A 55574-nucleotide genomic window follows, 5' to 3' on the forward strand; every position below is an offset into this window, starting at 1 on the left:
GATCCCGGCCCGAGGCCGCGATCGACACCGTCCTGATGGCCGCGAACGTGGTGACCAGGCTGCAGGGCATCGTCTCGCGCGAGGTGCCGCCCGCCGATACCGCGGTGGTGACGGTCGGCCGCCTGCAAGCGGGCACCAAGGACAACATCATCCCGGACACCGCCGAACTCGGCATCACCACCCGCACCTACGACGAGAAGATCCGGGACGTGGTCCGCCCGGCTATAGAACGCATCGTGCGCGCCGAGGCCACCGCATCGGGAGCCGAGCGCGAACCGGACTTCGACTGGAACCTCAGCGCCCCCGTCCTGGTGAACGACCCGGCGTCGACCGAAACCACGATCGCCGCCTTCGCCGAGCACTTCGGCGAACAGCGCATCCTGCCGATACCCCAGGTGAACGCGAGCGAGGACGCGGGCGTATTCGGTACGTCCGCAGGCGTTCCGAGCGTCTATTGGTTCTGGGGCGGAATAGATTTCGCGGGTCTGGACCTGAGCGAGGTAGTCGAGGGCCGGGGTGTGGACCAGGTACCCGCCAACCACTCACCCGAATTCGCCCCGGAGATCGAGCCCACCCTCAGCACGGGCGTGGAGGCGATGGTTGTCGCGGCCCGGACGTGGCTGGGTGGGACTGCCTGATCGGACTGAATGGCCGAAACCAGTTGGTGTGCTGGCGGATACGATCGGCATGCGGACAAAACAATGGCTCGGTACCGACGAGGTCGGTACCGAGCCATTGTGGTCGTGGTCAAGCCCGATCGAACTGGCCGCTCTGGATTCCCGTGGTGAACGCGTCCCACTCGTGCGGGGTGAAGACGAGCGCTGGGCCGGTCGGGTTCTTGGAGTCGCGCAGGCCGACCAAGCCGCTGTCGAGGAAGGCTGCCTCGACACACTCTCGGCCACCTTGGCTGCGGCTGCTCTTGAACCACTTCGCTTCGGACAGATCAACGCTCATGTCACGCTCCTTTGCTACGCCCGATCGAACTGACCGCTCTGGATTTCTGTGGTGAACGTGTCCCACTCGTGTGGAGTGAAGACCAGGGCTGGGCCGGTCGGGTTTTTGGAGTCGCGCACGCCGACCAGGCCGCCGTCGAGGAAGGCTGCTTCAACGCACTCTTTACCGGCTTGGCTGCGGCTGCTCTTGAACCACTTCGCTTCGGACAGATCAACGCTCACGCTCATGCTCCCTTTGCTACCCGCCGAAGCAGGCTTCTACTCGCTGTCTCGTCCAAGGCTGCCGCCTCGATACTCTCGTGTCGCCCATAGTAGTGCTGGACATCGTCGAGCTTTTCGAGGTACATGTCGCCGACCACGCCTTCGAGGAAGACCACCGGTGGCTCGACTTCAGCACCGCCTTGATCGTGTCCGAAGCTCAGGATCACGTACGGAGGCATAGATGCCCCGTCTGGGAATCCGGCGGCAAAAGGCAGCACGCGGATGCTCACGTTGTCTCTCGTACTCATGTCGGCGAGATGGCGTCGCTGATCGGCCATGATCGCCCGGCTTCCCGCGACCCGGTAAAGAGCTGCTTCGCCGATGACGACATCCAACTTCACCGGTTGAGTCTTTCTGATCACGATGGTTTGCCGTCGTGCCTTGATCTGTACTCGCTGTTCCCACTGTTCGGGGGTCTCATCGGGCCAGGCTGACTGGATCAAGGATCGGCTGTACTCAGCGGTCTGAAGCAGTCCCGGGATGAGATCCGGTTGGTACGTGATTATTTGAGTTGCGGCCGTTTCCAGACCGACGTACACATCGAAGTTCTTCGGGATGAGATCGCCGTACTGATGCCACCAGGATTTGACGTTGGCCTGTTGCGCCAGTCCTTTGAAGGCTTCGGCGAGATCCGTTGGGACGCTGTACAAGTCGCAGATGGCCTGAATGACCATATTCTTGATGCGGCCGGTTTCGCCCTTCTCCAGGCGGTTCAGGCTGGTCGCGCCCATCTCCAGGAGTTGAGCGGCTTTGACTTGTGTGTAACCGGCGCGGGTTCGCCAGTCCACGAGGTAACGCCCGAGCTGCCGCCTGGGGAGTGTCGATCCAATGGTCGGTGTCTCTGACATGGGTGCTCCGTTTCGGGGATGCGCGAATCTCCGGTTCGGGGAAATGTTTTCAGCTGGTACGGAGATTCCGCTGGTGCTTCGGCGAGATTCGATCGGAGACTCCGTTCGGGGGTGACTCGAAGGTCGCGCAGGTGTGTCATGGATACGGCGCCCGAGGGGATCGCGTTGGTTCTCGAGCCGCAATCCTGCTCTGGTCCGGGTGCCGATCCCGCTGCGTCGAATCGCGGGATGTCCAATCGATATCATGAAATATGAAGGGGCGGAAGCATGTTGAGTGTGTCGCAGCGGGGCGCTTTGCCTCGGCGATCACCTGGTGCCTACCGGGTGCGGCTGGTGACTTGTTCAGGTATACCCGAGTTCGCAGAGGTGGACGAACCCACGCCGGAGTTGATTTGTCGTTTCCGAAATGCTCTGCGCGCGTGGGTGTCTACTGACTCGACGGCCGGGTGATGGGCGGTGGCCGAGATGCTTCCGCCCACGGATCATGCGCCGCTGGCGGTGATGTCCACCGAGCTCGCGCATTGGATCATGCAGTGGCACATCGATTGTCCGGTGACCATCTGTGCGGTCAAGCGGCAGGCGAAGGCGCGGCTCGTGCAGGCTCAGCGGCTGGTGCCTGCGGATCAACCCCACTTCGGCATATGAGGACGGTCCGATGGTTCGTGTGGATGATTTGTGGTGCGATTGGTGTGGGCGTCCCAATTCGACGATCCAACGTTATGACGGACGCGTGTTCTGCAGCGTCGAGTGCATGATGCGGTATCAGTCGCAAAGGGGCGAGCCGGACGTCATACACCCGCCTGGACGTGGATGAGGGCTCCGGTGACCTCCCCGACCGGACTAGTGGATCGGGATCTCGATACCGTGCTGCGCGGCGGGGCGCGGACCTTCGATCCGTCGCTCGGCCTCGGTGATCGCGAGATCGTTGATGCTCGCCTCCCGCCGCGACATCAGTCCTTGGTCCGTGAACTCCCACAGCTCGTTGCCGTAGCTGCGCCACCACTGGCCGTGCTGGTCGTGCCACTCGTACTGGAAGCGCACGGCGATCCGGTTCTCGTGGAAGCTCCACAGACTCTTGCGCAGCGCGTAGTCCAGCTCGCGCTCCCACTTGGTGGTCAGGAAGTCCACGATCTCGGCGCGACCCCGGACGAAGACGTCCCGGTTCCGCCAGACCGAGTCGGGTGTGTACGCGAGCGCGACCCGCTGCGGATCGCGAGTGTTCCAGGCGTCCTCCGCGGCCTGGACCTTCTGTGCTGCGGTCTCTGCCGTGAAAGGCGGGTAGGGCGGGCGAGATTCGGACACTGCGACTCCTCTCGACATGGGAGAACGAGCGTTCTCAACGGTGTAGGCTATCGTAGGGAACGACCGTTCTCGATGTCAAAGGGAGTTACCGACGTGCCTGCCGCGCTCACTGCCGAGCAGAAGGCCGATGACCGCGGACTGCTGCTGGACGCGACCGAGTCGCTGATCTATGCGAACGGTGTACAGGCGGTCGGGATGGACAAGATCCGCGAGGTGTCCGGCCTGTCGCTCAAGCGCATCTACTCGATGTTCCGGACGAAGGAGGACATCGTCGTTGCCGTGCTCCGGCGGCGAGATGTGCGATGGCGGGCCGATCTGGCCACCTTCGTCGAGGGCTTCGACGACCCGACTCGGCGGATCCTCGCGATCTTCGACTGGCTGCGCAACTGGTTCGGGGATACCGGATTCCGAGGCTGCGCCTGGGTCAACATCCACGGCGAACTCGGTGCGTCCTCCACGGCGATACTCGACGAGGTTCGTATGCACAAGCAAGCATTCCGCGAGCAGATCACAGCGTTGACGGACGCAGAACAGCCGGAGATCGCCGACACGATCTATCTGCTCGCCGAGGGCGCGATCGTCACGGCGGGTATTGCCGGGACGCCCGAGATCGCCGACGTGGCGCGTCGCGCGGCCGAACGCCTGCTTTCCGGCTGTCGAGTGTCGACAACTCCTGACCGCAACAGCTAGGTGATCGCGGTGGCGTTGGGTGGTGAGCCGACGCCGCCGGTCGCCGTGATCGGTTCGACGGGGTATCGAAATGTTCTGTGTGGTAGGAGTTCTCAGCCGGTGATCAGGGGTGTTGTCGGCCGGAAGGCGGGCGGGCGTCGTTCGCCGGGGCGATGGACAGGGATGTGGTTTCCAGGAAACCGTCCAGGCCCTCGGGGCCGAATTCGCGGCCGATGCCGCTGGCTTTGATGCCGCCGAAGGGGGCGGCGGGGTCCATGCTGTAGGCGGCGTTGATTCCCAGTGTGCCGCTGCGGATTCGGTGGGCGACAGCGGTTGCGCGGGTGATGTCGGGGGACCAGATGGAGCCGGAGAGGCCGTATTCGGTGGCGTTGGCCAGGCGGATCGCGTCCTCGTCGCCGTCGTGCGGGATCAAGGTCAGGACCGGGCCGAAGATTTCCTCCTGGGCGATGCGCATCGCGTTGTCGGCGTCGGCGAACAGGGTGGGCCGGATGTACCAGCCGCTGTCGATGCCGTCCGGTAGGCCGGGGCCCCCGAGGAGCAGTCGCGCGCCTTCGAGGACGCCTTGATCGATGTATCCCCGGACGCGCTGTTGCTGGCGCTGGGAGACCATCGGGCCGATCCGGGTAGAAGGATCGAACGGGTCGCCGACCGGGAGGCTCTCGACCGTACTCGCGAGTGCGTCGGCGAACTCCCGATATCGGTTGCGCGGCAGTAGGACTCGGGTCTGGGCGACGCATGCCTGGCCGCTGTTCATCAAGCCCGCGACGGTCATGCCCTCGGCGACGCCCTGCGGATCGGCATCGTCCAGGACGACCGCGGCAGACTTGCCGCCGAGTTCCAGGCTCACGCGGCGCAGCGCGGAACCGCATGCCGCCGCGACCTGCCTGCCCGCGGCGGTCGAACCGGTGAAGGAGACCTTGTCCACGCCGGGATGCGACACCAGATACCGGCCGATCTCGCGATCACCGGGCAGGATGCTGACCAGACCGGGCGGCAGGCCGAGTCCGGTCAGCAGTTCCGCGGTGAAGTAGGCGTCCAGCGCGGTCTCCGGGGAGGGTTTGAGCACGACCGCACAGCCGGCCAGAAGTGCCGGAACGAGTTTCGCGACCGTCAGGAACATCGGCATATTCCACGGGATGATCGCCGCGACCACGCCGACGGGCGCGCGGTGCACCATCACCTCGCCGCCGAACGCGCCCGCGCGGACCTCGTGCCACGGATGGCGGGCGGCCACATCGGCGAAGGCGCCGATCATCGCGCCGGGCAGGCGGGCGTGCGCCGAGCGGGAGAACGTGATCGGCGCGCCCATCTCGGTGGTGACCAGCTGGGCGAGCTCCTCCTGTCGCGGGCGGTAGCGCTCGGCCAGTTCGCGTATCACCGCGACCCGCTCCTGCGGATCGAGCCTCGGCCATGGACCCTCGTCGAAAGCTGTGCGCGCCAACGAGATCGCACGATCGACGTCCTCATGCGTCGGCGCGGGCAGCTCGGCGACCGGTTGCCCGGTATGCGGGGAGATCACCTCGAACGTATCGTCGCCGCAGGGCGCGACCCACTCGCCGCCGATGAACAGATGCTGATGAGACAGCACGGCTACCTCCTCGGAGTTCGGGTGGCCCGCACGCGGGTCACGCTGTGCGAGTGTGGATCTGTTACTGGTGTTTCACGATGCGGCCGTCCTTCATGACGAAGCGCACGTCCTGCAGCGCGGTGATATCCGCGGTCGGATCGCCTGGTACGGCGATGATGTCGGCGAGCAGCCCGGCGGCCAGCCGACCACGGTCGTCGACGTCGATGAGTTCGGCACTGGTGATCGTCGCGGCGCGCAGAGCCTGGGCGGGGGTCATGCCTCGATCCACCAGTGCCCACAGCTCTTTCGCGTTGTCGCCGTGCGGGACGGCGGGTGCGTCTGTGCCACAGGCGATCTTGACTCCCGCCTGGATCGCCTTGCGCAACGTCTCGCGGGCGCGCGGGAACACCTCGGCGGCCTTCTTCTGCAGTGCGGGAGCGGCTTTGGAGACATCCAGCCCTTCGGACAGATAACTCGTCGGCACCAGGAAGGTGCCGTGCTCGACCATCATCGCGATGGTGTCCTCACTGGCCAGCGAACCGTGCTCGATGCAGTCCACACCGGCGCGGATGCACGCGCGAATTCCCGCGTCGCCGTGCGCGTGCGCGGCGACCCGGATTCCGGCCCGGTGCGCCTCGTCCACGATCGCCGCGAGTTCCTCGTCCGAATACTGTTGCGCGCCTGCGACGGTCCCGTGCGACATCACCCCGCCCGAGGCCGAGATCTTGATCACCCCGGCGCCGTATTTGATCTGGTAGCGCACGCATTCGCGCACCTGCGGCACACCGTTGGCGCGGCCCTCCTCGACGCTCACCGGCATGATGTGCGGGGCGAGGCGCTGGAACATCGTGGGATCGAGGTGCCCGCCGGTCGGCGTGACCGCGTGCCCGGCCCCGACGATGCGCGGCCCTTCGACCCAGCCCTGGTCGATCGCGCGACCCAGGTCGACGTCCAGCAGATAACCGCCGGTCTTGACCATCAGCCCCAGATTGCGGACCGTGGTGAATCCGGCGTGCAGGGTGGTGCGGGCGTTCACCGTGCCGCGAAGCGTGCGGTAGACCGGGTCGTCCTGCACGCCGTGCATGGGATTGGGCAGTCCGGTGGGGGTGTCGGGACCGCCGATCAGCAGGTTGATCTCCATATCCATCAGACCGGGCAGCAGCGTGAGGTCGCCCAGATCGACCACCTTCGCGCCCGCGGGTTCCTGCGGCGGATCGACCGCGGTGATCGAGTTGCCGTCCACCACGATGGTCGCGGGGGAGTGCGCCTGTCCGGTTTCCACGTCGACCCAGCGCGCGGCGCGCAGGACCGTGCTCGACTCGCTCATGGGATCGGCTCCAGGACGCAGTCCAAACTCGTTGTGCCACTGTCGGGTACCCACGGCTGGCTCCACACCTCCACCGGGAAGGACACATTCACCATCGAATACAGCAGATACAGCAGGTTCTGCACCGGCTCGGGCAGATCGTCGAGCGGGAAACCGTCGCAGTAGGCGATCACCGCCTCCGCGAGCGGGGTGATCGCGTCGTAGAACTCCTGCATCTGCTGAACGGTGCTGGCCAGGCGTCGGGCATAGCGCTCGGGTTCGGTTGCCAGGCACCATGTTTCGGCGAACGGTTCGAGGTCCGCGAATTCCTGGGGCAATCGGGACTCGCTCATCGGGCCACCTCCGTCTTCTCGCGCTGATAGTCCTGGACCCAGTCACCGGCCACCTTGTGCAGATGCCGCAGCAGAATTTCCTGGTCGTTCAACGGAAACGCGGTCACCGCACGCGATTCCAGCATCAGCTGCGTCGCCTCAAGCGTGCTGCAGTCCTGCAGTCCGTATTCCTTGAACGTCACTGCGGCCATCTCGTGCGCGACCCGCTCCCGGGTGGTACGCGCCGGCGGGAAATACAGATTGCCTTCGAAGATGTGCGTGTTGTGCGAGGTCGGCCAGTAGTGATACGTCAGATACCAACCGCTGGACCAGATCAGGATCACGAAGTTGGGCCACAGCTGGAACGAGTCCAGGCCCCACGGCTCGCATCCGGCGGGATTCACTCCGGCGGGCATCGGACCGAGATCCGGTGTGTCCCAAGGGCCGAACAGTCCGCTGCGGGTGATGTCCTCCATCGGTTTGCGCATGGAGGGGTCGAGCTCCCAGGTGACCACGCCGGAGGTGCTGACCATCCGGTGCGGCCCCTCGAGCCGGTAGTGCGGCGCCTCGAATCCGGCCGCCTGCGCGGCATTCGAATAGTTGTCCGGCGTCTGTTTCCCGTGCAGGACCGGTGCGTGATAGAACTCCTGGAACGCGTCCATGTAGAGCTTCCAGTTGGCCCCGACCTCGGAGCGGTAGCCGAAGCGCTCGGTGAGCGCGTCGAACGGATAGCCCTCGAGGTCGGTGATCATCGGGCCGAGGAACTCTCGCAGCGACTGGCGCGGCTCGGGCGCGAGATTGATGAAGACGAATCCGGACCACACCTCGCAGTGCACCCGCACCAGCCCGTACTCGCTCTGGTCCAGATCGAAGAATTCCTCTTGCTGCTGAACGAAATTCAGCGCGCCGTCCAGCCCGTAGCGCCAGCCGTGGTACTTGCAGGTGAACTGGCGGCAGGTGCCCGAGGTCTCCTCGCGGGGCAGGGTGTCCCACACCAGTTTGTTGCCGCGGTGCCGGCAGACGTTGTGGAAGGCGTTGATCCGCCCGTCCCGGTCGCGCACGACGACGACCGAGGCGTGCGCGGCGTGAATCTCCTTGGTGAAGTAGCTGCCGGTGCGTGGAAGTTGTTCGATCCGGCCGACATTGAGCCAGGCGCGCTTGAAGATCGCCTCGCGCTCGAGTTCGAAGAACTCCGGTGAGATCGAGTCCTCGTAGGACATCGGCGCGGTGCCGAGTTCCGGGTAGTGCTCGGTCCAGCTGCCCTCGGCGGGCTTGGGCCAACGGGGCATGGTGTTACTCCTGAGATATGGTGTGGCGCTGCGTCATCGGATCGGCTCGTCACCGAGTACGGTGGTGCGCAGCATTTCTCGCGGTGAGCCGGATTCGTACGGGGCCGCGCGGTGGATGACCCCGCGGTTGTCCCAGATCACGGTGTCGCCGACCGACCATTCGTGCCGGTAGACGCGTTCGGGCGCGGTGCAGCGACCCAGCAGATCGTCCAGCAGCGCACGGCTTTCGCCGGGGTCCATGCCCACCACGTGATCGGTCGAGGCGCCCAGCACCATCGAGCGACGTCCGGATCTGTGCGTCCAGATCAGCGGATGCTCGCGAGCCGGACGACGTCGCCAGGCGGCCAGCTGCTCGGGCGTGGGATCCGGGGTGACCGGGCGCTGCGAGGCCTCCAGCGAGTGCACCACCCGCAGCGGCGCGAGCCGGATCCGCTCGGACTCGGTGAGATTGTCGAAAGCCTTGTAGGTGGAAGCGAATTCGGTCTCACCGCCGGTGGTCGCCACGGCTTTGGCGGACAGCGCGGTGGCCATCTGCGGGTAGGCGTCGTCCTGCGGAGTGCAGCCGTCGATATGCCAGTCGAACGTCGCGCGCAGATAGTTCGCCGACGAGTTCTTGGTGGTGTCGAGGCTGACGCGATAGATGCCCTCGACCGGGTGGTGCCCGGGTTCGGTGTCGATCTGCCCGAGCGTGCGGCAGAACGCCACCTGGGTCTCCGGATCCAGATGCAGGTCGCGGAAGACCAGTACGCCGTACTCTTCGAGAGCGCGCAGCACGGTCTCGGCCAGGGCGTCGTCGAGCAGATGAGCCCGCTCGACGCCGGTCACCCGTGCGCCGACCTCGTGACCGAGTGGCTCGATGGTGATCGTCATGGTGATGTCCTCGGGGTTACGGCGACGGCTCGGCGACGCGATGCAGCTCGGCGTCCGCGCTGTCGGTGGGCATGGGCTGGGAGAAGATCTCCACGGCCATGGCGACCAGCACCAGCGAATACACCAGGTACAGCAGGTTCAGCGCGTCCTCGGGCAGATCGTCGAGGGGATATTTGTCGCAGTACTCGATCGCCTCTTCCAGGCGCGGCAGGAATGCGTCGTGGAACGTCACCAGATCCCGCATGGGCGTGGACATTCGGCGAGCCCAGCGCTCGGATTCGGTGGGCAGGCACCAGATCGGCGCGTACGCCTCGAATTCGGCGAATTCCGGTGGCAGCAGATTCTCGGCCACGGTGCTCACACTCCCGCCGGTTCGCGCCGGTATTGCTCGACCCAGTCGGCGACCGCGTGATGGAAGTGCCGGACCAGGATCTCCTGATCGTTGACCGGGAATCGGGTGATCCCGGCGCTGCGATACGCCTGCTCCAGGGCGGTCTGGGTGCCGGTGAGCATGCCCGCGTCCTGGAGCGCGAATTCCTTGAACACCACCGAGGCGACCTCGTGTTCCACGCGTTCGCGCACGGTCTGCGCGGGCTGATAGCACAGCATGCCCTCGAACCGGTGCGTGTTGTAGGAGGTCGGCCAGTAGCGGTAGAGCAGATACCAGCCGCGGTAGATGAGGATCTCGATATTGGGGAAGATCTGGAAGTTGTCGATACCCCACGGCTCGACACGTCCGGGATTCAAACCCGTTGGCATGTCACCGAGTTCGGGCGATTCCCACGGTCCGACCAGGCCGCTGCGGGTGATCCGCTCGATCGGATACATGAACTCCGGCGGTAGCGTCCAGCGTCGCGCGCCGCCGGTGCTGACCATCCGGTGCGGGCCGTCGAGCTGAAAGTGCGCGCACTCGAAGCCTTTTCCGGTGCGGACCGCATTCGGGATCTGCTGCGGATGCAGGCCGGGGACGTGGTAGTACTCCTGGAACGCATCGGCGAACAGTTTCCAGTTGCTGCGGTTGTCCGCGGTGAACTCGTACCACTCGGTCATCCGGTCGAACGGGTAGCCGTCCAGGGCGGTGACCATGGGCCCGAGGAATTCTCGCAACGTCTGGCGGGGTTCGTCGGCGAGGTTGACGAAGACGAATCCGTTCCAGACATCGCAGTGCACGCGAACGAGTCCGGAGTTCTTCTGGTCGAGATCGAAGAATTCGTCCGGCTGCTGCACGAACTCCAATTCGCCGCCGAGCCCGTAGCGCCAGCCGTGGTACTTACAGGTGAATTGGCGGCAGACGCCGGAGGATTCGGCGCGCGGGTCATCGGTCCAGACGAGTTTGTTGCCGCGGTGGCGGCAGACGTTGTGGAACGCGTTGATCCCTCCGTCGCGGTCCCGCACCACGATGATCGAGGTCCGGGCGGCGTCGATCTCCTTGGTGAAATAGCTGCCGGTTCGCCGAAGTTGTTCGATGCGGCCGACATTGAGCCAGGCGCGCTGGAAGATCGCCTCCCGCTCGAGTTCGAAGAATTCCGGGGACACCGAATCCTCGAACGAGATCGGCGCGGTGCCGAGGTCCGGATAGTGCTCGGTCCAGCTGCCCTCGGCGGGTTTGGGCCATTGCCTCACGGTTGCTCCTTGATCTCCGGGGGTGCGAACGGCGCGTGGTCCATCTCTGGGTCGGGTTGCAGGCCGACGCTGTTGAACACCAGCGCCAGACACAGATACGACCCGGCCACGAACAGGACCTCGATGAGCTGACGGGCGTCGAAATGGGTTGCCAGGCCCGCCCATGTCTCGTCCTCGATGCGGTACCCGTCCAGCAGCTGATCGCTCGCGGACAACAACAACCGCTCCACCGGTGACCAGACCGGGTCCTCGGGGCCGCGGGTGACCGCCTCGACCTGGTCCGCGGTGACGCCACAGTCCAGGGCCAGTCGCGCATGCTGAGTCCACTCGTACCTCGCGCGACTGCGCCACGCGACCCGCAGGATCACCAGTTCGCGATAGCGCGGATCGATGGCGGGGCGATCGAGCAACGCACCGTTGTAGGCCAGCCACGCCGCGCCCAATTCGATGTGATGGCCCAGAATTCCGAGCACGTTCGGCATCGGGGGTGCATCGGGCGCGCCGGACAGATAGCGATCCGCCAATCCGACTCGCCCGCGCAACATTTCGCGGGCGTGCGCGTCCCACCGGTCGGGTGGCAGTGGGGCCAGGCGCGGGGGAGTGGTCATATGACCGACCCGCCGTTCACGCCGAGGACCTGGCCGGTGATGTACCCGGCCTGTTCCGAGCACAGGAACAGACATGCCGCGGCGATGTCGTCACCCGCGCCGAGGTGCCCGACCGGGATCGCCTTGGCCATGGTGGCGTTGTCGGGGAGGTTTCCGGCCTCCTGCGATCGGCGGGACATCGGCGTATCGATGCCCGAGGGCGGGATGGTGTTGACGGTGATGCCGGACGGCGCGTATTCGCGGGCCAGCGCCTTGGTCATCGCGACGACCGCGCCCTTGGAGGCGGTGTAGTGGACCATGCCGGGCGAGCCGCGCTGGGCGCTCGAGGAGGAGATCGTCACGATCCGGCCCCATCCGGCGGCGAGCATGTCCGGGATGACGGCCTGCGCGCAGTGGAACGTTCCGGTCAGATTCACCTCGACGATCCGATGCCAGTCCTGCGGCGTGATCTCGGTGAACGGGGCGAATCCGACCAGTCCCGCGCTGGTGACCAGGATGTCGATCGGTCCGAATTCGGCGCGGACCTGCCGCATCGCCTCGAACACCGCCTCGCGATCGGTGACGTCGACCGCGCGGGCCAGCGCCGTCCCGCCATCGGCCCGCAGCTTCTCGGCGACCTCGTCCGCGGCGGTGCCGTCGATGTCCAGGACCGCGGTGCGATAACCGTGTGCGGCGAAGGATTCGCAGATGGACCGGCCCATGCCGGATGCGCCGCCGGTCACCACGGCCACCCGGCAGGCGGCCGTCTCGCGTGAATCGGGCGATCGGCCCTGGTCGGCGCGGTTCGTATCGCTCATCGCAGCTCCGTTCGTAGACCGCGCTCACCGGCGGATCGGGCGGGGTGAACGTCGGGGTCGATGCCCCGCGCAGCACCACGTTCGCGGATCGGCCGCGACGGGACGGGCCCGTCGCGAAGCTCTCGGATCACCTCGGAGACCAGGCTCCGAGTGAGTTAATCGACTGCCTAATTTAGGCGAGTGATTAAGATATACGGCAGGGCTGTCGGAGCTGTCAATAGTCTTCGCGTGGAGGCGTTTCCGGTGGTGACGCGTCGCGGGCGCGGGACTCCCGCGGCCGTACACTGGGCGAACAGCTCGGCCGTTGCTGAGCGATCGCCGTCGCACCGCCGTGGACGGCGCATCCCGCGCCCGCAGGAGGTCATCGGATGAAACCGGGCACGGGTCCCGAGGATTCGCCCACGCGCACCGCGTTGCTGGACGCGGCCGAGCAGATCATGCTCGAGGAGGGCTATGCCGCGGTGAGCACCCGTCGGCTCGCGGCGCGGGCCGGAGCCAATCCGGCGCTGGTGTACTACTACTTCGGCACGATGGACAACCTGTTCATCGAGTTGTTCCGGCGCGGCGCCGAACGCAGCTACCGGCGGCAGAGCGAGGCGCTGGTCTCCCCGCAGCCGCTGTGGGCGCTGTGGGAGGCGATCCACGATCAGTCGCACACCGCGCTGACCATGGAATTCGTCGCCCTGGCCAATCACCGCAAAACCATTCGCGCCGAGATCGCCAACTCCTCCAAGCGATTTCGCGCTCTGCAACTCGACGAGGTCACCAGGGTCCTGGACGGCTACGACTACCACTCCGAGACCTACACCCCCGCCGCGGTGGTCTTGTTGATGTCGAGTGTCTCGCGGTTCCTGCGGATGGAGGAGGCGTTCGGTGTGGATGCCGGCCATCGTGACGTGACCGCATTGCTCGAGACGCTGCTGCGCGAACTCGAGGGTGACCCGCGGCCCATCGATCGGGCGGCGGTCGCCGAGCATCCTGGTTGTCGTTCCTAGCCGACAGGATCGTCGAGTCGATCCCAGTGGCGAATCTGGGTGGTCACGGCCCTGTGAGAGCCGTCTGGCGAGCTCGTTGCCGTTCGGTCACGGATGTCTCGGCGGGGTGTACCGCCGCCGGTCCGGGGTTAACGGCAGGTCGATGAAAGGTCACGAAACGGTCGCAATCGACGTTCCGGGCGAAATTTATTGCCGCTTTCATTGCTGAACAATTGCTACCAGGCATAGCGTCGAGGTCCGAGAGTCGCACAACCGACACCGTGGGGCAGCAGCTACAACGAGGTCGATCACGACGCGGAGCAGCAGAGGGGTCGGGGGATCCCGTAAGCGAGGACTGTGCCATGAACCAATATCCGCACCCGATGTCCACAGTGCCCAATACACCCGCCCCGCTGGGCGACGAAACTCCGGCCCCGCTGGGCGACGGAAAACTCGTGGTGGCCAGAGTACTTGTCGCCGAAGGCAATCCAGCCACCGCCGAAATGGTCGTCCTGGTTCTCGAACACGCCGGTTACCAGTCCATGCGTACGGTCACCGGACGTCAGGTACTCGCCGCTGCCCCGCAGTGGCATCCGGACCTGGTGCTCCTGGATCTGGATCTGCCGGACCTGCCCGGTCCGGACGTGTGCCGACGATTGCATCAGATGGTCTCGGCCCCGATCCTGGCGGTGTCGACCGAATCCGATCCGGAGGCCGCCGAGCTGGCGATGGCCTGCGGGGCGTCCGATTACGTCCGCAAGCCGTTCCGGACGGTGGACCTGCTCTCCCGCATCGAATCGCGGCTGGCGGGCAGCGTGCTGGGCGGCTGATCCGCGAGCGTTCCCGGCGCCCGCGCGCAGGATCAGGCCCGGACGCTGTGGACGACCCAGAAATCGTGCCGCCCCACGGTGATTCGCTCGACGCGTGAATCCGCGAATCCCGCCGCCCGGCACAGGTCGGCGAACGATCGCGCCTGATCGTCGGTCCAGCCGTGTGCGGCCACACCTGTGGCGCCCACCGGTGAATATCGCTCGACGGCCACGAATCGCCCGCCCGGGATCAGCGCCCGCAGTACCTCGGCCAGAGCGGTCGTGACATCGGGCCAGTGATGCACCGTCGCCACGGCCAACGCCACCGTGACCGCGCCGTCCTCGAGCGGTAGCCGTTCCGCGACACCCTCGGCCCAGCGGATCGACGGACCCCGCACCAGCAGACGGGCCAGCCGCAACATCACCGGCGACGGATCGACCCCGGTGACCCGAGCGCCACGCCGGGCGGCCGCCCGCACCGCGGCACCGGAACCGCAGCCGATGTCCAGGACCCGATCCGATTCGGTCACCGCGGCGGACTCGACGACCATGCGGGCGCGCCGCCGCCCGGCGGCCAACATCAGCGCGCCGGCTGCCAGCCCGGCGGGACCGGAGAATCCGGGATGGTCGGCGTGATGGTTGACGGGCAGGGTCTGCGGCGAGTTCATCGAAGGTCCTCCTCGGGAGCGGCTGGTCTCACCACCTTGCAAGTTCAAGCCGACTGGAGGTCAAATGTCGCCATGGACCTGATCCCGATCGGGGAGGCCGCGGCGAAACTGGGCATGGCGACCTCCGCGCTGCGTTACTACGACGAGCGCGGCCTGGTGCGTCCGGCCGCGCGACGCGGCGGCAAGCGGATGTACGACCGGGAACAGCTACGGCGCCTGGCCTTCATCAAGGTGGCGCACAGCCTGGGGCTGCCGCTGGAGACCGCGGCGGCGGTGCTGGACGCGCCGAGTCCGCAGTGGCGCGAGGTGCTCGAGCGGCAGATCGCCGAACTCGAGGAGGCCATCACGCGGGCCCGCACCGCGCAGACCTTCCTGACGCACGCCGCGCGGTGTCCCTCCGACCATCCCGCCCGCGAATGTCCGACGATGCTCGGCGGCCTGGACGCACTGCTGGCCGGAACGCCGTTCACCGACCTGATGGACGAGAACCATTGAACCTGAACTGATTTGAGCAGATCAACGCGGCAGTGAGCGTTCCGGGTCGCCGTAGACGACGAGCCAGATGGCGCGGCCCAGGGCGCGGGCCAACTGCTCGTCGTCGATCGATTGCTCCTCGCCCAGCGCGGTGGAGATGGATCGCTCGACCATCGAGGTGAGCACGATCGCGGTCGCGGTGACGTCGCAGGACCGGTCGACCCGCCCGCGTCGCTGTTCGGTGATAAGCCGTTCGCAGATGACGTCCTGGAAGCCCTGCACCCGCTCGCGCCAGTAGCGGCCGACGTCGCGGTCGTAGGCGGCGACCTCGGTCAGGGCGATGAGAACCAGTCGGTGCCTGCGGAATTCGGCGATCATCCGGCGCATACCGGCGATCGTGTGCCGCACGTCGGTGTGCTCGGCGTGCCACCAGTTCTCCGCGGCCCCGAACAGATCCTGACTGGCCAGGTCGGCCATCCGGATCAGGAGCTGGCTCTTGTCCGGGAAGTGCCGGTAGAAGGTCGAGCGCGCGACGTGGGATGCCGCGGCGATGCGCTGCACGGCCAGTTCGGTGTAGGGCGTCCCGTCGGACATCAGGCGTTCGAGAGCGAGCAGGACCTGTGCCTCGAATTCCCTACGCCGCTGGTCGGATTGCGATCGGCGGTTCGTGGTGACCCGCGTCAACGAGGGCATGGGCACCTGTGCGTCACGGTCATGCATTCCATTGTGCACACGGTGTTCCCGGCCTCTCGATTTCGCGGACACGACCGGATGTGACGGCTTACCATCCCAACATCGGACATAGTGTCCGAGACATAGTGACCGGAGAGGTTCGATGGACTCCGCACTCCGTCGCCGCCCTCCTCGATTGCTTCGCACCCCCGCGGCTTCGCGCCGTACCGAATACCCGGAGCTTGGCATGAAAGACGATCGCGACCGTTCCGATTCGACAGCTGTGGGCCGCCGCACGATCCTGCGCGGCGCGGCCCTTGCAGGGGCCGCGGTGGTCGGCACCACGGCGACCTCGTATTCAGCACGCGCCTCGGCGCGCCCGATCGCGGCTCGGGCCAGTTCACCGGGGCGGGAGGTGGCGATCTTCGGCGGCGGGATGTCGGGATTGTCGGCCGCACACGAACTCGCCGAACGTGGCTACCGGGTGACCGTGTACGAGCCGTCGTATCTGGGCGGCAAGGCGCGCAGTATGGGCGTGCCCGGCACCGGTCGGGGCGGGCGCGCGGATCTGCCCGGCGAACACGGGTTCCGGTTCTTCCCCGGCTGTTATCAGCACGTGCCCGATACGATGGCCCGGATCCCGTTCCCGGGTAATGCGAACGGCGTGCGGGACAACCTGATTCGCGTGGAATCCGCGGTCGTCGGATTCCGGGACCGGCCGCCGATCTTCGCGCCGGTCGGCTTCCGCGGCCTGACTCAGCTCACCCCGCAACTGGTGGAATCCTCTGTGGTGTCGGCCTTCTCGTTCATCCCCGCCCTGCCGCCCGCCGAACTGGCCTTCTTCGGCAAACAGGTCGCGATGTGGTTCACCAGCTCCACCGAGCGGCGGTTCGGGCAGTTCGAGTACATCTCGTGGGAGGACATGCTGCAGGCGCAGGGCAAATCCGAGGCGTACCGGCAATATCTCGTCGCGGCGCTGACCCGGATCACCGTCGCCGCCAAACCGCATCTGAGCTCGGCGCGCACGATCGGCACCATCGGCCAGGCGCTCGTCCTCGCCGGGACCGGGCTCTACCCGCAGTATCAGGGCGGGGCGGACCGCATCCTGAGCGGTCCCACCAACGAGGCGTGGATCGATCCGTGGGTGGCCTATCTGCGCTCGCTCGGTGTCCGGTTCGTGATGGGCGCTCGCGCAACGCGATTGAACGTTCAGGATCGCCGGATCACGGGCGTCCAGGTGGTCGGCGGCGGGGCGGGCGGAACCGTCACGGCGGACTGGTACGTGTGCGCGATGCCGGTCGACAAGGCGACGTCGTTGATGAACGGGCCTGTCCTGGAAGCAGATCCGTCGCTGGCGGGGATGCGGCAGCTGATGACCGACTGGATGGTCGGCATCCAGTTCTATCTGACCCGGCCCACCGACCTGCCCGAGGGGCATATCGCCGCGCTCGGCACGCCGTGGGCGCTGACCGCGCTGCGGCAGGCGCCGATGTGGCGGGGAAATTTCGCGGCGAAATACGGTGACGGCCGGATCGCGGAATGTCTGAGCGCGGATATCTCCGACTGGGATTCGCCCGGCATCCTGTTCGGCAAACCGGCCAAGCAGTGCACCGCCGACGAGGTGGCCAAGGAGTGCTGGGCGCAGCTGAAGACGTGGCTGAACACCTCGACCGACTGGCTGCGCGACGAGGACATCGCGTCCTGGCATCTGGACCCGGGCGTCAGCTGGTCGGGTGGTACCACCCACAACGAAACACCGTTGCTGGTCAACACGATCGGCTCGTACAACCACCGCCCCGAGGCGCACTGCGCGATCGGGAATCTGTTCTTCGGCGGCGACCATGTGCGCAGCCACATCGATCTGGCGACCATGGAGGGGGCGAACGAATCCGGCCGCGCGGCCGCGAACGCGATCATGGACGCCGCGGGCGATCCCGGCGCACGCGCCGGAATCTTCCCGCTGGTCGAACCGCCCGAACTGGAGCCGTTCAAACAGCTCGACGCGGCCCGCTACCACGCCGGTCTGCCGCACATCCTGGCGTGAGAAGTCCGTTCAGGCCCCGCGCTCTCGCGCGACGCCCGCATAGGCGCGGGGCATGTACCGCAACCGGTCCGGCAGCAGCGGCCAGCTCCAGCGGATCGCCGTGCAGACCGCGCCGAACGCGACCTGGTCCGCGCCGCGCCACCGCATGCCCAGAATCTGCCGGGCGCGTTCGGGCATCAGGCCGTTGGCCAGCCACAGGTTGAACGCCATCACCGGCCGCCAGATCACCGACCACAGCGGTTCGGGAATGCCCGGCAGCGCCGGAATCCGGGTGCGGGTCAGGTCCAGCGCGAAATCGGTGGTGGGGTTGCGTTCGAGCACCTCGTCGATGGTGCGGTTCCAATATTCCTGGAACTCCGCGTAATTCGAGACCAGCACCCGATCGGACAGCCCGTACATGCGCCACCAGGTGACGCCCTCGGCGATGAGCTGATCCTTCTGCGCATCGGTCAACGGTGTGCCGAAGTACTCGTTGATCGCGATGTTCAGCTCGATGAAGGTGGCGTGCGTCCACCAGTACACGTCCGGGTTCAGGGCGTGATACCGCTCGCCACGCGAATCGATTCCCTTGAGCGGCTTGTGATAATCGCGCACCCGCTCGGCCTGCGCCACGTTGTCCGCGTCGTAGATCATGCCCTGGATCTGCGGCACCGACCGCACCAGCCGATCCCACGGATTGTCGAAGAAGTTCGAATGCTGTTGCAGCGCAGCGCCTACCGCCGGATGCATGTTCTGCAGGATGCCCGTGCGGCCGAGAAACAGCATGTTCCGCCAGTCACCCGCATACTTCCAGGTGAGCGAACCGGGGCCGATCGGCGCACCGGGAAGGACCGGCGCATCGGCGGTCGCGACGGCAGCCTGGTTGTCCGGATCCACGATTTCACAGCCTCCTTGCCGAGAAAAAGATATCGTGAGAAGGAATATAACCCACCTTCTCATCGAGTGCACGACTCGCCCGCGGCGTGCTGATCTCGTGCGACCGTTGTGGCCGGTCACGACCGAGGGTGCGCGTGCCCTGGAGTGCGCCGGGCTCGAGGTAGATTCGGGCCGCCGTCGCAGCCGTGCGCGCTGCGGCGAATCATCGTGCGAACCGAAGGGATGCGGCTGATGCCCGAGCGCAGAAATATCCTGATCACCGGGGCGAGTTCGGGTCTGGGTGCGCAGATGGCGCGCGAATTCGCCGCTCGCGGAAGGAATCTGGCGCTGTGTGCGCGTCGGCTGGACCGGCTCGAGCAGTTGCGTGACGAACTACTGGCGGCGCATCCCGGAATCACCGTGACGCTCGCGCAGCTCGACGTCAACGACCACGATCGGGTGTTCACGGTATTCCGCGAATTCGCCGACGAGCTGGGCGGATTGGATCGAGTCGTGGTCAACGCGGGCCTCGGCAAGGGGCAGCCCATCGGCTCGGGACGGTTCGACGCGAACGCCCGCACCGCCGCCACCAACTTCCTGGCCGTGCTGGCCCAGTGCGAGGCGGCGATGGAGATCTTCCGCGCGCACGATGCCGGTCACCTGGTGGTCGTGTCCTCGATCAGCGCCCTGCGCGGAATGCCGGGCAACCGGACCGCGTACGCCGCCTCCAAGGCCGCAGCCGCCACCCTGGCCGAGGGGATCCGCGCCGATACGCTGCGCACCCCGATCGCGGTGACCACCCTGTTCCCCGGATTCATCGCGAGCGAGATGACCGCCGCGGCCGGTCGCGCGCCGCTACAGGTGTCCACCGAGAAGGGTGTGCGGTCCATGGTTCGGGCCATCGAGCGCGAGTCGGCGTCGGCGAAAGTGCCTGCCTGGCCGTGGATTCCGATCGGCGCGGCACTGCGCTGGCTGCCACTGCGGATGGTCGCGGCGATCAGCGGGTGAGCTCGTCGCCGCGCCGATCACTCGGGACGGGGAGTCAGGGGATGGCTGTGGCGGTCGGTGGTGCGATGCGATGTGCGCAGGACCGAGCGGCCCTTGTGATTGGCCTTGGCCAGGTACAGGACGGTGTCGGCGGAATCGAGCAGCGACTCCGCGTCCGAGCCCGCCAGCGGGGTGACGATGGCGCCGATGCTCGCGGAGACGTGCAACTGGTGGCCGTCGACGGCGATCGGCTCGACCAGAGCCGACTGCAGGCGGTCGACGATCGTGGTGACCACGTCGTTCTCCGCCGGTGGCGGGATCAGGGCGACGAATTCGTCGCCGCCGATCCGGGCGATGAGGCAATCCTGTTCGCGCACACTGTCACCGAAGCGGGTGGCGACCTCGGTGAGCACCCGGTCCCCGGTGCCGTGGCCGTACATGTCGTTGATGGGTTTGAACCTGTCCAGGTCCACGAAGCACAGCCCGACATGATCGTCGTCGCCGACACCGGCGGACACGGTCTCGATGCGTTCGAGCAGGCTGCGGCGGTTGGGCAGGCCGGTGAGCGGATCGTGCCGGGCCTGCCAGTGCAGTTCCTGCTGCAGTCGATGCCGTTCGGTCACGTCCTCGCCGACGGCGAGCAGATAATCTCCGTACCCCTGGGTGCCTCTGACGAAGGTGATGGAGAACGCCACCCAGCCCACGTCGCCGTCCGAGCGCAGCAGGCGTCGTTCCATCCGGACCGAGCCCTCCCCGGCGGGCACCAGCTTGTCGAAGATCAGCGACCGGATCTCCTCCTGATCGTCCGGGTGGGCGAAGTCGTAGATCGAGATTCCGCGCAGCTGTTCGACCGGCACGCCGATCATCTCGGCGAGTCCGCGATTGGCGTCGACCAGCGTCCCGTCCGTGTCGCCGATGGCGATCGCGATGTCGGCGCTGTCGAACACGACGCGAAAGCGCGCGTTCTGATCCTGCCGGAGTTGCTGCCGGGTCAGGTACATCTGGTGGCCCTGCGCCACGGCCGCACCGAGGACGGCGAATCGGGCGCCGGCATCGGAGCGCTCGGAGTCCTCGGCCAGCGGTTGCAGGACCTGGACGGTGCGGATCGGGACCGCGGTATCGGTCCATCCCGCATCCGCCAGGGCCTCACCGATTTTGGCGCCCACGGCCGGATCCAGCTCCGGCGCCAGGAGTCCGGACAGGAGAGTATCGACCAGCTGTGTCAGCAGCCCGCGGGCCACCTCCGGCTCCGCCGGGCCCTCGCTCGTGGTGGACAGTGCCCGCCACCAAGCAGTGACCAGGGCATTTCGGTCCATACTCTCCAGCACCCCCTCGATGTCCGGCGACCGATCGGCATACCCCTCACCGATCCGGCGCAGTCTTGCCTCTCACACTAGATCAAAATCGCGAGAAGCTGTTGCGCGGAATATTTCCGGCTGGTGGGAGTACTCATGCCGCATGGTTCTCGTCGAAGATCGAGACCCCCTTGTATCGCGGGGTGATGATCTGCCAGGCCCAGGTCGCCTGTACGCATCCGACCAGGTCCCGCACGTGTGCGGCCACCGAATCCGCGGCCTTGCGGTCGGTGGAGTCGGCGTATTCGGCCAGGATCTGCTCGCGCAGGAGATGGAATTCGGTGAGCCGGTCGCGCACGATCGCCGCGGCGCCGTGCACGGCGTCGGCCAGGGTCGCGCCCGGTGTGTTCAACAGCCACACCGGAATCAGGTTGAAGTCGGCGCCGTCGGCGATGCACTCCTTCTCGAAGGAGAACATATCGTTCATCAGGGCGCCGATATCGGCGGTGAGCCGCTGCAGCCGTCGTAGCCGGGCGGCCGAATCGGGGTCCGAGATGAGATCCCAGGGCAGGTAGTCGTCACGGCCGTACTCGCACATGGCGATTGCCGGATACATGCCGGAGACCTCCGAGCGCAGGTCGATGTAGGCCGTGACGCTCAGCAATCCGCCTCGGGCATCGGTGTTCTGGTCGCGGATCGCGGTGCGCAGATGTTCGGCCGTCGAGTTGAGGAACTGATCGAGCCAGCCCGGTTCGGCATCGCGGGCCAGCAGCTCCAGGAATTCGGCCGTGGCGACCTCTTCCGGGGTCGGATCCGTTGCCGGGCTGCGGGTTTCGAGCATGTCACGTAATCGGCCCGCAGTGTGCGAGGCGCGTAATCGTTCCTCCTCGGACAGGTGCGCGAACTTCTCCCGGCCGACGGTGTCGTTGAGCCAGAACAGGATCGCGTTGAAGATCCCGATGATCGTCATCCGATCGGCGGTAACCGCGTTCGGGTGCAGATAAGGCGTCATGCTGTTGTAGTGCGCACCGCCTGCTTCCAGCCAGATCTCATGTCTGCGACAGAAGCGTTCCACTTCGGCGAGCGCGTACTCGCCGAATCTGTTGGGCCGGAATTCCCGGCAGTAGTCCTCGATATCGCGGTCCGGTGTGCTGAGCAGTGCCCGCAACGACCATCGCTCGCCTTGTTCCACCAGCGCGTCGTACTCCGATCGCATTGCGACCAGCGCTGTTTCCACCGTCGTCTGTTCACTCACCACGGGATTGCCTCCCCGGCCCATCCGATCCACCAACCACCCAGCGACGGTCAGACCGACTGGTGATACTCGTTCCAGTCGGTGCTTAAAGAGTAAGCAATAATGCCGAATCGGACAGCCTGTCCGATGATCATCGCTGGTGAGACAGTTATCCGCAGGGCAAGTTTCGGCAACCACGGCAGGGGATCTCGCCGCGACCGGTCATCCAGGCCGCGGCGAGATCCGGGCGTGTTCAGCGACGGATGAGCGGACTGCGCACGACGTTCGCGCCCGACGCGCGATCCGCCGAGTCGAAGAAGTCCTCGCGGTAGATGTCCCGGGGGAACAGCCGCGCCTTCATCAGGGCTTTCATCGTGTCGGTGACCATCTGCGGGCTGCCACAGATGTACGCGACGTGTCCGGCCGCGCGTGGATAGTCCTCGGCCAACTGGGCGGGTACCCGGCCGGTGCGGCCCTGCCATTCGTCGCGGGACAGCGCCGGACGGTAGGTGAACCACGCATGCTGCTCCTGCATGGCCTCGAAATAGTCGTGCTCGTACAGATCCTCACGGGTCGCGACGCCGTGATACAGCACCACATCCTGTCCACCGCCGGTCGGGGCGATATGTGCGAGAATGGATTTCAGCGGAGCGAGCCCGGTGCCACTGCCCAGCAACAGGATCGGCTGGGTGCGGGCCGGCCGGAAGGAGAACCGCCCGTATGGTCCGGAGAGTGTGACCGGATCTCCGGTCCGGAGGGTGCTGAAGATCCAGCCGTCGGTGGCCACACCGCCGGGCATGCGCTTGACGTTCAGTTCGATCCGGGACGGATCGGCGGCCGCACTGGCAATCGAGTACGGGCGGGTGTCGCCGCCGGGGAGGTTCAACTGGATGTACTGCCCCGGATTGAACGGCATGGGTGTGGCCAGTTCGATGACGATCCGGCGCACGCCCGGCGCGACGTCCTGCAGCACGGCCACCGTGCCTCGGTAATCACGCACGGGATGCACCTCGACGCCCTCCTCGACGTCGATCTCACCCTCGAGCACCACATCGCTCCGGGGTGTGGCCACGCACAGCAGTGCGCTGCCCTCCTCCCGCTCGGACTCCAGCAGTGCGTACGGCGACGCGTCGCCGAAATCGACCTCGCCGTCCAGGATTTCGGCCTTGCAGGTGCCGCAGGTGCCGTGCGTGCAGGCGTGCGGCAGCCAGATGCCCTCGCGCAGGCAGGCATCGAGCACGGTCTGATCCTCGCGGCAGGTGATCTCGGTGCCCAGCGGTTCGACGGTGACGGTGTAGCTGGTCATGGCGGTCCTCAGGCGGTGAAGGTCAGCAGGGCCTTGTGGCCGATGCCGAGGTCGGCGAGGGTGGTTCCGGTATCGAATTCCGCTGCGGCGTCGAACAATTCCCAGTCTCGCATCCGGGCCGGATCGAAATCCGGGTCCGAGGCCGCCCACGGTTCGACCATGCCGGCGAGGAAGTCGCCGAAGGTCATCGCCCGCGGCACCCGGAAGCACGCCGCGGAGCAGAACAGCGGATTCCCGCGCCAGTGCACATAGACCAACTGGTCCTCGCCGAACAGTTCGGCACGGTCGGCGGAGGGGAATTCGTAGTCGTAGAGCGCTTTGACGGTCATCTCAGGCCTCCTGTCGTTCGTCGTCGTGCCAGCGGGACCAGGACAGCGCGTCGGGGGAGCCCTTGTATTCGCCGTTGTCGCCGTCCTGAATCCCGTACCAGTCCAGGACTTCCGGCACGCTCGGGCCGCCGCAGTTGCCCTGGTAGATCTGATGCACCGGCAGCCACGCCTGCACGAACTTCTCCGGTTCCCGCTCGAAGATCCACTGGCAGCCGTCACTGCAGGTGTGGAACGATTCGCCGCGGAACTCGCTGTGCCGGAAGGAAATCCGAGTCGGATCGGAGGTTTCGGTGAAGACCATCGGGATCTGGCAGACCTGGCACAGCTGGGGCAGACCCTGGAAGAAGATCCGGCCGCCCTGCGCCTCGGCCCGCAGATGCTTGTCCCATGTCGGGCGGTAGTACCGGTCGAAGGTGTCCGGATACTGCTCGGAAAGCCAGGCCATGTGCGGGGCCTGCGGGGTCTGCGTGGTGAACGACGCGGCGAAGGAGAAATTGTGCAGCACCTTGTAGACCTGGTGCGAGAGATGGTCTTTCTCCGCGATGGCCTGCTCGACGTGCCGCGGCGGTTTGATGCCGTAGAACTCCAGGTCCGGGAACAGGCCGCCGAGCATCTGGTCCTCGAAGTAGAGTTCGAATGCCTCCTTCCAGCTCATCACCGGTTTGGGCAGCATGTAATCCATCATTCCGGCGACCAGTGCGGACATCCGGTACGCGCGCCAGAACCACTTGTCGATCCATTCCTGGATGATCGGCACATTGTCCTCGTCCTGTTCGAGCAGGAATTTGATCGCCTCGAGGCCCAGCGTCATGTGCCGGGACTCGTCGGACTGCGCGGAGAAACCGAATGACATCGTCGGCATGTCCCCGTTGAAACTCGCACCCGACATGAACGGCACGAACAGCAGATTCGTCAGCAGATATTCGAAACTGAAGGAAATCGAGACCAGGAATTCGAACGGGCCCGCGCTCATCGCGTCGTCGAACAGCGATTTGGGCACCGACAGGTACCAGACCCGGTCGTGCATCTTGGACCAGCTGTGGAATCCGTCGTAGTACTTGTTGTAGTTCGAGATCGTGTGGATCTGCGTCTGCGCGTGCCGCAACTCGTCGATACTCTGGCACAGCGCGGCGAACCGCGGCGCGGGACCTTCGAGATATCGTGCGAGATAAGCGAAGTGGCGATGTGCGGCGTACTCGAGCGGGGTGACGCCCTGGATGAACAGTTTGATCGCGTTGAGGTAGCTGGCATCGGACAACGTCAGATGACCCTGGCTCTGCGCGAATCCGTCCAGCACCGCGTAGAGGCGCTTGTCCTTTTCGGCCTGGTACTTGTAATAGGCATCCACGGTCAGCCGGAACGGATCCTGCCAACCGTCCCAGTCGTGGATCTTGATCCCCTCGTACCGGGTGTACGGGTAGAGCTCCTCCTTGGTGACGTACGAGGGCTCCCAGTCCAGATCACGGGTGAGCAGGGAGTACCGCTCCTTGAGCGGGAGCTTGCGCTTGCGAGCGGGCCGTGCGGCTTCGATGGTCATATCTCAGTGCTCCCACTTCACGATGATCTGGTCGTCGTCCCATTCGGAGAAATTGCCCGCGTACGAGACGATGGCGAGCTGGAATTCGCCGGTGTCCCATTCCCGGCCGAGGGCGTTCTCGACCGTTTCGCGATTGATCACGATCTGGCCCGCTGCCTGCAACTTCACCAGGCCGGGCAGGTGCCGGATGGTCAGTTCCGGATTGTCGGCGCGGATCGCATCGATCAGGCCGCGGTTCTCCTCGGCGTCCTGGATGTCGATGCCGACCTGGCGCAATGTTCCGGTCATGCCTGCTCACCTCCGGTGATCTCGGTCCAGCGGGTGCGTTGGGCGTCGACGGCGGCCGCGAGGCGTTCGGCCGCCCCCGCCTCGGGCACCCGGGTATCGATGGCGGACGCGAGCGCGCCGACGGCGTCGGCGGCGCGGGGCGCCCAGACCCGCGAGATGCGGTTCAGCTCTTGACGATTGGCGGTGCCGTGCTGCTCGTCGGCGGTCCAGACGCCGATCAGGGCATCGAGCCATTTGCGCTGGTCGGTAAACCACGTCCAGAGATATTGCGCGTACAGGCTGTAGGCGCCCGCGCCGCCGAGCAGTGCGGTCTCGTCCAGGTCGCGGTAGACGAGGGGATACAGCAGTCGATCCACGAGATCGACGGCCAGGATGCCCTCGGCCCAGTCGTCGACGATCATGATCTCCTCGATCAGGCGACGCAGCGGCTGTAGATGTTCGGCCTCGAGCCAGTGCTGCTTGGCGGCCTGCAATGTCTGGGCGGTGCCGCCGCCGACGGCGATGCCGACGCGAGAGAGCATCTGCGCGTTGCCGATTCGGTCGAAGGCGGCGAAAGTGCAGCACTGCTCGATCGAGGTGCCGTCGGCGAACCGGGCACCCGCCACGCTGGTCAGCTGTGCGCCGGATTCGTAGTGCCGCAACGGGATCACCACCGAGGACACCAGATCGTGCCAGGGCTCGGGGAGTTTGGCGAGCAGATCGCGTTCCTCGAGATAGCTCAGCGTCTTGCCGAATTCGTCGTGCAGTCCGGCGCGATGGGTGACGTACGGCGTGTAGTAGTACTGGCGCGGATCCAGGAACGCGTAACCGTCGGTCAGGCGCAGCGCGGAGAACCGGGCGTCGTACAGTTCGCGGTCCCGCGCCCAGGTGGGCCGATAGTGGAAGTTCTCCCGCGGCTGCACATCCAGGGTGCCCTCGAGATAGCGGCTCGCAGGCTGGTCGCCGAGCCGGTCGATGACGTTCTGATAGGTCTGGCGCTTGGGTTCGATGACCTGATAGCGCAGTTCGTATTGCACGGGGTCTCCTAGTGGGCGGTCGGGGTGGCGAGCAGGCTCAGCAGCAGCGCCCGCAATTCGTCTTCGCCGGTGAGGCGGCGCGGGGCGTGCTCGGCTCGCCCGGAGATCAGCAGTTGCGCAACGGCGGTGCGACCGGTCAGTGAGGTCTGCACCCGTGCGCTGCGGTCGCCGCAGCCGAGGGTGAAGGCGAGCTGCCCCGGACCGCTGTCGTCGACGAGGGTGATCGGCGCGCTCTGCGCCGCCAGGATCGCATTCGCCTCACAGACCAGTTGCTCTGCCAGAGAACGGATTTCGACCTGCACGTGGGTGGCTGCGGCGACCGCTTGCGGGCGGCTGTCCTCGGTCCGGTATTCCGGTGCCGGAGTGCCGTCCAGCAGCTCTTGTACGGCGAGCATGAACGGCGTCATCGCGCGACCTCGGGGGCCGGGGCCGCCACCGACGTGGTCGGAACCTCGAAGGCGCCGGTGGCATCGGCGCGGACCTCGTGGCCGCAGGTGGTGATCAATGCGTCCGGCACGGGCACCCCGTCGGCGGTGGCGACATCACCCCCGAACAGCAGATGTGGGCCGCGCCCGGCGATCCGGGTGATATCCATGGGGCCTCCTTGCCTCGTCGCCGATCCCGTGGGGGATGTGCGTTGCGACGAGTCTCACGCGGGGAACCATGTGATGTGAAATACAAAAACGACCCGGATTGATATAGGTCACATCTTGACCCAGGTCATCCTCCGATTTCCGCACCCAATCGGGAACCGCCCCGGCCGCGACCGCCGCCGAGCAGTGCCTGCGATCGGGCGAGTACCCGGGCCAGGACGGGTGATTCGTCGCCCTTGCGCCAGGCGATCGCCAGCTCGACCTCGGTGGTGGTGCCCGCGAGGGGTTTGAATGTCGCGCCGGTGATCTGCAGGTGGCGGACCGACGCGGGCACCAGTGCCACTCCGAATCCCGCTGCGACCAGTGAGACCAGTGTCGAGGTCTCGGCAACCTCCTGGACGCGGCCAGGACGGAATCCCGCGTGCCGGCAGGCCGTTTCGACCGCGTCGTGCACGACCGACCGCCGGTGCGAGGGATAGCTGATGAACGTCTCCGTGCGCAGATCGGCCAGTCGCACCGTCGATTGCTCGGCCAGCGGATGTGACTGCGGCAGTGCGGCGATCAGCGGCTCGCGCCGTAGCACGCGCACCTCGAGTTCCGGATCGTTCACCGGCGGGCGCAGGAACCCGAGATCGATCGTGCCCTCGGCGAGTGCGGCCACCTGCCGTGGGGTGAGCATCTCACCACGCAGATCCATCTCGATACCGGGCAGGTCTTCGCGCAACACCTGCGCCAGAGTCGGCAGCAGTTCGTAGGTGGCGGTGCCGGTGAAGCCGATCGCCAGTCGCCCGACCTCGCCGGATGCGATCCGCACCGCCTCCGTGCCCGCCACGTCGAGGGACGCCAGAATCCCGCGGGCGCGCTCCAGAAACCGTTGACCGGCCGGGGTCAGTTCCACCCGGCGGGTCGAGCGGTTGAGCAGAACCACGCCGAGGTCGTTCTCCAGCGCCTTGATCTGCTGAGACAGCGGCGGCTGGGCGATGTGCAAACGTTCGGCGGCGCGGCCGAAGTGGCATTCCTCGCCGACCGCGACGAAGTAGCGCAGGTGACGCAGTTCCATGGCCGGAGCCTAGGCCGGACCGAGACAGCTCGAGTCTTGATCCGGCGTAATTGTTCTGCCGAAGATCTCAGTGCCGAGTGCTTGTCTCGGCGAGCACGATCACGCGTTGCGCCAATGTGGTTCTCGGCCTTCATGATAGGCGGTCATCCCGTCGACCGGGTCGCGGTGGGCGACGAGCGCGTCGGCCAGGACGGCGGTGTGCGGTGCGGTGGTCTCGGCGTCGGGCAGGGTTTCGGTGCGGGCCAGGAAGTTCAGGGCCGCGCGGGTGGCGACGGGGGAGCGGGCCACGATGTCCGCGGCCATCTCCCGGGCCAGATCCAGGGCCTTGCCCTGCGGCGCGGTGCGAGTGATCAGACCGGCGGTGAGCGCCTCGGCGCTGTCGATCCGACGTCCGGTGAGGATCATGTCGTAGGCCAGCGCCCGGCCGACCAGGTGCGGCAGACGCACCAGGATTCCGGTGCCCGGCGGCATGCCGAGGGCGGTGTCCGGGACGGCGAAGGTCGCGGTCTCGTCCGCGACGCTGAGATGACAGGCCAGTGCGAGGGCCAGCCCGTCGCCGTCCGCGCGGCCGTTGATCGCGGCGATCACCGGCTTGGCCGGTGTGGCATCCAGCGGCGAGGCGTCGAATCCGTTGTGCGGCTGGAGCATGAGTTGCAGTGGCGAGCGGATGCCGTGCAGGTCCGCGCCGAGGGAGAACGCCTCGTCGCCCGCGCCGGTGAGTACCGCGACCCACAGATCGGCGTCGTGGGCGAAGGCGGTGAGGATTTCGCCGAGTTCACGGTAGGTGTCGCCGTCGAGGGTGTTGCCGTTCGCGGCCCGGTCGATGGTCACCTCCAGAATATGTCCGGAGGTCGAGACCGAAACGGTGCCGTAATCCGTTCGCAAGGGCGGAATACGTTGTGCCAGTCCGGTATCCATCGACTCGCGGGTCAGCGTGACATGGTTGCCCGCATCGCCGGAGCGAACGAACACCCGTCGGCCGACCGGCTGTTCGGTATCGGTCAGGGCGCGGGTGGTCTCGTCGTCCAGGGGTGTCGCGAGGAATCGGCGGCCGTCGTCCAGGCGGCCGACGACGGTGGCGCGGGAGGATCCGCTGGAACCGTAACGGAGAACGAAACTTTCGATCGTGCCCCAGCCCTCGGGGCGGTAGGCGACCGGAACGCCCGGCACATCGTTCAGTTCGGCCTGCACGGATGTGGTGGGTCGCACGCGCCAGGGAGCCGGTGTGGTCGAGTAGACGCCCGCGGAATGTTTGCTCAGCACACCGCCGTTCGCGGAGACCAGGCCGTAAGCGCCGGGCCGATCACGAAGTCGTGCAACGGTTTCGACGATGGCATGGGTGGTGTAGTTGTTGCCCGGTCCGCCGAAGAAGGGCAGCCCGCCGGTGACGGTCAGTCCGCGCGGATCGGCCGGATCCAGACCGAGGCCGTCGCACAGATTCGACACCGCGATCGGGAAGCAGCTGTACAGGTCCAGGGTGGTCAGCTCGTCCAGGCCGATGGCGGCCATATCCAGTGCGTGCCGCACCGCCGCGACGGCGGCCGGGCTGCGATCCAGATCGGGGCGTACCAGCAGTTCGCGTTCGGCGAGGTCGGCGTAGCCGTGCAGATATACCCGCTGCGATTGCGGAATGCCCAGTCGGTCAGCGGTTTCCGTGGACGTCACCAGCACCGCGGCGGCCTGGTTGACCTGATCGCGGGCGACCAGGAAACGCGGGTAGATATCGGTGATGAGCCGGTTGCGCTCGTCCACTCGCACCAGTTCGGCGGCATCGCGTTCGATCGGGGCCGCCGCATGCGGATTGGTCGCGGCGACCGCGCTGAATCGGCCGAACAGCTCACCCATCGTCTGCGCGTACTGTGCCCGGGACTCCTCGCGCCGGCCCCGGCGGGCGTTCTCCAACATCGCGTAGCTGACGGCGGGTTCGACCAGATGGTGCCGCACCGCGTAGAACGGCGTCATCCCCTGAATGGAATAGCCGCGATCCTCGAGCGGGCCGCTGTCGGACTCGGTGAAGTCGGGGCGTTCGGCGGGCGGCAGACCCGCCAGATGCCGGACGGTCGAGATCGTCTCCGCGCCGACGAGTACCGCTGCGCCGCACCGGCCCCCGGCGATCTCCCCGCACAGCTCGTTGAGCAGCTGCTGCGGGCTCTGGCCGCCGGTCGGACCCAGGATCGCGCGGGACGGGTCGGCACCGACGCGGCGCGCGATCGCCCGCGGGACGTTGTCGGGTGCGCCGAGCGCGGCGGTGGCGTAGGGACTCGAATCGTCGAATGCGCGCACGGCCGCGACGATGTCCAGGGCGGCGGCGAGCGCGGCCGGATCGGCCGTGGAATCGGTGAGTGCCGCGCGGACGGCTTCCGCGGCCAGGTCGGCGGCCGACAGTGCGCGATATCCGGCGTCGTCGAGCCGTTCGGATGCTTGGCCGACGCCGACGAGTACCGGCGTATCCGGGGAGATGGTGACCGATTCGGGTGAGTTGTCGGACATGATCGCGGCACTCCTTCCGGCCTGCAGCAGGTGTGATCCGCGCGGGGGCGGTCTTCACACTGCGAGCGGCGGCAGCCGCGTGGACACTGTTCTGGACATCCGTTTTACACCGTATCAGGACGGTTCGACACGAAGGGGGTCCCGTCACGAACCCGCAAGAGACGAATATCCAGTCCTGGGGGCACAGCGGGCCGCGCGGCTGGTTGGATGGGGGTGTGCCGAATCCCCTTCGCCCACAAGCGGTTGCCCTTCTCGATGAACTGTCCACCAACGGAGCGGATTCGGGGGTGTGGTCCAACCTGCGGGAGGAGCTGTACTACCGGCACATCGGTGAGCACGCCTGCGCGGCATTGCCCGCGCTCGCCGCCCTGGCGCGCGAGGGCGTCCCGCTGACCCGGCTGCGGGCGATCGAACTCGCGGGAGACCTGCTCGCGCGGGCCGATCCGCACGGCGGATCCGTTCGTGAGCAGTACGCGCCGGACGTCGCGGTGCTGCTGGGCCTGGTCCGGGCGGATCTGGGGACGAAGTACGCCGAGCAGGACCACGAGCCGGACGCCTTCGTCTACCGCATCCGCAGCATGCTCGCCCTCGAAGGGGAAACCGAATGGTCCCGCCGGTTGGCCGGACTGCTGGGCGGCGAATTCGAGATCAAATGTCCCGAATGCTCCGCGGTGATGTTCGTGGCCCTGGGTACCCACGGCGTGTTCACCTGTTGGGACGACGACTCGCTCGCCGACGACGCCGACGACACCGAACTCGTGCCCACCGCCCCCACCCGGCTCACCGGCCTGGCCCACCGCTTGCACATCCTCGCCGTCACCGCCCGTCAACCGGTCCTCGCCCGGCACCTCACCTATCTGTTCGGCCGGACCACATGTCCGCGCAACGCCCACGAGTTCACCCCGGCCGATACGATCGCGGGTAGCTAGCCGGTTCCTGGAAAGAGTTGCGGCACCGAGAAGTTCGGCGGCGTTGCTCAATCCTGCCGATCCACTTTCCGGGGGCGGCCCGGGGCTCCGAAGGCCAGCGCCACCGCGGCGACGAGGCTGATGACGGCCAGCACGAGGGTGGTGTGGTGCATGCCGTCCAGGAAACCGGTGCGGGCCAGGTCGAGCAAGGGCTGCGCGCGCGGGCCTGCCTGGTGGGCCAATTCGGTTGTGGCGGCGAGGGAATGGGAGACCGGGGTGCGGGCGGGTTCGGGGAGGCGAGGCAGGGCGGCTGCGATGGCGGAGTGATAACCGGCCGCGAGAACTGTTCCGGCGACCGCGATTCCGACCGCCGCGCCGATTTCGCGGGCGGCGTCGTTGACGGCTGCGGCCACGCCGTGCGTGTCCACGGCGGTGTCGGTCATGATCGCGGTGGTGGCCGGTGCCGCGGCGAGTCCGAGTCCGGCGCTGATGACGAACAGCGGGATCAGCACGCCGAGATATCCGGAGGACGGAGTCAGGCGGGTCATCATGCCGAGTCCGGCGGCGATCACGACGAGTCCGGCGGTCGTGGGCCAGCGCAGTCCGTAGCGCAGGGCCAGATGCGGTGAGACCCAGGACAATCCGATCAGGGCCCCACCCATGGGCAGGATCGCGACGGCCGCGCGCAGCGGACTGTAGCCGAGGATCAGCTGCAGGTACTGCACCACGATCAGGAACATGCCGAAGGTGACGAGGAACTGGACGGTGATCGAGGCCGCGCCGGAACCGAATCCGCGCCGGGCGAACAGTCGCAGATTCAGCAGTGGCCGCCGCACCCGCAGTTCGATCGTGACGAACGCCGCACCGGCCAGAACGGAACCGGCGAATCCGCACAGGATGTAGGGATCGCTCCAGCCCCGGTCGCCGACGGCGATCAACGCCCACACCAGCAGCCCGACCGTGGCGATCACCGTGAGCGCGCCGAACGGATCGCGTCCGGCCGCGGTGGAGCTGCGCGATTCGGTGAGCCCGAATCCGGCCGCGGCGAGTACGGCCGCCAGCACCGCCAGACCGACGAAGATCGACTGCCACGACCACCAGTGCAGTAGCAGTCCCGACCCGATCAGCCCGAACAGGCCGCCGGACCCGGCGAATCCGGCCCAGACGCCGATCGCGCGTCCCGCGGTGTTCTCCGGGAATTCCGCGGTGATGATGGACAGGGTCGACGGCATCACCAGCGCCGCGCCCACACCGGCGATCGCGCGGGCGGCGATCAGTGCGGTGACCGCCGAACTCACCACCGGGATCACCGAGGCGGCGGTGAAGATCACCAGTCCGACGATCAGCAGCAGCCGGCGGCCGTAGCGGTCCCCGAGTGCTCCGGCGGGCAGCACCAGGCAGGCCAGCGCCAGGGTGTACCCGTCGACGATCCAGGCGCTCTGGGTCTGATTCGCGCCGGTGGCGACGGCGATCTGCGGCAGTGCGGTGTAGAGCGCGGCCATGGACGCGATGACCACGGCCACGGCCGAGCACGCGATGACCACCGTCCGCAGCTGGTGCCACGACCACCTGCCGGTCGACGTGTCCGCGACCTCGGTGGCTAACGACATGTGCGTTCTCCGTTCAGGATTCGGCGCGGCAGGCGCGCCGGGCGGACGGGGGCTCGCGGTGTTCGTGCACGGCCTCCACGCTCGCTGCCGCACCCGGCCCTGAACAAGGTGTGCGACCGAACTCGACACGCTCCGGACTTCCCGCGTTGCGCATCGTGTCGCACGGCCCCATGTTGACCTGCGCGAACTCTGCTGTTCCGGACGCCGAAATGTCTCATACTGAGCCGATGAGTTCCGACTGGCTGCTGGGCGCGGATCGGCACGAGACCGCCGCCGACCACATCTACGCCGCCGCGGCGGATCTGATCACGCGGCACGGATTCGACTGCCTGACCGTCGAGACGGTCGCACGCCACGCCCACTGTTCGCGCGCGACCGTCTACCGCCACACCGGTGGTGTGACCCATCTGCGCGAGACCGTGCTGGCCCGCGCGGCGACCCGCATCACCGACGCCGTCGACCGCGCCATCGCCGACCAGACCGGTCCGGATCGCGCCTACGCCGCCCTCACCGTGGCCCTGCGCGAGATCCGCGCCGAACCGGTCATCACCGCATTCCTGTCCTCCGAACACGGCCCCCGCGCCGCGGTCACCTTCGCCCGGTCACCGGCCCTGAACCACATCGCCGCCGAATTCACCGGCATCCGCCCCGCCGACCCTCTGATCACCACCTGGCTGATCCGCTCGATCCTGCAATTGCTCCTGTGGCCCGCCGACCCTGCCACCGAAACCCTTCTGTTGCAGCGTTTCCTGCTCCCGACGTTGACGCGCCACGAGGCGACCGAACCTCGTGGGGACGACGACCCGAACCCTGCCGAGGCATGAAGGTCCGCCGAAATTCGGACGTGGAAGTCCCCGCGGGCGGCCCGCCGATGCGGTGCGCACCCGCGGCGGTGCGCAGCCGGGGCGGTGAGGATGGGTGACACCGCCCCGGCTGCTTCTCGCCCGCTGTCGCACCCGCGCGGCATGAGAGGCGGTAGCCGCATCGGGACGAGCCGACGCACCGAACCACGCGAGGGAGCACGGCGTAGTATCGGGTCGAGATCGCAAGGGCAACAGCGGTATTCGAGTGGACAGGGCGAATTCTGCACCCATTCGCCCCGTCCGCTGCCACGGTAACCCGGCAAGCCCACGCTTTCCAGGCGAATCAGCACCACTGGGACCATTCACCGACCCACAGCACCCGAACCTGTGAATCCGACAGTGTCACCACACGTTCGGACCGCCCCGGCCCGATGCCACGATGACGAAATGCCCGCCACCCCCATCGACATCGCCCGCAACCTGGTCCTCGCCCGCTTCCCACGGGCCCGCGCCGCCTGGCTGGGTGGCAGCGTCGCTCTCGGAACACCCACGGCAACATCGGATCTGGACATCACCGTACTGCTCGCAGGCCCACCCGCGCCGTATCGTGAATCGCTGCGCCACGAGAGTTGGCCGGTGGAACTTTTCGTGCAGAGCGGCGAATCGGTCACGCATTTCCGCGTGGCGGAACGGGCCGCGCGACGTCCGGCCACGGCGCGACTGATCGGGCAGTCGCACATCCTGCTCGACGCGGACGGCAGCGGCGAGCGTCTGCGGCAGGAGTGCGCGAGAGAACTCTCCGAAGGGCCGCAACGTCTGAGCGAGAAGGAATTACGAGCCAGGCGCTACGGGGTGACCGATCTGCTCGACGATCTCGCGGGCGCACAGGATGCGAACGAGCGCCTCGTGGTCGGAGCCGCGCTGTGGCAGGCGACGGCCGATCTGCTGCTCACCGCGAACCGGCACTGGATCGGCGGCGGCAAATGGCTGCACCGTGAATTGGCGGCCTTCGACCAGGCCGGCGGTACGGACTTCGGCCGCACGCTGGCAGACGGGATGCGTGCGGTAGCGCTCGGCGACGTGGATCCGATGACCGCGGTTGTCCTCGAGGTGCTGAGCCAGGTCGGCGGGCGACTGTTCGAGGGATTCCGGGCTGATGGTCCCGCCTGAATCAGTCCGGCGCCGGGGGTCTTGCCCATGTGGGGGTGCGAGGGTTCGGGCGATCCTGGCGGCGGATCGGGGGGAGTTTGTGGCGTAAGTGTCGTGGGCTTCGGTGAAAGCGCAGGTCCGCGGGGGAGTTTCGGGTTCGGGGGTGGCGTAACGAGGCGCAACAGAATCGGATACGGGGTGGAAATACGGGGTTGGGACGGTCGATCCAGCACAGCGAAGGGATCGACCGATGGGCTTCACCGACAACCCCAAAATGGAGGATTACTCCCTGCGATATACGCCGGGCGCATTCCGCAAATGGTCACCGTGGATGGTGTTCCTGTCCTGCCTGGTGGGGATATCCGCGATGGCGGGTTACGCATTGGACGCGGCGTTCGTCGACTCGTTCGGGTTCGGCAACGCGCTGATCGGCTTCGGCCTGGCCGCGGTGGTGACGGTGCCGCTGACGATCGTGATCGCGTTCGCCATCGCCCGCGGCCATATCGATATCGACTTGCTCACCCGCGGTTCGGGATTCGGATATCTGGGCTCGACGGTGACCTCACTGGTCTACGCGACCTACACCCTGATCTTCCTCGCCTACGAGGGTGCGATCATGGCGCAGGCGGTCACGGCGCTGACCGGACTGGACATCCATCTGTCCTATGTCGCCGTCGCGGTGGTGATGATTCCGCTGACCCTCTACGGCATGTCGTTCAGCGCGAAGTTCCAGGCGTGGACCTGGCCGCTGTGGATCGCGCTGATCGGGCTCGCCCTGGGCAGCGCGGCCACCGCACCGGATGCCGGAACGCATATGGTGCATCCGGCCAGTGTGGGCCCGGCTGGTGTGGCCGGGATGTCGGTGCTGGCGATCTTCGCCATCGCCGCCGCGCAGTTGTCGCTGGCCGCGCAGGTGGGGGAGCAGGGCGACTATCTGCGGCTGATGCCCGATCCGGAGCGCGGCAAGCGCGGGCGCTGGCGGCTGGCGGTGGTGTTCGGCGGACCGGGCTTCGCGTTGTTCGCGATGGGCATCTTCTTCGCCTCCACACTCCTGGTCGGATACGCCTCGACCAAGTTGAGCCCGGGGCAGGTCGGGGTGCCGGTCGACTTGTTCACCGCCGTCTACGAGCGGGTCACCGGTAATCACACCAGCGCGTTGATCCTGGCCGGGACCTTGGTGTTGCTGTCCCAGATCAAGATCAACATCATGAACACGTACTCAGGTTCACTGTCGTGGTCGAACTTCTTCTCCCGGCTGCTGCATCGTCATCCGGGGCGCGCGGCCTGGGTCTTCCTGCAGGTCGGGTTGTCGTTGGTACTCATGGAGATCGGCATCTTCGACCACATCGTCGAGGTACTGGCCTGGTACTCCAATATCGGCATCGCCTGGATCGCGGCCATGGTCGCGGATCTGGTGATCAACAAACGCTGGCTGAAACTCGCTCCGCCGCAACTGGTCTTCCACCGCGCACACCTCTACAACGTGAACCCGGTCGGCTTCGGATCCATGGTGATCGCGGGTGCGGTGTCGATGATCGCCTACTACGGCGCGTTCGGGTCCACGGCCGCGGCCCTGTCGCCCTTCGTGGCATTGGTGCTGGCACTGGTGTTGCCGCCGCTGATCGCCTGGCTGACCAAGGGCCGCTGGTACATCGCCCGGATCTCCGAGTTGCCCGAGCACGACGGTGAACTCCCGTGCTCGGTGTGCGAGGGCAGCTTCGACGTGGTCGACATGGCCACCTGTCCGTTCCACGGCGGCACCGTGTGCTCACTGTGCTGCTCGACCGAGGGCGCCTGCCGGGACGCCTGCAAACCGAATGCGTGGCGACCGCCGAAAGGCGCTGTGCCCTTGGGCATGCCCGTGGTGGCTCGCACCGCACAACCCGAATTGGAGGTGGCGCGATGAAGGCGCTGATCGTCGTCGACATGCAGAACGGCTTCTGTCATCCGGACGGCTCGCTGCCGCGCCTGGGCATGGCCCTGAGCGGGGCCCAGGAGGCGGTCGCCCGGACCGCGACAGCCGTGCAGCATGCCCGCCGCACCGGTATGCCGGTGATCTTCACCCGCCACGTCTACCGCCCCGGCTATCCGGATCAGGGGCCGTGGCTGGGCGGCCGGACCCCGGACCTGTCCTCGGTCGACGGCCTGCTCGCGGGCAGCTGGGACGGCGATGTGGTGGACGAACTCGGCTGCGGACCCACGGATCTGGTGGTCGACAAGGTGCGGCTGGACGCGTTCCAGTGGACCTCGCTCGAACCGCTGCTGCGCGGCCTGGGCGTGAGCGAGCTGGTCGCCTGCGGCGTGGTGACCAACTTCTGCGTCGAGACGACCGTGCGTTCTGCGGTCATGCGCGATTTCGAGGTGACCCTGCTGCACGACTGCTGCGCCGCGCAGACTCCGCGCCTGCACGAGATCGGCATCGAGATCATGCGCGACTGCGGGTTCGCCGAGGTCGTCGCGGTCGCGGACTTCGCGGCGACGGCGGTGGCGGCATGAGTGCCGCGGCTCTGCTCGATTCGGTTGCCGCAGGGGTGCGGACATGATCGCGCTGACCTGTAACACCCCGGTCACGGAGGGGAGATCGCTCGGCAACGGTGGTTGCTTACCGTCCAGGGGTATGCGGACTGCGCCCGGAGGGCAGCGGGCCCACGATGTGCGTCGGCTGCGGGACATATTGCGCGCCACGGTGCGTGGCGGCGGGTACGAGCGCGGGCAGCTGCCGAGTGAGATCGAGCTGATGACCGCCTATCGAGTGTCCCGGGCGACCGTGCGTGCGGCGCTGGCGCTGCTGCGCACCGAGGGGCTGATCGAACGGACGCAGGGTATCGGCACGCACGCCGTGCTCGAACCGGTGACGACCTCGCTGCCGGAGGCACACGGTGTCATGAAGCCCACGATGGGCAGCATGTTCAACCACCGGATGCGTCCGCGCGAACTGGATCGGTCGATGGTCCCGGCCCCGGGCGCCATCGCCGAACGGCTCGAAATCGCGCCGGGCACACCGTGTCTGCGACTCGAGTATCTCGCGCTGCACGAGGACGAGCCGCTGGCGCTGGCGACGAATTACGTGCGCTGTCCCGAGGCGATCGCGCTGCGGGACACACCGTTCGTCTCCGACTGGTACCAACTGCTCGCCGATTCCGGTGTGGCGCTGTCGGATTCGGAATTCGTGATCGACTGCGAACCGGCCGACGCCCCGTTGGCCGCGGCGCTGGGCGTGCGTGAGGGCACGCCCCTGATCTCGATGGAACAGATCATCTACGACCTCGGCGGCCGTCCGTTCGACGTCGCCTTCATTCACACCCGCGGGGAACGATTCCGATTCGTCTCGCGTGCCAGCAGTAGGGAGCTGCGATGACCGACATACCACTCACTCTCACCGATGCGGCCGCGGCACTACGCGCCGGAACGACGACCTCGGTCGCGCTGACCCGCGCCGCGATCGCCGCTGCCGATGAATTCGACGGCACTGTGGGCGCCTATCTGACCCGGTTCGACGAGTACGCCCTCGAGCGTGCCGCCGAGGCGGACGCCGATCTCGCTGCCGGGCGGGATCGCGGGCCGCTGCACGGAATTCCGGTGGGCGTCAAGGATATTCTCGCCATGGCCGAGGGGCCCACGACCGCGCAGAGCCTGATTCTGGATCGGACGTGGGGTGCGGGTAAGGATGCGCCGGTCGTCGCGCGGCTGAAGGCGGCCGGTGCGGTGCTCACCGGGAAGACCACGACGATGGAATTCGCCTGCGGTATGCCCGACACCACCAAACCCTTTCCGGTACCGCGCAATCCGTGGGATCCGGCGACCTGGCCGGGCGGGTCCAGTTCGGGTACCGGGATCGGTGTCGCGACGGGTATGTTCCTGGCCGGAATCGGCACCGACACCGCGGGCAGCATCCGGATTCCCGCCGCCTTCTGCGGTGTCAGCGGTCTGATGCCGACCTTCGGCCGGGTGCCCAAATCCGGTTGTGTGCCACTGGGTTACAGCCTGGACCACATCGGGCCGCTGGCCCGCAGTGCGCGGGACTGCGCCGCGATGCTCGAGGTGCTCGCCGGTGCGCACCCCAGCGATCCGGACTGTGTGGACGCACCGTTCGCGATGCCGGAATGGGCCGGGGATCTGAGCGGGGTGCGGATCGGGGTGGTGCGTGAGGGGCACTTTCCCGAGCACAGCGATCCCGCGCTGACGGCGACTTTCGATGCGGCCGTGGACATTCTGGTGCGTGCCGGGGCCGATGTGCGGGAAGTGGTGCTGCCGTATCGGCAGGAGATGATCACCGCGGACATGATCACGATGGGATGCGAGGCGCTGGCCTATCACCGCACCGATCTGTCGCAGCGATGGGACGATTATTTCCTCGCGACCCGGGCGATGCTGGCGATCGGTGCTCAGGTCTCGGGTGCGGATTACGTTCAGGCGCAACGGGTCCGGAGTGTCGCCCAGGACGCGGTGGGCGAGTTGTTCGACACCGTGGACCTGGTGGTGTGCCCGACCGCGGCGGTCGGCGCGCCCACCTTCGAATCGATCACCGGCCCGGGTGGTCAGACCGATGTCGGGACGCTGTTCAGCCTGATCCACACCCCGTACTGGGATTCGGTCGGCAATCCCGTGCTGGCCGTGCCGATGGGTTTCACCGCGGCCGGACTGCCGCTGTCGATGCAACTGGCCGGACCGGCCTTCGGCGAGGCGGAGATCCTGCGTGTCGCCGACGTATTCCAGCAGGCCACGCAGTGGCATCTGCGCGCGCCCGAACTCGCCACCGAAGGAGCTGCCGCATGAACGAGGTCATGAAAATCCTGCTCGATGCGGCGCAACTGCCCGCGTCCGAGGACGAGATCGCCGCCTACGCGGCGGGATTCGCCGATCAGCGCGCCGCGGTGGACGCTCTCTACGCGGTACCGGAGGCGCGATACGCGCCCCCGGCGCTGCATTTCCGGGCCGCGTCGCGAATCGCGGCCTGGGCGAGCTGAGGTCGTAACGACCGGAAATCCAGGATCCGCCTCTTGCCTGTTGAATGTGCCGTTAAATGACGGTACATTAATCAACGGTAAGAGGCGGATCCGGCGAGTGTGGGGCATGGTCTCGGACGGAAAGCGGATCCGAATACGTTGTGTACGTCAGGAGTTCGCATGTCTCGAAATCTCGTCCCGCGCAATGCGCGGCGCACGCTGTCCCGTGCGGCCGTCGCGTTCGTCATCGTCGCGACGCCGGTCGCGGTCGCGGCACCGGCCTTCGCCGCCCCGGGCGCCGGAATTCCGGTGACCCCGGCTCCCGCGGCCACCGCCCCCGCCACTCCGTCGGCCGATCCGGTGCATCGGGGCGGGGGTCATGGCGGTTGGGGTCATCCCGGATGGGGGCACGGTGGCTGGGGTCATCGTGGGTGGGGGCATCACGGCTGGGGTTGGAATCAGTGGCAGGGCGGCGGCTGGAATCAGTACGGCGGCGGCATGTTCTCGCCGTACCCGTACGGGGGCGGCATGTTCTCGCCGTTCGGATACGGCGGCATGTCCACCGGCAGCGCCATGTGAGTGCGGCGTGTCGCGGGGCGGAGCCGTCGCCGATGCGGATCGGCGGCGGCCCGCAGCCCTCAGCGTCGCCAGAAGAAGTGGTGCACCATACCGCTGGGGCTGGGGATCTGCTCCAGGTGGAAGCGGTCGGTGAGTTCCTCGGGGCTGGACCACAGGCGCTCGCCGCGGCCGATCTCTACTCGTCCCACCGCGATGTGCATCTGATCGATGAGATCGGCTTCGAGGAATTCCCGCACCGTGTTCACCCCGCCGCCGATCCGCACATCCTTCCCGTCGGCCGCGGCGAACGCCTGTGCCAGCGCCTCCTTCGGCGACGCGTCGAGGAAGTGGAATGTGGTCTCGCCCAGCGTGAACGAGGGCCGCACGTGGTGGGTGAGTACGAAAACCGGTGTGTGGAACGGGGGTTCCTCGCCCCACCAACCCTGCCAGTCGTAGTTCTCCCACGGACCGCGTTGCGGGCCGAATTTGTTGCGTCCCATGATCTCCGCGCCGATGTTGTTGTGGAAGTCGCGGGAGCAGTAGTCGTCCAGGCCGTAGCTGCCGCCCGGTTCGGTGCGGTTCGGCCAGTGCGCGGTCGCACCTGCCCAGGCGAACAGTTCGGACGGATCGGCGTGACCGAACGGCCGCTCGAAACTCTGCCCCTCCCCGGCTCCGTAACCGTCGCTCGACAGGGTGAAGTTCTGCACGCGGACCAGCTGTGTCATTCGAAACCCCTTCTGGTTGCAGTCTGCGATCGGTTGAGAATCTACCCAGACGGCGATCCCGGTCACCGGCAGTAGGTGCGGTACCACCTCACCGAGGCGGCTCCGGAGTCTGTGCCGGTGTGGTGAGCAGGTCGATGACCGCCTGCGCCTCCTGTGCGGTGGGGATGGGCAGGCTGTCGCGGCCGTGGATCAGGCCGATGCCCAGATAGACCATCGCGCCCGCGCGCAGACGGGCCTGGGCGGTGTCGAATCCGAGCTCGAGCATGGTCTGCTCGACGATGTCGAAGACCTTGCGCTCGAGTGCCTGGACCGCGCCGGCCACCTTGGCGTCGTTGCGGGCCCACTCGCGCACCGTGGCCTCCACGATCCAGGTGCTCGGATCCACCAGCAGTGAGGCCATCTGCTCGATGCGCTGCTCGACGGGGATGGAGTCGATGGCGCCCAGCGCGCGCACGGCATCGCTCTGCACGGCGGCCCAACGGTCGGCCATCGCCTCCATGAGCTGCTGGATGTCGTCGAAATGCCAGTAGAAGCTGCCCTTGGTGACGCCCAGTTCGGTGCACAGCCGGGGAATCTTGATGGCGGACACGCCTTCTCGGGCCAGCAGGGCCAGTGCGCCGTCGACCCAGTCGTCGTAGGACAGGCGCGGGCTGCGGCTGCGACCGCTGCGCTGGGCCTGCGCCTTCTTCGATCGACGCGGTCGCGCACCGGATTCCGGTTCGGCCCCGGCGTTCGGTTCCGGGGGGTTATCTGCTGCGCTCACGTCTTCGATGCTAGGTCAGTGCTCGGGCGGGCCGTTGCAGGGACGGCTCGCGGCGCAGGTGAGAGGGCTGAATTCACGGGTCCTGTCGATTCTGCTCGCGCGGTGCTCGCGGCTGTGTACCATTCACCGAAGTACCGTGGACTATACCAAAAAGTATGATCAGCAGGATGCGCGATGAGGCCATCCGAGGAGGGCCCAGCGATGGATGGACCGATCGGCCGCCGGGGATTTCTGCACCGCGCCGGAGCCGGTCTGGTCGCCGCGGGAATGTACTGCCGCACAGCGAATCTCGCGTCGGCCGACCCACCCGGCCTCCCCCCGAGCCCGCTGCTGTTCCACTCCCCGCCGATGCGGCCCTTCCGCGACGAGATGCCGCGGCTGCCGGTGCTGCGCGGCGACGATCTGGAGCTGAACGCCGCGACGACGACGCACCGATTCCATCGCGATCTGGGCCCCTCGCCCGCGCTGGGCTACGGCGGTATGGAGTATCTGGGGCCGACCATCGAACATCGCGTGGACGAGCCGCTGACCCTCCGGTTCGGCAATCGGATCGGCACGCACCCCTTCGCGGCGGATCTGGACACCACCGTGCACGGGGTCGGCGAGCGGTACCGGACCTCGCCGCCGTGTTCGTTCCATCTGCACGGCGGAGTGACCCCGCCGGACAGCGACGGACATCCCGAGCGGCTGGTCTTCCCAGGGCAGGGCCTCACACACCACTTTCCGCTGCGGCAGTACGCCGCGAACCTCTGGTATCACGACCACGCGATGGGTATCACCCGGGCGAACGTGTATGCCGGGCTGGCCGGAATGGTGCTGCTGCGCGACGAATTCGACACCGGCGCGCCCGGCAATCCGCTCGGACTGCCCGCGGGTGAGTTCGAGGTCCCGATGGTGTTGCAGGAGAAGCTGTTCGCCGCCGAGGGGCAGCAGAGTCTGCGCTCGACTGTCATCGTGCCGCAGGGCGCGTGGGAGGGCGGCGGCGTCGGCGACGTCGGGGTCGTCAACGGTGTGGTGTGGCCGGAACTCGAGGTCGCCCGCGGGTTCTACCGCTTCCGGGTGCTCAACGCGGCCTCGTTCAGTCTGTGGAATTTGTTCTTCGGCAATCGCATGCAGTTCTGGGTGATCGGCAATGATCACGGACTGCTGGACCGTCCGGTGCCGGTGCGCAATCTGCTGCTCGAGCCCGGCGAGCGGGTGGATCTGCTGGTCGACTTCTCCGGGCTCGCGCCGGGGGAGACCGTCGAACTGCGCAACGACGAGCCTGCGGTGTTCCAGGCGGCGATTCTCGGTGAGGTCGCGATGCCGCTGTTCTGCCGATTCCGCGCGGCGAGTCGTCGCGGGTTCACCGGTCCTGTGCCGCAGCGACTTCGGGGCATCGCGGGGCTGCCCGCGGCGTTGCCCGCACTGGAGAAGCCGACCGTCGTGCGGAACCTCACCGTGAGCCAGCCCTACGCGGTGCGCATGCCACCGGCGATCATGGTGCTGAACAACCTCACCTTCGACGATCCCGAGATCGAGATGCCGCGCCAGGGCACGGTCGAGCAGTGGAACATCGTCAACATCACCCCCGACCCGCATCCGATCCACATCCACCTGGTCAACTTCCGCATCCTGGGCCGAACCCCGTTGCGCACCATCGACTATCAGGCGGCCAACCCCCAGCCGCCCGTCGGTGTGAAGTGGACCCCCTCGGCGGAGAACTTCCTGGCCGGACCCGAACAGCCGCCCGCCGCATGGGAATCGGGCTGGAAGGACATCGTCCGCGCCGAGGGCGGCACCGTCACTCGCATCATCGTCCGGTTCCCGACCGCCGAAGAACTCGGCTTCGACCCGGACGCGACCTTCCCCGGCAGCCCCATGATGGAGACCGGAAGCGACATGGCCGCAACCCATTCCATGCCCGCTCGGTTACAGGGCTACGTCTGGCACTGCCACCTGCTCGACCATGAGGATCACGAGATGATGTTGCGTTATCGGACGGTGCGCGGATGATCGCCCGAGGCACTGCGGCCCGTTTCGTGAGCCACCGATGTCCCCGGTACGAGTCATCGAAGGCGGCACCGTGGTCGCACCGGTGCCGTATCAGTCGAGAGTCGGGTGAGCAGGCACTCGCAGCCGGGGCGAACGCACCGATCCGATCATCGGACGCTGGTCGCAGATCGCCTGCCCGGTGTGCGTCGATGCCGGGCGTGTCTGGTGGAGAGCAGGTAGCCGCGTCATGATCGCATCTGGTGATCGATTGCAGGAGTTGCCGATTCGGGCCCGGGCGGGGGTGGCTAAGGCCGCGTCGGGAGTCCGGGGTGCGGTGAGTGCCCTCGGCGAGTTCTATCTGCTGGCTCTGGACACCGCACGGGCGTTGGGGCGCGGGCGGTTTCCGTGGGGGGAGTTCGTGGAGCAGTGCTGGTTTCTGGCCCGGGTGTCGTTGTTGCCGACGGTGATGATGTCGATTCCGTTCACCGTGCTGGTGGTGTTCACGTTGAACTCGCTGCTCGGGGAGATCGGCGCGAGTGACTTGTCCGGTGCCGGAGCGGGTCTGGGGGCCGTCACGCAGATCGGGCCGCTGGTGACCGTGCTGGTCGTCGCGGGGGCGGGGGCCACCGCGATGGCCTCGGATATCGGGTCCCGGGTGATCCGGGAGGAGATCTCCGCGATCGAGGTGCTCGGCATCGATCCGGTGCAGCGGCTGGTGCTGCCGCGCGTGCTGGCCTCGACCGTGGTCGCGGTGCTGCTCAACGGTGCGGTGTGCGCGATCGGGCTGATCGGCGGGTTCTTCTTCTCGGTGTACCTGCAGAACGTCTCGCCGGGTGCGTACGCGTCGAGTGTGACGCTGCTGGTGGGGTCGGGCGATCTGGCGTTGTCGGAGTTCAAGGCGGCGGTCTCGGGCGGGATCGCCGGACTGGTCGCCTGCTATCGCGGGCTGTCGGTCACCGGTGGACCCAAGAGCGTCGGCAACGCGGTCAACGAAACCGTCGTGTTCGCCGCGGTGGCGCTGTTCGTCGCGAATCTCGTGCTGACCTCGATCGGCCTGGCGCTGGGGAGTGGGCGGCGGTGATCACCGCGAACGACGCGATCGGGTCGCTGCGCCGCCGGGCGGGCACGGCCGGACGCGCGGTGGACGCGGTCGGCGATCAGGTGCTGTTCTATCTGCGCTCGGTGTTGTCGGTGGGCCGGGCCGCGCGTTCGTACCGCGACGAGACGCTCCGGCTGATCTCCGAGATCAGTTTGGGCACAGGCATTCTCGCGCTGGTCGGCGGCAGTGTGGTGATCATGGGATTCCTGACCTTCTTCGCCGGGGCGACCGTGGCGGTGCAGGGGTATCACGCACTCGGCGGCGTCGGGGTGGAGGCGTTCACCGGATTTCTGTCCGCCTACGTCAACGTGCGCGTGGTCGCGCCGGTGACCGCGGGGGTCGGCCTGGCGGCGACGATCGGCGCGGGAACGACCGCCGAGCTGGGTGCGATGCGGATCAGCGAGGAGATCGACGCGCTGGACGCCATGGCGATTCGTTCGGTGCCGTATCTGGTCGGCACCCGGTTGCTCGCGGGTCTGATCGTGGTCGTCCCGCTGTACGCGCTGAGCGTGGTGGCGGCGTTCCTGTCCAGCCGGATCACCACGGTGCTGGTGCTGGGCCAGTCCGCCGGAGTCTACGACCACTACTTCGGCACCTTCCTGAACCCCGACGACGTGCTCTGGTCGTTCGCGCAGGCCATGGCGATGGCCGCGGTGGTGATGCTCGTGCACACCTACTACGGATTCCACACCGTGGGTGGTCCGGCCGGCGTCGGCGTCGCCACCGGACGCGCGGTGCGCCTGTCGCTGATCTGCGTGGTGACGGTGACGCTGCTGATCTCGCTGGCCCTCTACGGCAGCGCCCGGCAACTCCATCTGGCGGGTTGATCACGATGACCCGTCACTCACTGGCCAAGAAGCTCGCCGCCCTCGTCCTGGCGCTCGCGCTCGCGGGCGTGCTCGCCCTGACCTACGCCGCGTACCGGGGCGCATTCCGGCCGTCGGTGGACATCACCATCGAATCCGGCCGCGCCGGACTGGCTCTGCGGACCGGCGCACTGGTCAAACGCCACGGTGTGGAGGTCGGCCGGGTCGCCCGCGTCGAGCAGGGATCGGCGGGCGCGGTCGTCGACGTGCGGCTGGACCGGACCGCGGCGGCGACCGTACCGGCGGGCTCCGGTGCGGACATCACCTCCACCACCATCTTCGGCGAGAAGTACATCGCCCTGACCGATCCGCGCGACGAGTCCGCGGGACCGATCCGCGCCGGAACGACCATCCGCGCGGGTTCGGTGACCGTCGAGATCGATTCGATCTTCGAATCGCTCACCGCGATCCTGCAAGCCGTCGCGCCGGAGAAACTCGACACCACCCTCTCGGCGATCGCCGCGGCGCTGCGCGGTCAGGGCGCGGACCTCGGCCGGGCCGTGGACGACGCGAATGCCGTGCTGTCGGCGATCAATCCGCGCCTTCCGCAACTGCGTCACGATCTGCGTTCGACCGCCGAGGCCGCCACCATCTACGCCGACGCCGCCGACGATCTCTCGGCCACCCTCACCAACGCCTCCACCACCGCCGACACCCTCGTGGCCACCGACGACACCCTCGATTCGGCCCTGTTGTCGATGATCGGCATGTCCGGCACGGCCGATCAGGTCCTGACCCGCAACAGCGAACCGCTGATCTCCGCGATCGGCCTGCTGCATCCGACGACCACCCTGCTGGGCCGCTACTCACCCGAATTCACCTGTTTCCTGCAGGGCGCGGACGAGGCCCGCAAACTCGCCGAACCGGTCTCCGGCGGCAACGGTTCGACCATGCTGCTGCGCTCGACTTTCCTGCTCGGCGTGAGCTCGTACACCTATCCGGGCAATCTGCCGGTCGTGCGCGCCGACGGCGGACCCCGGTGCGGCGCGCTGCCGAAGGTGAGCATGAACCAGGTCCCGACACCGGCGATCGTCGCCGATACCGGGGTCGATCCCTTCCACGGCGGTACCACCTCGCCGCAGCTGGTGCCCGGCTCGCTGCTGAATCTGCTGTATGCCGCGAAGGGAGGAGCGCGATGAGCAGCACCGCAACGACCGTGAAGACCGGACTGTTCGCCGCGGTGATGCTACTGGTCGTGGTCGCGCTGGTGATCGTGTTCGGCCAGTACCGATTCGACGCGCACAGCCGGTACTACGCCGAGTTCACCGACGTATCCGGTTTGAAGAAGGGCGATTTCATCCGGGTCGCCGGTGTCGAGGTCGGGCGGGTGGCCGCGGTCGGTGTGGACACCGACTATCGCGGGCACGTCGCGCTGGACGTCGACGGCGACTACCGAATCACGCACGCGACGCGGGCGACCGTCCGCTACCAGAACCTCGTCGGTGATCGTTACCTCGAATTGCAGGACGGCCCAGGCGATTTCACGCCCGCGTCATCCGGCTTCACCATCGCCCTGGACCACACCCAACCGGCGCTGGATCTGGATCTGCTGATCGGCAGCTTCCAACCGCTGTTCCGCGGCCTGGACCCGGTGCAGATCAACAACCTGTCCGGCGAACTGATCGCGGTCCTGCAAGGCCAAGGCGGCACCGTGCAGTCGTTGCTCGTGCACGCCGCCTCGCTGACCAGCACCCTCGCCGACCGCGACGAGGTGATCGGTCGCGTGGTGAGCAATCTGGACACGGTGCTGGGCAGCGTCGACAAGCACAGCGCCGAGTTGTCCTCGGCTCTGGACACCGCGCAGCAGATCGCGACCGGCCTGGCCCAGGACGATCAGGCATGGGGCCAGGCGCTGACCCACATCGACGCCTCGACCGCGTCCCTGGCCGGTCTGCTCACCCAGGACCGGCCCGCCCTCGCGGGCACCGTGAATCAGTTGAACCGCACCGCAACCCAGCTCGACGCCGGATCCGGCACGCTCGACAGCATCCTGGGCAGACTGCCGGACACCTATGCCGCACTGACCAGACTCGGCGCGTACGGCAACTTCTTCAACTACTACCTGTGTGGTCTGCGCATCAAACTCGACGCTCCCGGCGGCAAGGACTTCACCACGCCCCTGATCGGGCAGACCACCGGGCGGTGCGCGCCGAAATGAGCCGAAATACCGAGACCCGCAACGTCTTGCGCGCCGGACTGCTGGGCACCGTGCTGATCGGCCTGGTGGTGCTGGCCACCCTGAACGTCGATTCCCTGCCGTTCCTGAGCAGCCACAGCACCTATCGCGCGCTGTTCACCGACAGCGGCGGCCTGCACCCCGGTGACGTGGTGGAGGTGGCCGGAGTCGATTGCGGCAGTGTGCGGCACGTCGTCATCGACCACGCCGCGGTGGCGGTGGAATTCGATCTCGGCTGCGGAGTGCGGCCGGGCAGCGACACCACCGCGCGGATCGTCACCGCGACCGTGCTGGGCGCGCGGCACCTGCGTCTGCAACCCGCCGGACGGCACACCCTGCGACCCGGCAGCACCCTGGGCCTGGACCACACCACCTCGCCCTACGACCTCAACGACGCGCTGACCGACCTGAACGACACCGCGGGCAATATCGACACCGCGCAACTGAGCAAGGCGATGCAGGTGCTGGCCGGAACCCTGCAGCGCACGCCCGATGATCTGCGCGCGGCCGTCGACGGCGTCGGGCGGCTGTCCGCGACGATCGCCGAACGCGATCAGCAGTTGCGTGATCTGCTCGAGCACGCCGGACGGGTGACCACGGTGCTGGCGCAGCGCAGCGGACAGCTCGACACGCTCGTCGTCGACGCGAATTCCGTTCTGGGAGAACTGCAGAGCCGTCGCGACGCGGTGTCGACCCTGTTCGGCAACGTCAGCAAGCTGGCCGAACAGCTGCGTGGGCTGGTGCACGACAATCAGGCGCAGCTGGGCCCGACGCTGGACAAGGTCGACGCCGTGCTGGCTGTGCTGAACAAGAACAACGCGAACATCAGCGCCGCCATCGCCCGCCTCGGCCCGTACATGACCGAGCTGGGCGAGGCCGTGGCCAGCGGCCCGTTCTTCAACTCCTACATCCAGAACCTGATCCCCGGGCAGCTCATCGCCCCGTACGTCGACGCCGCGCTGGGCCCGCCCGCTCCCGCAATTCCCCAGGGGGGACGATGAATTCGATGACTCGGGCCGTCCGGCGACGCGCACCGCTGGTGTGGTCGTCGCTGGTGGTGATCCTGATCGTGCTCGCGGCCGGGGCCTATGTCGTGGCCCCGCGGTTCGGGCGGGACGATTTCACCGCCGAATTCACCTCTGTCACAGGCTTGTACACCGGTGACGAGGTCAAGGTCATGGGCGTCACCGTCGGCGGGATCGATGCGATCGAACCGGCCGGGGACCGCGTGCGGGTCCGTTTCCACGTCGACACCGGGCAGCCGATACCCGCAACTGCCAAGGCGGTGATCATGTCCCCGAATCTGGTGTCGTCCAGGTTCATTCAGCTCGCGCCCGCCTACACCGCCGGGCCGAAGCTGAGCGACGGTGCGACGATTCCCCTGGGGCGCACCGCGGTTCCGGTCGAGTGGGATCAGATCAAGGCACAGCTACAGCGGCTTGCCACGGCACTGGGCCCGACCGACACCGATCCGCGCGGCCCGCTCGGACAGGTGGTGGACTCCGCCGCGGCGAATCTGCGTGGTGAGGGGCCGAATCTGCATCAGACGCTCAGCACGCTGTCCGATGCGATGAAGACGCTCTCGCAGGGACGCGGAGATCTGGTGTCGATCATCGCGAATCTGCAGATCTTCGTCAGCGCGTTGTCGCAGAGCGGGCAGCAGATCGTCTCGATCAACAATCGCCTGGCCACGGTCTCGACGCTGCTGGCGGACAACCGGGCCGATCTGGGGACCGCGCTGAACGGACTGGACGGCGCGCTCGGCGAGGTGACCAGGTTCGTCGCGGACAACCGGGATCGGCTGGGCGCCAGCGCCGATTCGCTGTCCTCGGTCGCGGCCACCCTCGCCCAGCAACGCGACGGCCTGGCCCAGGTGCTGCACGTCGCGCCGAACGCGCTGGCCAACCTGGACGGCATCTATCAGCCCGCGCACAATGCGGTGGTCTCGGCGCTGGCGTTGAGCAATTTCGCCAATCCGGTGAACTTCGTGTGCTCGGCCATCGCCGCGGCCGAACAGACCGACGCGCAGCAGGGCGCGCGGATGTGCGCGCAATACCTCGGGCCGCTGCTGAATCTGCTGCGAACCGACTATCCGCCGCTCGCGGTCAACCCCTCGCGCGGGGTCGGGGCGTTGCCGGGGCAAGTGGTGTACAGCCCACCGGGTCTCGCGCCCCCGCCACAGGCGCCCTCGGTGCTGTCGCAGCTGCTGGTTCCGGGAGGCCCGCGATGACCGCGCGTCGGATCGCCACCCTCGTGGTCGTGCTGGGACTGGTCGCGGCGTGCGGAACCGGTTGCGGCTGGCGAGGTCTGAACTCGCTGCCGCTGCCCGGGACCGCCGGGCACGGGCCGGGTTCGTACGCGGTGCGCATTCAGATGCCCGATGTGTCGACCGTGCAACGCAATTCGCCCGTGCTGGTGAACGACGTGACGGTCGGGTCGGTGACCGATATCGCGCTCGAGGGGCAGCACGCGCTGGTCACCGTCCGCCTCGAACGCGGGGTGCATCTGCCGGAGAACGCCACCGCCAAGGTCGGCCAGACCAGTCTGCTCGGCAGCACCCACATCGAACTCGCCGCTCCGGCAACCGAACCCGCGCACGGAGCACTGCACGAGGGCTCGCTCATCCCGCTCGCGCGCGCCGGTAGTTTCCCGACCACCGAGCAGACGCTGTCCTCGATGTCGCTGGTGCTCAGTGGCGGGGGACTGGCGCAGATCCGCGATATCAGCACCGAACTGAACGCGGCGTTGTCCGGCCGCGAGGACGCGGTGCGCGATCTGCTCGCCAAGCTCGACACACTCCTGCGCGGGCTGGACGATCAGAAGCAGGACATCGTCGACGCGATCACCGGACTCGACGCGCTCAGTACGCGCCTGGCCGCCCATCACGACGAGATATCCACGGCCATAACCCATCTCGACCCGGCGTTGACCGTGATCCGGAATCGCCGCGCCGACCTGACGCACGCCCTGACCGGTCTCGGCGATCTGGGACGCACGGCGAATGCGCTGATCGGCAACACCCGCGACGACATCACCGCCGAGCTGCGCGATCTGCAACCGGTGCTGGCCTCCCTCGCCGATTCGGGCTCCTCGCTCACCGAATCGCTGCGCTACCTGCTGACCTACCCCTTCCCGATCGACACCTACGCCAATGCGGTGCGCGGAGATTACGCCAACGGCGAGGTCACCCTCGACCTGCGGCTGAGCACCCTGGACAACGCGCTGCTGCTGGGGACGCCGCTGCAAGGCATGCTGACCGGCCTCGAGGCCATCATCGGGCACACCGCGCCCGGTCCGGTTCAGACCGCGCCGATCCCGCTGCCGGGACTGCTGACTCCCGCGCCCGGCCCGGGTGGTCCGCGATGAGCCGTCGGCCGCGGCCGCTGCCGCGCAAACTGTGGGTGTTCGCGGTCATCGCCGTGGTGTCGCTGGCGACGGCCGCGACCGTGTACGCGCAGCTGCCGCAGCGGATGGGCATCGGGCGGTACACGATCGGCCTGGAACTGCACGACGGCGGTGGGCTGTACACCAACGCCGATGTCAGCTATCGGGGCGTCACCATCGGCAAGGTGACCGCGTTGACCACCACCGACACCGGTGCGCGCGCGACACTTTCGCTGAAATCCTCGGTCCGTGTTCCCGCCGACCTGGATGCGGCGGTGCGGAGTATGTCCGCGGTCGGCGAGCAGTACGTGGACCTGGTGCCGCGTCACGCCGCCGGGCCCTACCTGGCCGATGGTGCGGTGATCCACGCCGATCGGACCTCCACGCCGGCCGACGTCGGCCGCATCCTGGACCGGATCGAATCCTCGCTGCAGGCGATCGGACCCGGCAATCTGCGTACCGTTCTGGACGAATCCTTCACCGCCGTGGACGGTCTCGGCCCGCAACTGCGCGAACTGGTCGACGCACTGCATCAGCTCGCGCACGCCGCGGCCGGGGTCGAGGGACCCGCCTCGACGCTGATCGATCAGCTCGGACCGCTGCTGGACACCCAGACCGTCACCGGGGATCAGATTCGTCGGTGGGCCTCGTCCCTGGCCGCGGTGACCGGGACGTTGCGTGCCGGGGACGACCACCTGCGCGGCGTCATCGCGCAGGCCGGACCGGCTGCCGACCAGGTCACCGCACTGTTCACCCAGCTGCGCCCGACCCTGCCGCTACTGCTGTCGAATCTGGTCACCGTGGAACAGGTTGCGGCCGTGTACAACCCATCACTACAGCAGATCCTGGTGCTGTATCCGCCGTTGATCGCCGCGACCCAGTCGGCCGGTCTGCCGAATGTCGACGATCCCGGTCAGAACACCTTCTTCGCCAATCAGCTCAACGACCCGCCCCCGTGCATCGACGGTTTCCTGCCCCCGAGCGAACGCCGGTCGCCGACGCAGACCGATACCGCGGCGACTCCGCCGAACCTGTATTGCAAAGTGGCGCACGATGATCCGCGGGCCGTCCGCGGCGCGCGCAACCTGCCCTGCATGGAGTTCCCGGGCCGCCGCGCCGCCACCGTCCAACTGTGCCGCGACCCGTCCGGCGCCACCACGCAATCACCCGCACCCGCCGTACCCGCACAACCGGCCGCCGCCGTCGGCACATATACCCCGACCGATGGCACCTATGTCGGCGGTGACGGCAAGCTCTACGCCGATGCCGGTCTACGCCACGGCGTTTCGGGAAAACCGCTACCGCTGCCCACCCTGCTCGCTCCGCCACCGTGACATCGGAAGATGCCCGAGTCGGCTTCCGTTGGTCCGACCACCTACCGGCGGCGGGCGCGGAGGTGACCGAAAGAGAAACTGCCCCGGGCGGTGCTCTCTTCGATCCAGGAGCAGGACGGCTGCGGTCCCCGAATCGGCGGGCGACTACTCCGCGTCCGGGGGTGTCCAGGTCTCGGCGGATTCGCCGGTAGCCAGGAAGATGGTGCGGCGGCCTACTTCCACGGCGTTGTCCGCGAAACGTTCGTAATACCGGCCCAGGAGGGTGAGGTCGACCGCCGCGGTGACGCCGTAACCCCATTCGGGGCTCAGCACCAGGCCCAGCAGTTCCTCGTGCAGATGGTCCATGGCGTCGTCCTGGGCGTCCAGAGTGGCCGCGGCATCAGGATTGCCGGATTCGAGGACCTCGGCGGCTTTGGTGGCGATCACGACCGCCGCCTCACCCATGCGGATGATCAACGGCCGCACGGGATCCGCGACGACGAATTCCGGATGGCGACGGCGCGCGCTGACCGCGACATGACCGGCCAGCGCCCCCATCCGCTGCAGATTCCCGATCAGCTGGATGGCGGTCACGACCTGCCGCAATTCGCTCGCCACCGGGGCCTGCAGCGTGAGCAACCGGATCGCTTCCTGCTCCGCCTGCTGCGCCATGGTCTCGACGCGTGCGGCAGTGTCGATCGCCGCCTCGGCCAGTTCGATATCCGCCGTGACCAGGGCCTGCGTCGCATCGGCGATCGCGGCCCGATCCTGTAGGCAGATCAGGTTCTGCAGCTGCGCCAGCTGCCGCAGGTTCTCGTGGTAGTCGCTGCGCATACCCGATTCAACCGTATTCAGGCCCGCGGCGTGTCACCACCCCGGGTTATAGCGTGTCCGGATTCGACTGCGGTTCAGTCGTTGCGGAACTGTTCGGCTCGGTCTTGTAGTCGCTGAGAGAAGGTTTCGGTCCAGGCGGCGGTCTCTCCGACCTCCTCGCCGCGCCCGCCGCGCCCGCCGCGCCGCCCGAGGACCGGGGATCCCTTGGGGCGGGATCGTTGCGCGATCTTGCGAACATTCCAGGCAAGGTAGTCCGGCACGCTCATGCCCGCGCACACGGCCGCGTCGCAGAGCGAATCCCACTCGAAGCTGTCCACGGTCACTGTCACGGTGACATCTCTGGTCGCCATAACGGAACACCATAGACCTCGAAGGCGAACGTGGCGTGCGGGATTGCCGAGTTCATACGGTGTCCAGCTTGTCGACCAGCCAATGTTCGCCGATCTTTACCAATTCCAGACGCAGGCTGCTGGACATGGTGGTGGGCTGTTTCAGATCGTCGGCGGTGGTGACCTGATTGACGAACACGAGCGCGACCGCATGCTCGGAATCCGCCGAGACGACCGAAGTCGCGGTCACCGTCGCGGTCGAACTCATATGGCGTGCGTTGGCCGCCGGGATGACCACCTCGCTGCCGAGCTTGTCGAAGTAGGTGGCGAAATCACCGGTGAGATGAGAATGCGCGCGAGCCAGATCCGCGGCGACGGTGTCGGGTTCATAGGACAGGACGGCAGCGGCCGCGTCGGCGGCGGCCGGTCCGACCTCGCGGTCGGCGTCGGAAAGGGCGGCGTCGCCGCGGAATTGCAGGACCGACCAGACGGTCGCGATCGCGAGTGTCACGATGACGACCGCCGCGGCCGCCGCGGGCCAGCGACGGATCATCGCCCCGCGGTCGATGCCGGATCGGTGCTGCGCTGTTGCGTCGCTGAACGATTCGGCATCGGCACTGTCAGCCTGTTCGGAGTCGTTGGCGCGGAGAGGCTTTGCGGTAATGGGCCGGTCCGCGTCGCCTCTGGTCTCGCGTTCGGTGGTTGTCGCTGAGACGTTTTCGTCTCCGGACGGGCCTTCATCGGCAGACTCGGACGTAGCGGGCTCGACCGTGTCGGCGTTACGGGTGATGATCTCGTCCTCCACGGCCTTGTCCACGATGGTCTCCTTTGCGCGGCCCGTCACGGCACGAAGTCCACGTTCGAGACCAGGATGTGGCCCTGGCTTCGGTGCAGGAGCACGCGCAGTCGCCACACGCGCGGTTCGTTGTCCGCGCCAGTGGCATTGGTGACCCGGGAGGTGGCGGCCACGAGTACCTTCGCCTCGTCGCCGGACATCGATTCGATACCCGCAGCGCTGACCGTTCCGGTGGTCGAGACGTGCGCTTGCTTCACCACCGAG

Annotated in this window: 60 protein-coding genes (2 of these 60 running past the window's edge); 26 read left to right on the forward strand and 34 right to left on the reverse strand. The window is 67.2% G+C overall.

Annotated features, from left to right (window positions below):
- On the forward strand, positions 1–638 hold the 3' portion of the coding sequence (locus tag K7711_RS22845) for an amidohydrolase (protein ID WP_222971480.1). Its footprint begins 622 nt before the window's first position; 638 of the gene's 1260 nt are visible here — the last part of the coding sequence; its start codon lies beyond the left edge, outside the window; the stop codon is at positions 636–638.
- Between the two features lie 109 nt (positions 639–747).
- Here K7711_RS22845 and K7711_RS22850 read toward each other — a convergent pair whose 3' ends face one another.
- Genes K7711_RS22850 through K7711_RS22860 form a run of 3 tightly spaced genes read right to left on the reverse strand, consistent with a single transcriptional unit; the run spans position 748 to position 2062 of the window.
- Positions 748–954: a DUF397 domain-containing protein gene (locus K7711_RS22850; RefSeq protein WP_222971481.1), complete on the reverse strand. Its 207-nt coding sequence runs from the start codon at positions 952–954 to the stop codon at positions 748–750.
- Positions 955–968: 14 nt separating this feature from the next.
- On the reverse strand, positions 969–1175 hold the full coding sequence (locus K7711_RS22855; RefSeq protein ID WP_222971482.1) for a DUF397 domain-containing protein: 207 nt from the start codon (positions 1173–1175) through the stop codon (positions 969–971).
- A gap of 2 nt (positions 1176–1177) precedes the next feature.
- The gene (locus tag K7711_RS22860; protein ID WP_222971483.1) at positions 1178–2062 is read right to left on the reverse strand and encodes a helix-turn-helix domain-containing protein; all 885 of its coding nucleotides are present in this window, start codon (positions 2060–2062) and stop codon (positions 1178–1180) included.
- Between the two features lie 465 nt (positions 2063–2527).
- Here K7711_RS22860 and K7711_RS22865 point away from each other — a divergent pair, with 465 nt between their 5' ends.
- Positions 2528–2707 (forward strand): hypothetical protein, encoded by a 180-nt coding sequence (locus tag K7711_RS22865; RefSeq protein WP_222971484.1) that lies wholly within the window; start codon positions 2528–2530, stop codon positions 2705–2707.
- Positions 2708–2902: 195 nt separating this feature from the next.
- Here K7711_RS22865 and K7711_RS22870 read toward each other — a convergent pair whose 3' ends face one another.
- Positions 2903–3364 (reverse strand): nuclear transport factor 2 family protein, encoded by a 462-nt coding sequence (locus tag K7711_RS22870; protein ID WP_222971485.1) that lies wholly within the window; start codon positions 3362–3364, stop codon positions 2903–2905.
- 72 nt (positions 3365–3436) lie between these two features.
- On the opposite strand from K7711_RS22870, the gene K7711_RS22875 reads away from it, so the two are divergent.
- The gene (locus K7711_RS22875; protein ID WP_235747625.1) at positions 3437–4054 is read left to right on the forward strand and encodes a TetR/AcrR family transcriptional regulator; all 618 of its coding nucleotides are present in this window, start codon (positions 3437–3439) and stop codon (positions 4052–4054) included.
- A gap of 103 nt (positions 4055–4157) precedes the next feature.
- On the opposite strand, the gene K7711_RS22880 is transcribed toward K7711_RS22875, so the two are convergent.
- The 9 genes from K7711_RS22880 to K7711_RS22920 form a co-directional block, all read right to left on the reverse strand.
- On the reverse strand, positions 4158–5639 hold the full coding sequence (locus K7711_RS22880) for an aldehyde dehydrogenase (protein WP_222971774.1): 1482 nt from the start codon (positions 5637–5639) through the stop codon (positions 4158–4160).
- A 64-nt stretch (positions 5640–5703) separates the two neighbouring features.
- A complete protein-coding gene (locus tag K7711_RS22885) occupies positions 5704–6948 on the reverse strand; it encodes a metal-dependent hydrolase family protein (RefSeq protein ID WP_222971486.1) in 1245 nt (414 codons plus the stop codon).
- On the reverse strand, positions 6945–7280 hold the full coding sequence (locus K7711_RS22890) for a hypothetical protein (RefSeq protein WP_222971487.1): 336 nt from the start codon (positions 7278–7280) through the stop codon (positions 6945–6947). Before K7711_RS22890 ends, K7711_RS22885 begins: the two co-directional genes overlap by 4 nt.
- Positions 7277–8548: an aromatic ring-hydroxylating oxygenase subunit alpha gene (locus K7711_RS22895; protein WP_222971488.1), complete on the reverse strand. Its 1272-nt coding sequence runs from the start codon at positions 8546–8548 to the stop codon at positions 7277–7279. The genes K7711_RS22890 and K7711_RS22895 overlap by 4 nt, the downstream gene beginning before the upstream one ends.
- Positions 8549–8581: 33 nt before the next feature.
- On the reverse strand, positions 8582–9418 hold the full coding sequence (locus K7711_RS22900; RefSeq protein ID WP_222971489.1) for a TauD/TfdA dioxygenase family protein: 837 nt from the start codon (positions 9416–9418) through the stop codon (positions 8582–8584).
- 16 nt (positions 9419–9434) lie between these two features.
- Entirely contained in the window at positions 9435–9770 is a 336-nt protein-coding gene (locus K7711_RS22905) for a hypothetical protein (protein WP_222971775.1), read from the reverse strand.
- Positions 9771–9775: 5 nt separating this feature from the next.
- Entirely contained in the window at positions 9776–11041 is a 1266-nt protein-coding gene (locus K7711_RS22910; RefSeq protein ID WP_222971490.1) for an aromatic ring-hydroxylating oxygenase subunit alpha, read from the reverse strand.
- Entirely contained in the window at positions 11038–11649 is a 612-nt protein-coding gene (locus K7711_RS22915; protein WP_222971491.1) for a carboxymuconolactone decarboxylase family protein, read from the reverse strand. Before K7711_RS22915 ends, K7711_RS22910 begins: the two co-directional genes overlap by 4 nt.
- Positions 11646–12446 (reverse strand): SDR family NAD(P)-dependent oxidoreductase, encoded by an 801-nt coding sequence (locus K7711_RS22920; protein WP_222971492.1) that lies wholly within the window; start codon positions 12444–12446, stop codon positions 11646–11648. Before K7711_RS22920 ends, K7711_RS22915 begins: the two co-directional genes overlap by 4 nt.
- 368 nt (positions 12447–12814) lie before the next feature.
- Here K7711_RS22920 and K7711_RS22925 point away from each other — a divergent pair, with 368 nt between their 5' ends.
- Positions 12815–13441 (forward strand): TetR/AcrR family transcriptional regulator, encoded by a 627-nt coding sequence (locus tag K7711_RS22925; RefSeq protein ID WP_222971493.1) that lies wholly within the window; start codon positions 12815–12817, stop codon positions 13439–13441.
- 341 nt (positions 13442–13782) lie between these two features.
- Positions 13783–14250 (forward strand): response regulator transcription factor, encoded by a 468-nt coding sequence (locus tag K7711_RS22930; protein ID WP_222971494.1) that lies wholly within the window; start codon positions 13783–13785, stop codon positions 14248–14250.
- A 32-nt stretch (positions 14251–14282) separates the two neighbouring features.
- On the opposite strand, the gene K7711_RS22935 is transcribed toward K7711_RS22930, so the two are convergent.
- A complete protein-coding gene (locus tag K7711_RS22935) occupies positions 14283–14897 on the reverse strand; it encodes a class I SAM-dependent methyltransferase (protein ID WP_222971495.1) in 615 nt (204 codons plus the stop codon).
- Between the two features lie 72 nt (positions 14898–14969).
- Between K7711_RS22935 and K7711_RS22940 the strand changes: the two genes are divergently transcribed.
- Positions 14970–15392 carry a MerR family transcriptional regulator gene (locus K7711_RS22940; RefSeq protein ID WP_222971496.1) on the forward strand — a complete coding sequence of 141 codons (423 nt, stop codon included), beginning with the start codon at positions 14970–14972 and terminating at the stop codon, positions 15390–15392.
- A gap of 21 nt (positions 15393–15413) precedes the next feature.
- Here K7711_RS22940 and K7711_RS22945 read toward each other — a convergent pair whose 3' ends face one another.
- Complete coding sequence (locus K7711_RS22945) at positions 15414–16064, reverse strand: TetR/AcrR family transcriptional regulator (protein ID WP_222971497.1); 651 nt, start codon at positions 16062–16064, stop codon at positions 15414–15416.
- Positions 16065–16290: 226 nt separating this feature from the next.
- Between K7711_RS22945 and K7711_RS22950 the strand changes: the two genes are divergently transcribed.
- Positions 16291–18087, forward strand: a complete 1797-nt coding sequence (locus tag K7711_RS22950; protein WP_222971498.1) for a hydroxysqualene dehydroxylase — start codon at positions 16291–16293, stop codon at positions 18085–18087.
- 9 nt (positions 18088–18096) lie between these two features.
- Here the strand turns inward: K7711_RS22950 and K7711_RS22955 are convergent, their stop codons facing one another.
- On the reverse strand, positions 18097–18963 hold the full coding sequence (locus tag K7711_RS22955; protein ID WP_308014899.1) for an oxygenase MpaB family protein: 867 nt from the start codon (positions 18961–18963) through the stop codon (positions 18097–18099).
- A gap of 231 nt (positions 18964–19194) precedes the next feature.
- Here K7711_RS22955 and K7711_RS22960 point away from each other — a divergent pair, with 231 nt between their 5' ends.
- On the forward strand, positions 19195–19950 hold the full coding sequence (locus tag K7711_RS22960) for an SDR family oxidoreductase (protein ID WP_222971500.1): 756 nt from the start codon (positions 19195–19197) through the stop codon (positions 19948–19950).
- A gap of 17 nt (positions 19951–19967) precedes the next feature.
- Here the strand turns inward: K7711_RS22960 and K7711_RS22965 are convergent, their stop codons facing one another.
- The 11 genes from K7711_RS22965 to K7711_RS23015 all read right to left on the reverse strand — a co-directional run bounded on the left by K7711_RS22965 (position 19968) and on the right by K7711_RS23015 (position 31077).
- Entirely contained in the window at positions 19968–21245 is a 1278-nt protein-coding gene (locus K7711_RS22965; RefSeq protein WP_222971501.1) for a sensor domain-containing diguanylate cyclase, read from the reverse strand.
- A 133-nt stretch (positions 21246–21378) separates the two neighbouring features.
- Positions 21379–22479: a terpene synthase family protein gene (locus K7711_RS22970; RefSeq protein ID WP_308014900.1), complete on the reverse strand. Its 1101-nt coding sequence runs from the start codon at positions 22477–22479 to the stop codon at positions 21379–21381.
- A 232-nt stretch (positions 22480–22711) separates the two neighbouring features.
- A complete protein-coding gene (locus K7711_RS22975) occupies positions 22712–23764 on the reverse strand; it encodes an NADH:ubiquinone reductase (Na(+)-transporting) subunit F (RefSeq protein WP_222971502.1) in 1053 nt (350 codons plus the stop codon).
- An 8-nt stretch (positions 23765–23772) separates the two neighbouring features.
- Positions 23773–24093, reverse strand: a complete 321-nt coding sequence (locus tag K7711_RS22980; protein ID WP_222971503.1) for a phenol hydroxylase subunit P4 — start codon at positions 24091–24093, stop codon at positions 23773–23775.
- 1 nt (position 24094) lies between these two features.
- Positions 24095–25630: a ferritin family protein gene (locus tag K7711_RS22985; protein ID WP_222971504.1), complete on the reverse strand. Its 1536-nt coding sequence runs from the start codon at positions 25628–25630 to the stop codon at positions 24095–24097.
- 3 nt (positions 25631–25633) lie between these two features.
- Positions 25634–25918 (reverse strand): MmoB/DmpM family protein, encoded by a 285-nt coding sequence (locus K7711_RS22990; RefSeq protein ID WP_222971505.1) that lies wholly within the window; start codon positions 25916–25918, stop codon positions 25634–25636.
- Positions 25915–26934 carry a ferritin family protein gene (locus K7711_RS22995; protein WP_222971506.1) on the reverse strand — a complete coding sequence of 340 codons (1020 nt, stop codon included), beginning with the start codon at positions 26932–26934 and terminating at the stop codon, positions 25915–25917. The genes K7711_RS22990 and K7711_RS22995 overlap by 4 nt, the downstream gene beginning before the upstream one ends.
- An 8-nt stretch (positions 26935–26942) precedes the next feature.
- Positions 26943–27341, reverse strand: a complete 399-nt coding sequence (locus tag K7711_RS23000; protein WP_222971507.1) for a hypothetical protein — start codon at positions 27339–27341, stop codon at positions 26943–26945.
- Positions 27338–27529: a hypothetical protein gene (locus K7711_RS23005; protein WP_222971508.1), complete on the reverse strand. Its 192-nt coding sequence runs from the start codon at positions 27527–27529 to the stop codon at positions 27338–27340. Before K7711_RS23005 ends, K7711_RS23000 begins: the two co-directional genes overlap by 4 nt.
- Before the next feature lie 125 nt (positions 27530–27654).
- Entirely contained in the window at positions 27655–28587 is a 933-nt protein-coding gene (locus K7711_RS23010) for a LysR family transcriptional regulator (RefSeq protein ID WP_222971509.1), read from the reverse strand.
- 99 nt (positions 28588–28686) lie between these two features.
- A complete protein-coding gene (locus K7711_RS23015; protein WP_222971510.1) occupies positions 28687–31077 on the reverse strand; it encodes an enoyl-CoA hydratase-related protein in 2391 nt (796 codons plus the stop codon).
- Positions 31078–31292: 215 nt separating this feature from the next.
- On the opposite strand from K7711_RS23015, the gene K7711_RS23020 reads away from it, so the two are divergent.
- The gene (locus K7711_RS23020; protein ID WP_222971511.1) at positions 31293–32006 is read left to right on the forward strand and encodes a hypothetical protein; all 714 of its coding nucleotides are present in this window, start codon (positions 31293–31295) and stop codon (positions 32004–32006) included.
- Positions 32007–32053: 47 nt separating this feature from the next.
- On the opposite strand, the gene K7711_RS23025 is transcribed toward K7711_RS23020, so the two are convergent.
- Complete coding sequence (locus tag K7711_RS23025; protein ID WP_222971512.1) at positions 32054–33595, reverse strand: MFS transporter; 1542 nt, start codon at positions 33593–33595, stop codon at positions 32054–32056.
- A gap of 227 nt (positions 33596–33822) precedes the next feature.
- On the opposite strand from K7711_RS23025, the gene K7711_RS23030 reads away from it, so the two are divergent.
- The 8 genes from K7711_RS23030 (at position 33823) to K7711_RS23065 (ending at position 41072) form a co-directional block, all read left to right on the forward strand.
- Positions 33823–34419 carry a TetR/AcrR family transcriptional regulator gene (locus K7711_RS23030; RefSeq protein WP_222971513.1) on the forward strand — a complete coding sequence of 199 codons (597 nt, stop codon included), beginning with the start codon at positions 33823–33825 and terminating at the stop codon, positions 34417–34419.
- A 426-nt stretch (positions 34420–34845) separates the two neighbouring features.
- Positions 34846–35568, forward strand: a complete 723-nt coding sequence (locus K7711_RS23035) for a nucleotidyltransferase domain-containing protein (RefSeq protein WP_222971514.1) — start codon at positions 34846–34848, stop codon at positions 35566–35568.
- 229 nt (positions 35569–35797) lie between these two features.
- Positions 35798–37453, forward strand: a complete 1656-nt coding sequence (locus K7711_RS23040) for a purine-cytosine permease family protein (protein WP_040830453.1) — start codon at positions 35798–35800, stop codon at positions 37451–37453.
- Entirely contained in the window at positions 37450–38043 is a 594-nt protein-coding gene (locus tag K7711_RS23045) for a cysteine hydrolase family protein (RefSeq protein ID WP_222971515.1), read from the forward strand. The genes K7711_RS23040 and K7711_RS23045 overlap by 4 nt, the downstream gene beginning before the upstream one ends.
- A 121-nt stretch (positions 38044–38164) precedes the next feature.
- Positions 38165–38905, forward strand: a complete 741-nt coding sequence (locus tag K7711_RS23050) for a GntR family transcriptional regulator (RefSeq protein ID WP_235747626.1) — start codon at positions 38165–38167, stop codon at positions 38903–38905.
- On the forward strand, positions 38902–40323 hold the full coding sequence (locus K7711_RS23055) for an amidase (protein ID WP_222971516.1): 1422 nt from the start codon (positions 38902–38904) through the stop codon (positions 40321–40323). Before K7711_RS23050 ends, K7711_RS23055 begins: the two co-directional genes overlap by 4 nt.
- Complete coding sequence (locus tag K7711_RS23060) at positions 40320–40514, forward strand: hypothetical protein (RefSeq protein WP_222971517.1); 195 nt, start codon at positions 40320–40322, stop codon at positions 40512–40514. The genes K7711_RS23055 and K7711_RS23060 overlap by 4 nt, the downstream gene beginning before the upstream one ends.
- 159 nt (positions 40515–40673) lie before the next feature.
- Positions 40674–41072: a hypothetical protein gene (locus K7711_RS23065; RefSeq protein ID WP_222971518.1), complete on the forward strand. Its 399-nt coding sequence runs from the start codon at positions 40674–40676 to the stop codon at positions 41070–41072.
- 59 nt (positions 41073–41131) lie between these two features.
- Here K7711_RS23065 and K7711_RS23070 read toward each other — a convergent pair whose 3' ends face one another.
- A complete protein-coding gene (locus tag K7711_RS23070) occupies positions 41132–41776 on the reverse strand; it encodes a dihydrofolate reductase family protein (RefSeq protein ID WP_222971519.1) in 645 nt (214 codons plus the stop codon).
- Between the two features lie 88 nt (positions 41777–41864).
- Positions 41865–42539, reverse strand: a complete 675-nt coding sequence (locus K7711_RS23075; RefSeq protein WP_308014901.1) for a TetR/AcrR family transcriptional regulator — start codon at positions 42537–42539, stop codon at positions 41865–41867.
- 201 nt (positions 42540–42740) lie between these two features.
- Between K7711_RS23075 and K7711_RS23080 the strand changes: the two genes are divergently transcribed.
- The 9 genes from K7711_RS23080 (at position 42741) to K7711_RS23120 (ending at position 53372) form a co-directional block, all read left to right on the forward strand.
- Positions 42741–44534 (forward strand): multicopper oxidase family protein, encoded by a 1794-nt coding sequence (locus tag K7711_RS23080; RefSeq protein WP_222971520.1) that lies wholly within the window; start codon positions 42741–42743, stop codon positions 44532–44534.
- Positions 44535–44760: 226 nt separating this feature from the next.
- A complete protein-coding gene (locus tag K7711_RS23085) occupies positions 44761–45594 on the forward strand; it encodes an MlaE family ABC transporter permease (RefSeq protein ID WP_222971521.1) in 834 nt (277 codons plus the stop codon).
- Positions 45594–46439 carry an ABC transporter permease gene (locus K7711_RS23090; RefSeq protein WP_372460183.1) on the forward strand — a complete coding sequence of 282 codons (846 nt, stop codon included), beginning with the start codon at positions 45594–45596 and terminating at the stop codon, positions 46437–46439. Before K7711_RS23085 ends, K7711_RS23090 begins: the two co-directional genes overlap by 1 nt.
- Positions 46440–46444: 5 nt before the next feature.
- Positions 46445–47617 (forward strand): MCE family protein, encoded by a 1173-nt coding sequence (locus K7711_RS23095; RefSeq protein WP_222971523.1) that lies wholly within the window; start codon positions 46445–46447, stop codon positions 47615–47617.
- Positions 47614–48636: an MCE family protein gene (locus K7711_RS23100; protein WP_222971524.1), complete on the forward strand. Its 1023-nt coding sequence runs from the start codon at positions 47614–47616 to the stop codon at positions 48634–48636. The genes K7711_RS23095 and K7711_RS23100 overlap by 4 nt, the downstream gene beginning before the upstream one ends.
- Positions 48633–49655, forward strand: coding sequence for an MCE family protein (locus K7711_RS23105; protein ID WP_222971525.1), 1023 nt, complete (start codon positions 48633–48635; stop codon positions 49653–49655). Before K7711_RS23100 ends, K7711_RS23105 begins: the two co-directional genes overlap by 4 nt.
- Before the next feature lie 5 nt (positions 49656–49660).
- Positions 49661–50884: an MCE family protein gene (locus K7711_RS23110; protein ID WP_222971526.1), complete on the forward strand. Its 1224-nt coding sequence runs from the start codon at positions 49661–49663 to the stop codon at positions 50882–50884.
- Positions 50881–52020 carry an MCE family protein gene (locus K7711_RS23115; RefSeq protein WP_222971527.1) on the forward strand — a complete coding sequence of 380 codons (1140 nt, stop codon included), beginning with the start codon at positions 50881–50883 and terminating at the stop codon, positions 52018–52020. The genes K7711_RS23110 and K7711_RS23115 overlap by 4 nt, the downstream gene beginning before the upstream one ends.
- Entirely contained in the window at positions 52017–53372 is a 1356-nt protein-coding gene (locus tag K7711_RS23120; RefSeq protein WP_222971528.1) for an MCE family protein, read from the forward strand. Before K7711_RS23115 ends, K7711_RS23120 begins: the two co-directional genes overlap by 4 nt.
- Positions 53373–53516: 144 nt before the next feature.
- Here K7711_RS23120 and K7711_RS23125 read toward each other — a convergent pair whose 3' ends face one another.
- From K7711_RS23125 to K7711_RS23140, 4 genes are all read right to left on the reverse strand, one after another.
- The gene (locus K7711_RS23125) at positions 53517–54185 is read right to left on the reverse strand and encodes a phosphate signaling complex PhoU family protein (protein ID WP_222971529.1); all 669 of its coding nucleotides are present in this window, start codon (positions 54183–54185) and stop codon (positions 53517–53519) included.
- Positions 54186–54259: 74 nt separating this feature from the next.
- Complete coding sequence (locus K7711_RS23130; protein ID WP_222971530.1) at positions 54260–54535, reverse strand: hypothetical protein; 276 nt, start codon at positions 54533–54535, stop codon at positions 54260–54262.
- Between the two features lie 52 nt (positions 54536–54587).
- Positions 54588–55331 (reverse strand): hypothetical protein, encoded by a 744-nt coding sequence (locus K7711_RS23135; protein ID WP_222971531.1) that lies wholly within the window; start codon positions 55329–55331, stop codon positions 54588–54590.
- A 23-nt stretch (positions 55332–55354) separates the two neighbouring features.
- Positions 55355–55574, reverse strand: partial view of an Rv1363c family protein gene (locus K7711_RS23140; protein ID WP_222971532.1) — the 3' end only. Its footprint extends 266 nt past the window's final position; the window shows 220 of its 486 coding nt (coding positions 267–486); the start codon falls outside the window, past its right edge; it ends in the stop codon at positions 55355–55357.

Origin of the sequence: Nocardia coffeae (genome assembly GCF_019890715.1) — a bacterium.
Classification (GTDB): Bacteria; Actinomycetota; Actinomycetes; order Mycobacteriales; family Mycobacteriaceae; genus Nocardia; species Nocardia jiangxiensis.

Bases quoted from the DNA above. Each gene is read 5' to 3' on its own strand.
- K7711_RS22965 (WP_222971501.1), bottom strand. From the start codon at position 21,245: ATGGACCGAAATGCCCTGGTCACTGCTTGGTGGCGGGCACTGTCCACC.
- K7711_RS22960 (WP_222971500.1), top strand. From the start codon at position 19,195: ATGCCCGAGCGCAGAAATATCCTGATCACCGGGGCGAGTTCGGGTCTG.
- K7711_RS23070 (WP_222971519.1), bottom strand. From the start codon at position 41,776: ATGACACAGCTGGTCCGCGTGCAGAACTTCACCCTGTCGAGCGACGGT.
- K7711_RS23025 (WP_222971512.1), bottom strand. From the start codon at position 33,595: ATGTCGTTAGCCACCGAGGTCGCGGACACGTCGACCGGCAGGTGGTCG.
- K7711_RS23085 (WP_222971521.1), top strand. From the start codon at position 44,761: ATGATCGCATCTGGTGATCGATTGCAGGAGTTGCCGATTCGGGCCCGG.
- K7711_RS23095 (WP_222971523.1), top strand. From the start codon at position 46,445: ATGACCCGTCACTCACTGGCCAAGAAGCTCGCCGCCCTCGTCCTGGCG.
- K7711_RS23115 (WP_222971527.1), top strand. From the start codon at position 50,881: ATGACCGCGCGTCGGATCGCCACCCTCGTGGTCGTGCTGGGACTGGTC.
- K7711_RS22865 (WP_222971484.1), top strand. From the start codon at position 2,528: ATGCTTCCGCCCACGGATCATGCGCCGCTGGCGGTGATGTCCACCGAG.
- K7711_RS22990 (WP_222971505.1), bottom strand. From the start codon at position 25,918: ATGACCGGAACATTGCGCCAGGTCGGCATCGACATCCAGGACGCCGAG.
- K7711_RS23100 (WP_222971524.1), top strand. From the start codon at position 47,614: ATGAGCAGCACCGCAACGACCGTGAAGACCGGACTGTTCGCCGCGGTG.
- K7711_RS23030 (WP_222971513.1), top strand. From the start codon at position 33,823: ATGAGTTCCGACTGGCTGCTGGGCGCGGATCGGCACGAGACCGCCGCC.
- K7711_RS22850 (WP_222971481.1), bottom strand. From the start codon at position 954: ATGAGCGTTGATCTGTCCGAAGCGAAGTGGTTCAAGAGCAGCCGCAGC.
- K7711_RS23035 (WP_222971514.1), top strand. From the start codon at position 34,846: ATGCCCGCCACCCCCATCGACATCGCCCGCAACCTGGTCCTCGCCCGC.
- K7711_RS22985 (WP_222971504.1), bottom strand. From the start codon at position 25,630: ATGACCATCGAAGCCGCACGGCCCGCTCGCAAGCGCAAGCTCCCGCTC.
- K7711_RS22885 (WP_222971486.1), bottom strand. From the start codon at position 6,948: ATGAGCGAGTCGAGCACGGTCCTGCGCGCCGCGCGCTGGGTCGACGTG.
- K7711_RS22980 (WP_222971503.1), bottom strand. From the start codon at position 24,093: ATGACCGTCAAAGCGCTCTACGACTACGAATTCCCCTCCGCCGACCGT.
- K7711_RS22940 (WP_222971496.1), top strand. From the start codon at position 14,970: ATGGACCTGATCCCGATCGGGGAGGCCGCGGCGAAACTGGGCATGGCG.
- K7711_RS22935 (WP_222971495.1), bottom strand. From the start codon at position 14,897: ATGAACTCGCCGCAGACCCTGCCCGTCAACCATCACGCCGACCATCCC.
- K7711_RS23110 (WP_222971526.1), top strand. From the start codon at position 49,661: ATGACTCGGGCCGTCCGGCGACGCGCACCGCTGGTGTGGTCGTCGCTG.
- K7711_RS22925 (WP_222971493.1), top strand. From the start codon at position 12,815: ATGAAACCGGGCACGGGTCCCGAGGATTCGCCCACGCGCACCGCGTTG.
- K7711_RS23130 (WP_222971530.1), bottom strand. From the start codon at position 54,535: ATGGCGACCAGAGATGTCACCGTGACAGTGACCGTGGACAGCTTCGAG.
- K7711_RS23040 (WP_040830453.1), top strand. From the start codon at position 35,798: ATGGGCTTCACCGACAACCCCAAAATGGAGGATTACTCCCTGCGATAT.
- K7711_RS23010 (WP_222971509.1), bottom strand. From the start codon at position 28,587: ATGGAACTGCGTCACCTGCGCTACTTCGTCGCGGTCGGCGAGGAATGC.
- K7711_RS22930 (WP_222971494.1), top strand. From the start codon at position 13,783: ATGAACCAATATCCGCACCCGATGTCCACAGTGCCCAATACACCCGCC.
- K7711_RS23050 (WP_235747626.1), top strand. From the start codon at position 38,165: ATGCGGACTGCGCCCGGAGGGCAGCGGGCCCACGATGTGCGTCGGCTG.
- K7711_RS22945 (WP_222971497.1), bottom strand. From the start codon at position 16,064: ATGCCCTCGTTGACGCGGGTCACCACGAACCGCCGATCGCAATCCGAC.
- K7711_RS23105 (WP_222971525.1), top strand. From the start codon at position 48,633: ATGAGCCGAAATACCGAGACCCGCAACGTCTTGCGCGCCGGACTGCTG.
- K7711_RS22975 (WP_222971502.1), bottom strand. From the start codon at position 23,764: ATGACCAGCTACACCGTCACCGTCGAACCGCTGGGCACCGAGATCACC.
- K7711_RS23045 (WP_222971515.1), top strand. From the start codon at position 37,450: ATGAAGGCGCTGATCGTCGTCGACATGCAGAACGGCTTCTGTCATCCG.
- K7711_RS22920 (WP_222971492.1), bottom strand. From the start codon at position 12,446: ATGAGCGATACGAACCGCGCCGACCAGGGCCGATCGCCCGATTCACGC.
- K7711_RS22860 (WP_222971483.1), bottom strand. From the start codon at position 2,062: ATGTCAGAGACACCGACCATTGGATCGACACTCCCCAGGCGGCAGCTC.
- K7711_RS22875 (WP_235747625.1), top strand. From the start codon at position 3,437: ATGTCAAAGGGAGTTACCGACGTGCCTGCCGCGCTCACTGCCGAGCAG.
- K7711_RS23055 (WP_222971516.1), top strand. From the start codon at position 38,902: ATGACCGACATACCACTCACTCTCACCGATGCGGCCGCGGCACTACGC.
- K7711_RS22890 (WP_222971487.1), bottom strand. From the start codon at position 7,280: ATGAGCGAGTCCCGATTGCCCCAGGAATTCGCGGACCTCGAACCGTTC.
- K7711_RS22915 (WP_222971491.1), bottom strand. From the start codon at position 11,649: ATGACCACTCCCCCGCGCCTGGCCCCACTGCCACCCGACCGGTGGGAC.
- K7711_RS23120 (WP_222971528.1), top strand. From the start codon at position 52,017: ATGAGCCGTCGGCCGCGGCCGCTGCCGCGCAAACTGTGGGTGTTCGCG.
- K7711_RS23005 (WP_222971508.1), bottom strand. From the start codon at position 27,529: ATGGATATCACCCGGATCGCCGGGCGCGGCCCACATCTGCTGTTCGGG.
- K7711_RS22895 (WP_222971488.1), bottom strand. From the start codon at position 8,548: ATGCCCCGTTGGCCCAAGCCCGCCGAGGGCAGCTGGACCGAGCACTAC.
- K7711_RS23000 (WP_222971507.1), bottom strand. From the start codon at position 27,341: ATGACGCCGTTCATGCTCGCCGTACAAGAGCTGCTGGACGGCACTCCG.
- K7711_RS23015 (WP_222971510.1), bottom strand. From the start codon at position 31,077: ATGTCCGACAACTCACCCGAATCGGTCACCATCTCCCCGGATACGCCG.
- K7711_RS22950 (WP_222971498.1), top strand. From the start codon at position 16,291: ATGAAAGACGATCGCGACCGTTCCGATTCGACAGCTGTGGGCCGCCGC.
- K7711_RS23125 (WP_222971529.1), bottom strand. From the start codon at position 54,185: ATGCGCAGCGACTACCACGAGAACCTGCGGCAGCTGGCGCAGCTGCAG.
- K7711_RS22900 (WP_222971489.1), bottom strand. From the start codon at position 9,418: ATGACGATCACCATCGAGCCACTCGGTCACGAGGTCGGCGCACGGGTG.
- K7711_RS23060 (WP_222971517.1), top strand. From the start codon at position 40,320: ATGAACGAGGTCATGAAAATCCTGCTCGATGCGGCGCAACTGCCCGCG.
- K7711_RS23080 (WP_222971520.1), top strand. From the start codon at position 42,741: ATGGATGGACCGATCGGCCGCCGGGGATTTCTGCACCGCGCCGGAGCC.
- K7711_RS23065 (WP_222971518.1), top strand. From the start codon at position 40,674: ATGTCTCGAAATCTCGTCCCGCGCAATGCGCGGCGCACGCTGTCCCGT.